This window comes from Stenotrophomonas sp. 21LCFQ19 (genome assembly GCF_056861425.1).
On record NZ_JBSPUF010000008.1, the window covers coordinates 1 to 57,671 of the forward strand.

At 64.0% G+C, this 57,671-nt stretch carries 40 protein-coding genes and 1 pseudogene (1 of these 41 running past the window's edge); 18 read left to right on the forward strand and 23 right to left on the reverse strand.

Annotated elements, in window-relative coordinates; genetic code table 11:
• Positions 1-442: 442 nt before the first annotated feature.
• Positions 443-1,276: a hypothetical protein gene (locus AC13FW_RS10235; RefSeq protein ID WP_482988979.1), complete on the reverse strand. Its 834-nt coding sequence runs from the start codon at positions 1,274-1,276 to the stop codon at positions 443-445.
• A 567-nt stretch (positions 1,277-1,843) separates the two neighbouring features.
• Between AC13FW_RS10235 and AC13FW_RS10240 the strand changes: the two genes are divergently transcribed.
• A complete protein-coding gene (locus tag AC13FW_RS10240; protein WP_482988980.1) occupies positions 1,844-3,484 on the forward strand; it encodes an acyl-CoA dehydrogenase family protein in 1,641 nt (546 codons plus the stop codon).
• Here the strand turns inward: AC13FW_RS10240 and AC13FW_RS10245 are convergent, their stop codons facing one another.
• The 4 genes from AC13FW_RS10245 to AC13FW_RS10260 form a co-directional block, all read right to left on the reverse strand.
• Positions 3,485-5,182, reverse strand: coding sequence for a diguanylate cyclase (locus tag AC13FW_RS10245; protein ID WP_482988981.1), 1,698 nt, complete (start codon positions 5,180-5,182; stop codon positions 3,485-3,487). It abuts the gene before it with no gap.
• A 160-nt stretch (positions 5,183-5,342) separates the two neighbouring features.
• Positions 5,343-5,738: a hypothetical protein gene (locus tag AC13FW_RS10250; RefSeq protein WP_482988982.1), complete on the reverse strand. Its 396-nt coding sequence runs from the start codon at positions 5,736-5,738 to the stop codon at positions 5,343-5,345.
• Between the two features lie 312 nt (positions 5,739-6,050).
• Positions 6,051-6,392 (reverse strand): hypothetical protein, encoded by a 342-nt coding sequence (locus tag AC13FW_RS10255; protein WP_282272266.1) that lies wholly within the window; start codon positions 6,390-6,392, stop codon positions 6,051-6,053.
• A 121-nt stretch (positions 6,393-6,513) separates the two neighbouring features.
• A complete protein-coding gene (locus AC13FW_RS10260) occupies positions 6,514-7,689 on the reverse strand; it encodes a thiolase family protein (RefSeq protein WP_282272270.1) in 1,176 nt (391 codons plus the stop codon).
• Positions 7,690-7,880: 191 nt separating this feature from the next.
• Here AC13FW_RS10260 and AC13FW_RS10265 point away from each other — a divergent pair, with 191 nt between their 5' ends.
• Complete coding sequence (locus tag AC13FW_RS10265) at positions 7,881-10,721, forward strand: S8 family serine peptidase (protein ID WP_482989095.1); 2,841 nt, start codon at positions 7,881-7,883, stop codon at positions 10,719-10,721.
• A 79-nt stretch (positions 10,722-10,800) separates the two neighbouring features.
• Here the strand turns inward: AC13FW_RS10265 and AC13FW_RS10270 are convergent, their stop codons facing one another.
• Positions 10,801-11,898, reverse strand: a complete 1,098-nt coding sequence (locus AC13FW_RS10270; protein WP_296250902.1) for a Glu/Leu/Phe/Val dehydrogenase dimerization domain-containing protein — start codon at positions 11,896-11,898, stop codon at positions 10,801-10,803.
• A 303-nt stretch (positions 11,899-12,201) separates the two neighbouring features.
• Between AC13FW_RS10270 and AC13FW_RS10275 the strand changes: the two genes are divergently transcribed.
• Positions 12,202-15,768: a methylmalonyl-CoA mutase family protein gene (locus AC13FW_RS10275; protein WP_482988983.1), complete on the forward strand. Its 3,567-nt coding sequence runs from the start codon at positions 12,202-12,204 to the stop codon at positions 15,766-15,768.
• A gap of 243 nt (positions 15,769-16,011) precedes the next feature.
• Here the strand turns inward: AC13FW_RS10275 and AC13FW_RS10280 are convergent, their stop codons facing one another.
• A complete protein-coding gene (locus AC13FW_RS10280; protein WP_482988984.1) occupies positions 16,012-16,419 on the reverse strand; it encodes an RNA-binding S4 domain-containing protein in 408 nt (135 codons plus the stop codon).
• A 106-nt stretch (positions 16,420-16,525) separates the two neighbouring features.
• Between AC13FW_RS10280 and AC13FW_RS10285 the strand changes: the two genes are divergently transcribed.
• Positions 16,526-17,980, forward strand: a complete 1,455-nt coding sequence (locus AC13FW_RS10285; protein WP_296252250.1) for an MATE family efflux transporter — start codon at positions 16,526-16,528, stop codon at positions 17,978-17,980.
• Between the two features lie 230 nt (positions 17,981-18,210).
• On the opposite strand, the gene AC13FW_RS10290 is transcribed toward AC13FW_RS10285, so the two are convergent.
• From AC13FW_RS10290 to AC13FW_RS10305, 4 genes and pseudogenes are all read right to left on the reverse strand, one after another.
• Positions 18,211-19,566, reverse strand: a complete 1,356-nt coding sequence (locus tag AC13FW_RS10290) for a Gfo/Idh/MocA family protein (RefSeq protein WP_482988985.1) — start codon at positions 19,564-19,566, stop codon at positions 18,211-18,213.
• Between the two features lie 78 nt (positions 19,567-19,644).
• Positions 19,645-19,863 carry an ABATE domain-containing protein gene (locus tag AC13FW_RS10295; protein ID WP_482988986.1) on the reverse strand — a complete coding sequence of 73 codons (219 nt, stop codon included), beginning with the start codon at positions 19,861-19,863 and terminating at the stop codon, positions 19,645-19,647.
• Positions 19,800-22,721: pseudogene (locus tag AC13FW_RS10300) on the reverse strand (TonB-dependent receptor plug domain-containing protein); the annotation flags it as partial. The pseudogene AC13FW_RS10300 and the gene AC13FW_RS10295, both read right to left, overlap by 64 nt.
• Before the next feature lie 61 nt (positions 22,722-22,782).
• On the reverse strand, positions 22,783-26,145 hold the full coding sequence (locus tag AC13FW_RS10305; protein ID WP_482988987.1) for a TIM-barrel domain-containing protein: 3,363 nt from the start codon (positions 26,143-26,145) through the stop codon (positions 22,783-22,785).
• Positions 26,146-26,461: 316 nt separating this feature from the next.
• On the opposite strand from AC13FW_RS10305, the gene AC13FW_RS10310 reads away from it, so the two are divergent.
• From AC13FW_RS10310 to AC13FW_RS10335, 6 genes are all read left to right on the forward strand, one after another.
• Positions 26,462-27,616, forward strand: coding sequence for an SIS domain-containing protein (locus AC13FW_RS10310; protein WP_482988988.1), 1,155 nt, complete (start codon positions 26,462-26,464; stop codon positions 27,614-27,616).
• On the forward strand, positions 27,609-28,559 hold the full coding sequence (locus tag AC13FW_RS10315; protein ID WP_296252258.1) for an ROK family protein: 951 nt from the start codon (positions 27,609-27,611) through the stop codon (positions 28,557-28,559). Before AC13FW_RS10310 ends, AC13FW_RS10315 begins: the two co-directional genes overlap by 8 nt.
• A 2-nt stretch (positions 28,560-28,561) precedes the next feature.
• On the forward strand, positions 28,562-29,896 hold the full coding sequence (locus AC13FW_RS10320; protein ID WP_482988989.1) for a D-tagatose-bisphosphate aldolase, class II, non-catalytic subunit: 1,335 nt from the start codon (positions 28,562-28,564) through the stop codon (positions 29,894-29,896).
• 26 nt (positions 29,897-29,922) lie between these two features.
• On the forward strand, positions 29,923-30,705 hold the full coding sequence (locus AC13FW_RS10325) for a DeoR family transcriptional regulator (protein ID WP_282270845.1): 783 nt from the start codon (positions 29,923-29,925) through the stop codon (positions 30,703-30,705).
• Positions 30,702-31,814 carry an N-acetylglucosamine-6-phosphate deacetylase gene (gene nagA, locus AC13FW_RS10330; protein WP_482988990.1) on the forward strand — a complete coding sequence of 371 codons (1,113 nt, stop codon included), beginning with the start codon at positions 30,702-30,704 and terminating at the stop codon, positions 31,812-31,814. The genes AC13FW_RS10325 and nagA overlap by 4 nt, the downstream gene beginning before the upstream one ends.
• A gap of 134 nt (positions 31,815-31,948) precedes the next feature.
• Positions 31,949-33,748 carry an MFS transporter gene (locus AC13FW_RS10335; RefSeq protein ID WP_481510338.1) on the forward strand — a complete coding sequence of 600 codons (1,800 nt, stop codon included), beginning with the start codon at positions 31,949-31,951 and terminating at the stop codon, positions 33,746-33,748.
• 502 nt (positions 33,749-34,250) lie between these two features.
• Here AC13FW_RS10335 and rplS read toward each other — a convergent pair.
• The 4 genes from rplS to rpsP all read right to left on the reverse strand — a co-directional run bounded on the left by rplS (position 34,251) and on the right by rpsP (position 36,406).
• Complete coding sequence (gene rplS / locus AC13FW_RS10340; protein WP_057626601.1) at positions 34,251-34,661, reverse strand: 50S ribosomal protein L19; 411 nt, start codon at positions 34,659-34,661, stop codon at positions 34,251-34,253.
• Between the two features lie 135 nt (positions 34,662-34,796).
• Positions 34,797-35,576 (reverse strand): tRNA (guanosine(37)-N1)-methyltransferase TrmD, encoded by a 780-nt coding sequence (gene trmD / locus AC13FW_RS10345; protein ID WP_482988991.1) that lies wholly within the window; start codon positions 35,574-35,576, stop codon positions 34,797-34,799.
• A 5-nt stretch (positions 35,577-35,581) separates the two neighbouring features.
• Positions 35,582-36,097 carry a ribosome maturation factor RimM gene (gene rimM, locus AC13FW_RS10350; protein WP_482988992.1) on the reverse strand — a complete coding sequence of 172 codons (516 nt, stop codon included), beginning with the start codon at positions 36,095-36,097 and terminating at the stop codon, positions 35,582-35,584.
• A gap of 48 nt (positions 36,098-36,145) precedes the next feature.
• Positions 36,146-36,406: a 30S ribosomal protein S16 gene (gene rpsP / locus AC13FW_RS10355; RefSeq protein WP_481614612.1), complete on the reverse strand. Its 261-nt coding sequence runs from the start codon at positions 36,404-36,406 to the stop codon at positions 36,146-36,148.
• Positions 36,407-36,691: 285 nt separating this feature from the next.
• On the opposite strand from rpsP, the gene AC13FW_RS10360 reads away from it, so the two are divergent.
• Positions 36,692-36,904: a ParD-like family protein gene (locus AC13FW_RS10360; protein WP_282273430.1), complete on the forward strand. Its 213-nt coding sequence runs from the start codon at positions 36,692-36,694 to the stop codon at positions 36,902-36,904.
• On the forward strand, positions 36,901-37,692 hold the full coding sequence (gene map / locus AC13FW_RS10365) for a type I methionyl aminopeptidase (RefSeq protein WP_296248947.1): 792 nt from the start codon (positions 36,901-36,903) through the stop codon (positions 37,690-37,692). The genes AC13FW_RS10360 and map overlap by 4 nt, the downstream gene beginning before the upstream one ends.
• Positions 37,693-37,897: 205 nt before the next feature.
• Here the strand turns inward: map and AC13FW_RS10370 are convergent, their stop codons facing one another.
• Positions 37,898-39,991: a M13 family metallopeptidase gene (locus tag AC13FW_RS10370; RefSeq protein WP_482988993.1), complete on the reverse strand. Its 2,094-nt coding sequence runs from the start codon at positions 39,989-39,991 to the stop codon at positions 37,898-37,900.
• A gap of 310 nt (positions 39,992-40,301) precedes the next feature.
• Here AC13FW_RS10370 and AC13FW_RS10375 point away from each other — a divergent pair, with 310 nt between their 5' ends.
• Positions 40,302-42,767 carry a mechanosensitive ion channel family protein gene (locus tag AC13FW_RS10375; RefSeq protein ID WP_482988994.1) on the forward strand — a complete coding sequence of 822 codons (2,466 nt, stop codon included), beginning with the start codon at positions 40,302-40,304 and terminating at the stop codon, positions 42,765-42,767.
• Positions 42,768-42,847: 80 nt separating this feature from the next.
• On the opposite strand, the gene AC13FW_RS10380 is transcribed toward AC13FW_RS10375, so the two are convergent.
• From AC13FW_RS10380 to baeS, 4 genes are all read right to left on the reverse strand, one after another.
• Positions 42,848-43,987 carry an MFS transporter gene (locus AC13FW_RS10380; protein WP_482988995.1) on the reverse strand — a complete coding sequence of 380 codons (1,140 nt, stop codon included), beginning with the start codon at positions 43,985-43,987 and terminating at the stop codon, positions 42,848-42,850.
• A 59-nt stretch (positions 43,988-44,046) separates the two neighbouring features.
• Complete coding sequence (locus AC13FW_RS10385) at positions 44,047-44,835, reverse strand: DeoR/GlpR family DNA-binding transcription regulator (RefSeq protein WP_482988996.1); 789 nt, start codon at positions 44,833-44,835, stop codon at positions 44,047-44,049.
• Positions 44,836-44,974: 139 nt separating this feature from the next.
• Positions 44,975-45,691: a response regulator gene (locus AC13FW_RS10390; RefSeq protein WP_296248952.1), complete on the reverse strand. Its 717-nt coding sequence runs from the start codon at positions 45,689-45,691 to the stop codon at positions 44,975-44,977.
• Positions 45,688-47,076, reverse strand: coding sequence for a sensor histidine kinase efflux regulator BaeS (baeS, locus tag AC13FW_RS10395; RefSeq protein ID WP_482988997.1), 1,389 nt, complete (start codon positions 47,074-47,076; stop codon positions 45,688-45,690). Before baeS ends, AC13FW_RS10390 begins: the two co-directional genes overlap by 4 nt.
• A gap of 147 nt (positions 47,077-47,223) precedes the next feature.
• Between baeS and AC13FW_RS10400 the strand changes: the two genes are divergently transcribed.
• The 3 genes from AC13FW_RS10400 to AC13FW_RS10410 are packed head-to-tail and all read left to right on the forward strand — an operon-like array spanning position 47,224 to position 53,012.
• Positions 47,224-48,390 (forward strand): efflux RND transporter periplasmic adaptor subunit, encoded by a 1,167-nt coding sequence (locus tag AC13FW_RS10400; protein ID WP_482988998.1) that lies wholly within the window; start codon positions 47,224-47,226, stop codon positions 48,388-48,390.
• A 9-nt stretch (positions 48,391-48,399) separates the two neighbouring features.
• Positions 48,400-51,540: an efflux RND transporter permease subunit gene (locus tag AC13FW_RS10405; RefSeq protein ID WP_482988999.1), complete on the forward strand. Its 3,141-nt coding sequence runs from the start codon at positions 48,400-48,402 to the stop codon at positions 51,538-51,540.
• A gap of 5 nt (positions 51,541-51,545) precedes the next feature.
• Positions 51,546-53,012, forward strand: coding sequence for an efflux transporter outer membrane subunit (locus tag AC13FW_RS10410; protein WP_482989096.1), 1,467 nt, complete (start codon positions 51,546-51,548; stop codon positions 53,010-53,012).
• 78 nt (positions 53,013-53,090) lie between these two features.
• On the opposite strand, the gene AC13FW_RS10415 is transcribed toward AC13FW_RS10410, so the two are convergent.
• The gene (locus AC13FW_RS10415) at positions 53,091-54,302 is read right to left on the reverse strand and encodes an MFS transporter (RefSeq protein ID WP_482989000.1); all 1,212 of its coding nucleotides are present in this window, start codon (positions 54,300-54,302) and stop codon (positions 53,091-53,093) included.
• Positions 54,303-54,374: 72 nt separating this feature from the next.
• Between AC13FW_RS10415 and AC13FW_RS10420 the strand changes: the two genes are divergently transcribed.
• On the forward strand, positions 54,375-55,175 hold the full coding sequence (locus AC13FW_RS10420; protein ID WP_296248957.1) for an AraC family transcriptional regulator: 801 nt from the start codon (positions 54,375-54,377) through the stop codon (positions 55,173-55,175).
• Positions 55,176-55,236: 61 nt separating this feature from the next.
• Here AC13FW_RS10420 and AC13FW_RS10425 read toward each other — a convergent pair whose 3' ends face one another.
• Positions 55,237-55,929: an alpha/beta hydrolase gene (locus AC13FW_RS10425; protein WP_482989001.1), complete on the reverse strand. Its 693-nt coding sequence runs from the start codon at positions 55,927-55,929 to the stop codon at positions 55,237-55,239.
• A gap of 428 nt (positions 55,930-56,357) precedes the next feature.
• On the opposite strand from AC13FW_RS10425, the gene AC13FW_RS10430 reads away from it, so the two are divergent.
• Positions 56,358-56,720, forward strand: coding sequence for a roadblock/LC7 domain-containing protein (locus AC13FW_RS10430; protein ID WP_296248962.1), 363 nt, complete (start codon positions 56,358-56,360; stop codon positions 56,718-56,720).
• 217 nt (positions 56,721-56,937) lie between these two features.
• Here AC13FW_RS10430 and AC13FW_RS10435 read toward each other — a convergent pair whose 3' ends face one another.
• Positions 56,938-57,671 carry the 3' end of a serine hydrolase domain-containing protein gene (locus tag AC13FW_RS10435; protein ID WP_482989002.1) on the reverse strand. It continues 790 nt past the right edge of the window, so 734 of the gene's 1,524 nt are visible here — the last part of the coding sequence; its start codon lies beyond the right edge, outside the window — the gene reads right to left on this strand; its stop codon occupies positions 56,938-56,940.

Sequence of the window (57,671 nt, forward strand, 5' to 3'; positions counted from 1 at the left end):
AAGAAAGACCCAAAAGAGCACTCGGCGGAATGACACCTGCCCACTACGCCGCGCAGCTGGCGGCGAAGACAGATAAGATCAAAACAGGACTCTAAACCCGACCTCTACTCAGGTCGGGGGGACGTCGCCAATCCATTAAGGCTGGTGCTTCCTTCGGGTCTGTCGTAATTAGTCGGCCCTTCTTGACTAGGGTGGGCTTGTTTTTGGTGCCTTCAAGCACGCTATAGCGAAGCTGTCCGGTTAGAACATGGATACCAAGCACCCTCATTAAACTCTCCTTCTTTTAGCTTCGAAATAAGATGGCCTCGTTGGACGAGGTGTGTGCTAAACAATCAAGGCGCGCAGTGGTGTGCCAAGAATATCAATGTCGTGACTGCGCCGGTCAGGGATGCCTATAAGATCCTGAAGAATAAACACGAGTCACTGTAAGATTCGTGGGTTGTTATGAAACATCTTCAAATGCCCTATGAACTTTATCCAAGAGGTGTCTAAAGTGCATATGATCTGACTTGTCATCACACCGCATCATCAGCTCCTCAGTGTCACGCAACAGAACGTGGAGCTGATCTGCTCTTTCTGGTTGAGGAACTCGCTTTGAAGTCTGAATTTTTTCAAGCGTGCTTAATATTCGCTCATACTCAATTGCAGATATCGACCCCTTTCGGGAGCCGCGGTTTCTTTCATATATGGAGAGCTCCATAAGCTTTCGCATCTCTTGCATTTCTGCTCGAAGAACACCAAGGGCCAGCCCTTCTTTGTCACCTTTGAGCTCAGGGATTTTTGCGGATCTACTTAATGCAAGTAGCTTTACAATTGAATTCACGTTTCCCGCTTCCCCATCAGCACTTACAGTTGCTTCAATAGCTCCCTTTAGCTCGCGCTGGCTCTTTAGTACCTCGTGATACTTCATGTCTTTGGAATATTCGAGGTAGCGAAGTGGGGTGATGTCGAATATTTTTGGCGTTCCCATTTCTTGAATTAGGACGACGGGCCTATCAAATGCCTGTCTAATCCCAAGCTCAAACAGAACATTCGGATTTCGGCTACTAAGGTCGCAAATGGAAACAGGGGCTTCAATTAGTTTCCTGAGGATGTCGAGATGAATAAGGTTGGTTGCTTTTACATCATCGGCCCTCACTGCGCTGTATCCTGCCATCTCGCAGGCGGGTGCGACGATGTCATCGTAGACGTGTTTGAAATGGCCTTGCGGATATCCGTCCGTGTCCGCGATTGGCATTATTATGAAGCAATCTTCCTTTATTACTTGTTCGACCATGATTTCAGCTGTCTCATACAAGCTTGAGTAGGCCCCGGATTGGGGGTATGTACTGGATCATCAAGTTGAACGAGGATTCTGTCAAACACGAAGTATCAGAAAGATCGAACTCTTGTGTTTCACGCGCGTTTCTCAGGTGCTGACGATACCCCAAGTGTGATGGGCAAACCTCTTGCCTTCCCGGTAGTGGCGGGTAACGCACTGGCTAATGCGACGGGTCGAATAGTTGCGATACCGACCTGCGGGCCACTTATCGACCTTCGGCATTTAGCTAACTCGTTGTTCTATTAAGGCCGGATGTGAATTGTGCTTTGTATACACCATGCGCATCTCCTTCGTTTGTGCTGCGGCTTTCTTTTGCGTTCGCTGAAATGAGGTTGGTGCGCATCCCCACTAGTCACATTGGTGCCGAATGGTTGTCCCGACTTGCGTTGCAATTATCGGCAAGCTGGCGTTGCAGGATGAATTCATCGTTGCCCTGGCCGAGGTCGCGCAGAAACGCTGAGCAACGCGCGGACGACGGGCGCTTGCGGCAGAATCAAGGACGGTCCTCCCCGAGTCGCCGCCATGCTGCCGCAGCCGCCTCCGTTTGAAACCCACGTCGTCGACAACCAGCCGCCGCCGTTTGCCGAACGTGACCTGTGGCACGACGATCTGGCCTTGCAGCAGTGCGTGCAGCGCGAGGATGCGGAAGCGTTTGCCGGGGCATTGCAGCACTACGGCGTGCTGGCCGGTGGCGAGCTTTACCGGATCGGCTTCGATGCCAACCGCCAGCGTCCGCTGCTGCGCACGCATGACGCGCAGGGGAACCGGATCGATACCGTCGATTTCCATCCGGCGTATCACCGCTTGATGGCCACGGCGAAGACCCGTGGCGTTGCCGGACTGTCCTGGCGCTCGGCGCAGCCTGGCGCGCATGTCGCGCGTGCGGCCTTGAGCTATCTGCACCATCAGGCCGAAGCGGGCACCAGTTGCCCGTTGACCATGACCCACGCCGCCGTGCCGGTGTTGCGGCAGGAGCCTGCACTGGCGGAATGGGCCAACAAGGCGGCAGCACCTTTCTACGATGCCCGCGATCTGCCCATCGGCGACAAGCCTGGCATCACCATCGGCATGGGCATGACCGAGAAACAGGGCGGCTCCGATGTGCGCAGCAATACCACCCTGGCGACACCGCTGGCGGGCGAGGGCGAATACAGCCTGGTCGGGCACAAGTGGTTCTTCTCCGCGCCGATGTCCGATGGCTGGCTGGTGCTGGCACAGGCACCGGACGGACTGAGCTGCTTCCTGATGCCACGCCGGCTTGCCTGCGGGCGGCGCAACAACTTCCATCTGATGCGCCTGAAGGACAAGCTCGGCGACTGGGCCAATGCCTCCAGCGAGGTGGAGTTCTGCGGCGCCTGGGCGCGGCGTGTTGGCGAAGAGGGGCGCGGCGTGGCCACCATCATCGAGATGGTGATGCTGACCCGGCTGGATTGCATGCTGGGCTCGGCCGCGCAGATGCGCATGGCCCTGGCCCAGGCGCTGCATCATGCACGGCACCGGCGCAGCTTCGGCAAGCTTTTGGTCGAGCATCCGTTGATGGCGAATGTGCTGAGCGATCTTGCAATCGAATCGGAGGCTGCGACCACCTTGGCGATGCGCGTGGCGCGTGCCGTCGATGGCGCGCCGCAGGACGCACATGAAGCCGCCTTCGCACGGATCGGCACGGCGATCGGCAAGTTCTGGATATGCAAGCGCGCACCAGGCTTCGTCAACGAGGCGCAGGAATGCCTGGGCGGTGCCGGCTATGTGGAAGAGTCGATGCTGCCGCGGCTGTACCGGCAGGCGCCGTTGAACTCGATCTGGGAAGGCAGCGGCAACGTGCAGTGCCTGGATGTGCTGCGTGCCTTGCAGCGCGAACCAGAAACGCGTGTGGCCCTGCGGGCGGAGCTGCAACACGTTGCCGGTCGCAACGACGACTATGATCGCGCGCTTGAGGCCGCGTTACGCCAACTGCAGGACGCCGAACTGGCCCAGGCCGGTGCGCGCGCGCTGGTCAGCGATGTCGCGGTATTGCTGCAGGCAGCCGCGTTGCTGCGCGCGGACAGCCCGCTGGCAGATTTGTATGCGCAATCACGTCTGCCGCGCGCGGCCGGTGTCTACGGCGCGCTGCAGGCCGCAGCGCCGTTTGCGGACGTCCTCCAGCGCGCCTTGCCGCAGGCCTGATCAGCCAGCGCCATCCAGTGCCGGGTCGAAGCGCAGCACCTGGTTGCGGCCGCTGCGCTTGGCCCGGTACAGCGCGGCATCGGCCTTGCGCAGGAGGGTGAGGCCAGCCACGCCATCGACCGGATACGTGGCCACGCCCAGTGAGATGGTGATCGGTGGCAGCGTCTTGCCGGAGAACGGCACGCTCATCTGTGACAGCGCAAGACGCAGTTCCTCGGCCTGGCGCAGCGCATTGTTGCTGTCCGACTCGGGCAGGATCACGGTGAACTCCTCGCCGCCATAGCGGCAGGCGATGTCTTCGCCGCGCAGACGCGAGCCCAGCAGTTGGCCGATGGCCGCCAGCAAGGCATCGCCGCCGCCGTGGCCGTGGGTATCGTTGAACTGCTTGAAATGATCCACATCCAGCATGATCACCGACAGCGGGAAGTCGCGCCGGCCGCAGCGTGCGATCTCGCGGGTCAGTGACTCTTCCAGATAGCGCCGGTTGTACAGCCCGGTGAGTGGATCGCGGATCGACTGCAGGCGCAGCGACTCGCGCAGGCGCAGGTTGCTCAGCGCAAGCGACAGCTGCTCCACCGCCGACTCGGCGATGTTCAGGCGCGGCAGCGGGCCGGGGCCAGCACCGGAGAGGAACAGGAAACCAATCTGTACGCCTTGTGCCGACATCGGGATGCAGGCGGTGGCAACACTTTGGCCGGGCTCGGGGCGGCTGATATGCGGGCAGCTGGCATCGCGCAGCAGGTCATCGATGACATGCGGTTGCCCACGCCGGATCGCCCAGCAATCACTGGGCGGCAGGAAGGCGCTGGTTTCCACCAGGGGTGTGCCCCAGCTGACGATGTTCTCGACACGGTCATTGGAAGCGCGCAGCAGATAGACCGAACCGGCGACATTGGGCATCAGCGCTTCCAGCGTGCGCGCGCTGATTTCCAGGGCTTCCTCGGGGTTGGCGCAGCTCTGCAGCAGGCCGGTATAGCGGCCCAGGGTCTGCAGGTCGGCACTGGAACGTTCGATCTGTTCCAGGTTGCCCGCCAGTTGCTGGCTGGCGCTGGCTGCACGCTTTTCGGCGCGGCTGCGGCGGCGCAGTTCGGACAGCAGGATGCCGTACACCGATCCGACCACGGCCAGGCCAAAGGGGATGCCGGCAAAGGCGAGCCCGAGCAGCAGATCAGCGCTACGGCGGGAGCTGGCGGCACGGTCCACCAATAGCTCGTGTTCCTCCTCGACCATGGTCCGCACCTGCTGGCGGATGGCGCTGGTGGTGCGGAATGCACTCTGGTTGATCGCCGCGCGTGCAGCGTCCAGGCCTTGGCCGTCATAGATATCGACGACGTGCTGGATCTGCTGCAGGCGCTGGTTTACCAGCTCGTTGAGCTTGAGCGCATTGCGCGCCTGATCGGGATTGTCGGGGATCGACCTGGACAAGCTGCTCAGCAGCAGCGGAAGTCGTTCCACGCTCACCTGGTAGTCAAGCAGATAGGCTTGGCTGCCGGTCAGCAGGTAGCCGCGCTCGGCCGATTCTGCATCCAGCACCATGGACTGGATCTCATCGATCCGGCTGATTACTTCGTGGGTGTGGGCGACGAGTTGTGCGTCGGCGATGAACCTGCGCGCACCGACGAATACACCGACGCCGATGGCAACGAACACCAGCGCCGAGAATATCAGCGCGAATTTACTGCCCGTGTGTTTCCGCATCCGGTCCTTGACTGCATGTTCAAGGTGATACGCACGTGCTGCCCACGCGCGCGTGATCACATGCCAACCCGGATGGTGTGCATCCGGCCCCTGCGGCATCACGCATCCTGCGCGAGCGCCACGCAGCTGTCATCGACATGACAGCTGCGTGGCGAGTCTATCAATGCTTGGCGGCGTCTGCTTTCTCGCGCGCCTGCTTGGCGGCGTCTTGGGCGTGGTCGGCAACCTTCTGCGCCGCGTCGGCGGTAGCCGCGCTGGCATCGGCAGCAGCGTCCTTGGCTGCGATGGAGGCTTCGTCGGCCGCCTTGGCGGTAGCGTCGGCGGCATTGTCCAATGCCTGCTGCGATTCGGCAGCGGCGTTGCGGGTGGCCGCTGCGGCCTGGTCGGCGGCATCGCGGGTTGCGCCGGCTGCGGATTCGGCTGCGTTCCTGGCCGCTTCGGCGGCATGGTCTGCGGCAGCTGCCGCGTCCTGCTTGGCCTGCTCGGCGTTACGGTCATTGCAGCCAGCCAGGGCCAGCACCAGGCCTGCGGTCAGTACGGGGACAAACAGTTTCATTGCACTCTCCTGGGATGGGCCAATGTGCTCACCCTAGGGGTTTGCGTATTCAGATCACGTCAAGGCTCGACCGCGCGGTTAAGGAACCCTGGATCGGCGCGGGCGCGATGCGGCGATCGAATGCTGCGCAGGTCCGCACGCGCTGATCACGGCTTGCAGGTTGCGGGCCAGCTGTTTTGCTCAGCGCAGGACGGCGCTGGCCAGTTGTGGCTTGTTCGCAGTGATCCGCGCTATTGCCGGAGTACGCCCGGCAATAAAAAAAGCCGCTGGCGAACCAGCGGCTTTTCGATACTAGCTTGGAAGCAGAAGTTATTACTTCTTGGCTTCTTCAGCAGCGTCCTTGGCCTGTGCAGCAACGTCTTCAGCAGCCTTGGCAGCGTCAGCAGCGGCGCCAGCAGCAGCGTCGGTGGTGGCAGCAGCGGCTTCGCCAGCAGCCTGGCCAGCAGCGTCAGCAGCGGTGGCGGCGGTGTCAGCAGCAGCCTGGGCAGCGTCAGCGGTAGCAGCGCCAGCGGTGGCAGCAGCGTCAGCAGCGCCCTGGGCTTCGGTTGCAGCGGTGTCAGCGGCAGCGGCGGCGTCAGCAGCCTGCTCCTGCTTCGAGCAGGCGGTCAGGGCCAGACCCAGGGTCATTGCGATCAGCAGCTTGTTGATGCTCATTTGTGAATCCTCGTCGTGAAATTAGGCAACGCGCCATTGCGCGCCGGGAACATGATGACAAGCCCATTTCGACTGTCAAGCGGTCCCGCATTCAGGTTTTGAATTATCTGAAATTTTTCAATCAAATCAATTCAATGGCGATGGCAGTTGCTTCGCCGCCGCCGATGCAAAGCGACGCAATGCCACGCTTGAGGCCGCGCGTGCGCAATGCATTTACCAGCGTAACCACCAAGCGGGCACCCGATGCACCGATGGGATGACCCAGTGCGCAGGCACCACCATTGACGTTGATCTTGGCATGCGGAATGCCCAGCTCACGGATCGGCGCCATCGCCACCACGGCAAAGGCTTCATTGATTTCGAACAGGTCGACGTCGGCGATGTTCCAGCCGGCTTTTTCAAGGACCTTGCTGATCGCACCAATTGGTGCGGTGGTGAACCATTCCGGTTCCTGCGAGAAGGTGGCGTGCGCGGCAATGCGGGCCAGCGGCTGCACACCGCGCTTGGCGGCATCGTCGGCGGACAGCAGCACCAGTGCGGCGGCACCGTCGGAAATGCTCGAGGAACTGGCGGCGGTGACGCTGCCGTCCTTCTTGAAGGCCGGGCGCAGGGTCGGGATCTTGCTGATGTCGGACTTGCCCGGCTGCTCGTCCTGGTTGAACTCGACGTCGCCCTTGCGGGTGGCAACCGTGACCGCAACGATCTCATCGTTGAACGCGCCGTTGGCCTGTGCCGCCTGTGCGCGGGTCACCGATTCAATGGCGTAGGCGTCCTGCTCTTCGCGGGTGAAGCCGAACTTGGCAACGGTAGCTTCGGCGAACACGCCCATGGACTGGCCGTCGTAGGGGTTGGTCAGGCCATCCCATGCCATGTGGTCCACCGCCTGGAAATTGCCGTAGCGGTTGCCGGTACGCGAGTTGGGCAGCATGTGCGGGGCGTTGGACATGGACTCCATGCCGCCGGCGACCACGATGCTGGCCGAACCGGCCTTGATCAGGTCGTGGCCGAGCATGATGGCTTTCATGCCGGAGCCGCAGACCTTGTTGAGCGTGGTGGCACCGGCGCTGGTCGGCAGGCCTGCGGCAAGTGCGGCCTGACGGGCCGGTGCCTGGCCCAGGTTGGCAGGCAGCACGCAGCCCATGATGACTTCGGACACATCCGCGGCGGGGATGCCGGACTGCGCGATGGCAGCGCTGATGGCAGTGGCGCCCAGGGTTGGGGTGGGGACGCCGTTGAACTGGCCAAGGAAGGAGCCAATGGCGGTACGCTTGGCGGCGGCGATGACAATGTCAGACATGAGCAATCTCGGTTATACCTTGCGGCAATTATCGAACGTCTGCGGGACCGGGCACATTGGACCAACGGCACATCCCCACAGACAGTGGATTGTCGTTGCAGTATAGAAGGTAGCCGGAGTGCTACCGGGATCAGGTAATACCTGAATTGGCGAATCATCCATCGGAAGGGGAGCAGGGAATGAGCAGTGCAATGGTGAGCAGCAATTTGCCGCGCGGCGTGTTGGCCAGTTCACTGGCATTGGCGCTGGCAGCGTGTGGGAGTGGTAGCGGCCCGAAATCCGATCCGCCGCCGGTCACACCTCCGGTAACGCCACCACCTACTACAACGCCACCTGTGATCCCCCAGCCTGCGTTTGATGCGCATCTGGCATTGACGAACACGCAGGCCGCGCACGCCATGGGCCTGGACGGAACCGGCTACCGCATCGGTGTGATCGACTCAGGGGTGATGCGCAACCATCCAGCGCTGGCAGGGCGCGTGCTGGCCAACTACAACTATCTGAACCCGGCGCAGAACAACCTGTCGGTGGACGATGTGGTTGGACATGGCACCACGGTTGCGCAGCTGGCCGCCGGCGCGCCGACCGGGCGATGGCCGGGTGGTGTCGCGCCGGGTGCGCAGATCCTTTCCGCGCGCATCATCGCCGACAAATCGCCTACCGATGATGGTTCCGGCAATGGCAACGAAGTGACCGGTGCGCTGGGCATGGCCTCGGTGCATGCCGACCTGATCCGCGATGGCATGCGCATCATGAACAACTCCTGGGGCGGCCTGTACTGGACCCGGCCGAACGTGACGGCCGAGATTGCCAACGAGTACCGTCCTTTCATCAACAACAATGATGGGCTGGTGGTGTTCGCCACCGGCAACGAGTCAAAGCCCAATCCTTCCGACATGGCGGCGTTGCCGAGCAAGGTTGGCAATCCCGGCAGTTATCCGGCGGCGGACCTGGAGCGTGGCTGGCTGGCGGTGGCAGCCTTGGATACGGCCAATCCGACAGCGCTGGCCTCCTACTCCAATGCCTGCGGCGTCGCCAGGAATTACTGTCTGGTGGCGCCGGGGACATCGATGTTCCTTGGACAGGACAGCACGGCCAACAATCTGTCGTATTACTACGGCAGCGGCACCTCCTACGCGGCGCCCTTGGTGTCGGGCGCAGCAGCATTGGTGTGGCAGGCATTCCCTTACTTCAACAATGACCTGGTCCGGCAGACGCTGCTGGGGACTGCGACCGATCTGGGGGAAGCCGGGCCGGATGCGGTGTTCGGCTATGGCCTGCTCAATGTCGGCAAGGCGGTACAGGGGCCGGGCAAGGCGGACTGGGGTGATATCAAGGTCAACGTGAGTCAGCTCGGGCTCAATTCGGTGTGGAGCAATCCGATCAGCGGTGCCGGCGGTCTGGTGAAATCCGGCAGCGGATCATTGGGCTTGTCCGCCACCAACACCTACGCCGGTGCTACTCGTATCCGGCAGGGCACGCTTGCGCTGCGTGACGGCGGTTCGATCCGTTCGAATGTCAGCATCGATGCACAGTCCAATCCTTCGGCTGCGGCACTGCAGTTCATGGGAGGCACCACGCGTGTGGTGGGCAACGTGGACAACGGCGCCAGCGTGATCGTGCTCAGCAATGAAGGTTCGGCAACGATCGAGGGCAACTACGTGCAGCGCTCAGGCGCGCGCTTGATGGTGGCGCTTGGTTCCAATGCCTTGCAGGTCACCGGCACTGCCAGCCTGGATGGTGGGGTGATGGTAAATGGCGCGGTCGCCGGCTACGTGCCACAGGATGGCCGCCGGCAGGACCTGCTGCATGCAGGTGGCGGTATCAGCGGGCAATTCGCAACCCCGGCGACTGGCAGCACCGGGGTTACCTTGTTGCAGACCCAGTATGGCTATGACGCCAACAACGCTTGGCTGCAGTTGGACCGGGTGAGCGTCACGGCGGCGGCAAGCGCCGCCAGCGTTGGCTTGCGCGCGATGTCGGCGGCGCAGCGGGTGGAGCAGGCGTTCGAACTGCTGGATACCGATGATGTTCTGCAGGCCACGGCGTTCGGCTCAGCTGCGGCATCGGTGCAGGGTGTCGGCGGCGGCTTTGCCGGGCTGGCCCAGAGTCTGGAGAGTCTCTCCGGCCAAGCCCATGCCACCGCCACCGCGATGACCTTTGACAGCATCGATATGAACCGGCGTGCGCTGTCCAGCCAGTTCGCCGAGGGCGGTGCGCGGTCGGCAGTCAACGGTGTCTGGATGCGCAGCCTTGGTGGAGGCGGGCAGGGCGGTTACCTGGGCAGTGACTACAGCGTCGGCGGTTGGATGATGGGCGGCGAAACTGCGCTGTCCAGCAATGCCGTACTTGGTTTCGCGTTCGGTGAAACCCGCGCCAATGCCAGCGGCGGTGTGGCGCAGGACCGGAGCCGTGACCGTCAGACCCAGTCGCAGCTCTACGCCGGTTGGCAGCGCGGTGATGCCTATGTGCTGGGCCAGGCCGGATTTGGCCAGTACCAGCGCGAGCTGGATCGCGGGCTGTTGTTGGGTTCCGAGCGCGCCGGGGTGCAGGCGCGTTACAGCGGCAACTTCCTGTCCAGCAGCATCGAGGCCGGTTATCGGCTGGGTCACGGTGCAGCGCAGCTGACGCCGTACCTGGGCGCGGACTACACGCGTATCGACGGTGGTGCGTTCAACGAGCAGGGCGGCTATGGCTTCGGCCTGCGTGCTGACGATTGGAGCAGCAGCAGGGTGCAGGCCTTGGCGGGCTTGCGTGGGCACTACCTGTGGAAGCGGGTGGCGTTCAATGGCTATGCGGAATGGCAGCAGGCGCTGGGCGGTAATGGCCTGAGTCTGGATGCCAGCTTCGTCGGGGTTGATGCCTGGGCACCGATTGCCGGCCTGCAGCCGTCGCGTTCGGGCGGTTTGTTTGGGCTGTCGGTGGATTCTTGGTTGGCCCGCAATACGCGTTTGTCGCTGGGCTATGACCAGCGCTTCGGCCCGCGTGGTGACAACCGGCAGGTATCGCTGCGCCTGCAGCAGGCGTTCTGACCTGGCAGCGGTGTCGGGTTGCTGAAAAGCAGAAGGCGGGCGAGATGATCGCCCGCCTTCCGTGTTTCAGCGGCAGTGCTTACTCGCCGCGCAGGCGGTTCATGCGCGGCACCGAACGGCCCATCGGCATCTTCAGTTTGCCGATCGCCTCCAGCCGGCTTTCTGCGATGCGGTCGGCCGCGCGCTGCGGCGAGACCTCATCGCGCTCGGACTGGTCGAAGATCTTGCCGAGGTTGTGGTAAATGCTGCGGATCAGGCGCATCGCGCGCTCGCGGTTGTAGCCGTCGATCTCCAGCGACACATTCATCACGCCGCCGGCATTGACTGCATAGTCCGGTGCCCACAACACGCCCCGCTTGTACAGTTCATCGCCCACGGCATGGCTGGCCAGCTGGTTGTTGGCGGTGCCGCAGATGACCTTGGCCTTGAGCCGCTCAAGCGTGCTCATGTCGATGGCGCCTTCCATCGCGCAGGGCGCGAACACATCGGCGGCAACGTCGTAGATGGCGTCGGGCTTGACCGCTTCGCAGCCGTATTCCGCAACGGCCTTCTGCACCAGCACCGGGTCCAGGTCGGTGACGTAAAGCTTGGCGCCGCGCTCGCGCAACAGCTTCACCAGCTCCATGCCGATATGGCCCAGGCCCTGCACCGCAATGCTGAGCTTGCCGATTTCCTCATGGCCGAACTTGCGCTTGACCGAAGCCATCAGCGCCTGCAACGCACCGTAGGCGGTAAACGGGGCCGGATCGCCGGAGCCGCCATGGACCTGGTGCACGCCGGTGACGAAGCCGGTCTCCAGGTAGATGTTTTCCATGTCGTTGACGTCGGTGCCGACGTCCTCGGCGGTGATGTAGCGGCCGGCCAAGGCCTCGACCTGACGGCCGAAGGCGCGGAACAGCACCTCGCTCTTGGCGGTCCTGGGGTCGCCGATGATCACTGCCTTGCCGCCACCGACATTCAGTCCGGCCAGGGCGTTCTTGTAGGTCATGGTGCGGCTCAGGCGCAGGACATCGCGCAGCGCATCATCGGTGTTGGCATAAGGGCGCATGCGCACGCCGCCCAGGGCTGGGCCCAGGGTGGTGTTGTGGATGGCGATGATGGCTTTCAGGCCGGCATCGCGGTTCTGGCAGAACAGGACCTGCTCATGGCCGGAGGTTTCGAGGGTGTCGAACAACATGCAGGCTCCGATGGCGTGTTTGCCACAACGTCAGTGATCGTGTAGCCAAATGGCTGGCCGGAAAACAAAAAATGCGACTTCGTCGGGGCAGTGACGGGTCGCGGATGCGCCATTCTAATCCATTCCCGTCAGGGGAATGTTCAGGCCGGGCTACCCGCCGTGGCCCCTCACTTTGCCGGAAACGGCGGCCGCTGTGCCCATCGATAGCGCAAACCCGCAAAAGGTCACGCTGCGCTGCAACCTGACCTGCGAGGGCGGCGGTTCTATGATCGGTTGCAATAGAAACCGGATGTTGCACGGCCCATGAGTACCCCCGCCTCCCAGCTCCCGCAGGCGCAGCCTGAAACCACCCCGCTGCGCTTCGTCACCGCCGCCAGCCTGTTCGATGGCCACGATGCGGCCATCAATATCATGCGCCGCCTGATCCAGGCGCAGGGTGCGGAGGTGATCCACCTCGGCCACAACCGCAGTGTGGAAGACGTGGTACGCGCGGCATTGCAGGAAGACGCCGACGCCATCGCGCTGTCGTCCTACCAGGGCGGACACTTGGAGTACTTCAAGTACATGGTCGACATGCTGCGCGAACGCGGCGCCGGCCATATCAAGGTATTCGGCGGTGGTGGCGGCACCATCACCCCGGAGGAAATCCGCGAGCTGCAGGCCTATGGCGTGGAGCGCATCTACCACCCCAACGACGGCATGAAGATGGGGCTGGTGGAGATGATCGAGGATGTGGTGGCGCGCGCTGGCAAGGCCCGCGAAGCTGCCGCCCGCGAAGTGCACGCACAGGCACCTTCGATCGAGGATGAGATCGGCATTGGCCGGGTGCTCTCGCAGCTGGAGGACGGCAATCACGGTGAGGCCGAGTTGGGATCGCTGCGCAAGCAGTGGCAGCTGGCTGCCGGCAAGACGCCGGTCATCGGCATCACCGGCACCGGCGGCGCTGGCAAGTCCTCGGTTACCGACGAACTGCTCAACCGCTTCCTCGCCAGTTTCCCGCAGATGCGCATCGCGGTGATTTCGGTCGACCCGACCCGTCGCCGCACCGGTGGCGCGCTGCTGGGCGATCGCATCCGCATGAACTCGCTGCGCTCCAAGCGCGTCTACATGCGTTCGATGGCGACCCGTCGCCAGCATGCGGCAATCAATACCGTGCTGCGCGATTGCATTGGCTTCCTGAAGTCGCTGCACTTCGATCTGGTGATCGTCGAGACCGCCGGCATCGGCCAGAGTGATTCGGAGATCGTCGATCTGGTCGACTTCCCGATGTACGTGATGACCAGTGACTTCGGCGCACCCAGCCAGCTGGAAAAGATCGACATGCTCGATTACGCCGAGCTGGTGGTGCTGAACAAGTTCGACAAGCGCGGCGCCGAAGACGCGCTGCGTGATGTACGCAAGCAATGGAAGCGCAACCGCGTCGCCTTCACCATGAAGGACGAGGACGTGCCGGTGTACCCGACCATTGCCAGCCAGTTCAATGATCCGGGCATCAGCTGGATGTTCGTGAACCTGTGCCGCCTGTTGCGTGAGAAGCAAGATCAAAACCGGGGTCAGAGTCCGGTTTTGCACGCAAAACCGGACTCTGACCCCGGTTTTGCCGGTTTTGATCCCAACATCGACACGACCCTCAAGGAACCCCGTGCAACGGTGCTGATCCCGGGCAGCCGCGTGCGTTACCTGGCCGAGATCGCCGAACAGGGCCGTAGTATCAACGCCCGCATCGAATCGCAGGCAGAAGTGGCCGAGCGTGCACAGAGCCTTTGGCAGGCGCTGAAGGAGCTGGAGGATGCAGCGCAGCCGGTTGCCCTGGACCTGTACGCAGGCGATGCACTCACCGACGCGGGTGTCGACAACAGCGTCCGCACCCTGCGCCAGCGCTACAACGACGCGGTGCAGTCGCTGGATTCGGAAGCCCTGCGCCTGCTGCGCGAGTGGCCGGCGCGGCTGAAGTCGATCACCGATCCGGTCAACGAGTACCAGGTGCGCGGCAAGACCATCCGCGTCGAGAACTACCGCGAATCGCTCAGCCATCAGCAGATCCCTAAAATCGCCGCGCCCACCTACCGTAGCTGGGGCGAGCTGCTGGTGTTCCTGCAGAAGGAAAACCTGCCCGGCTCCTACCCGTATACCGGTGGTGTCTATCCTTACCGCCGCAGCGGCGAAGACCCTATCCGCATGTTTGCCGGCGAAGGCACGCCAGAGCGCACCAACCGTCGTTTCCACTACCTGAGCGTTGGCCAGCCGGCCGCGCGTCTGTCCACCGCCTTCGACAGCGTCACCCTGTACGGCGAAGACCCGGCGCCGCGTCCGGATATCTACGGCAAGATCGGTAATTCCGGCGTCAACATCCCCACGCTGGACGACATGAAGAAGCTGTACTCCGGCTTCGACCTGTGCGCGCCGACCACCTCGGTGTCGATGACCATCAATGGCCCGGCACCGATGATCCTGGCGATGTTCATGAACACCGCCATCGACCAGCAGATCGAGAAGTATCTGCAGGAAGACCCCGCGCGCTGGGCCGAGGCGGAAGAGAAGATCGCGAAACTCTTCGAAGGCCGCTCACGTCCGCAATACCACGGCGAGCTGCCGCCGACCAATAACGGCCTGGGCCTGGCGTTGCTGGGCGTCACCGGCGACCAGCTGGTGGACGCAGAGACCTACGCGCGGATCAAGGCCGAGACCCTGTCCACGGTGCGCGGCACCGTGCAGGCCGACATCCTCAAGGAGGACCAGGCGCAGAACACCTGCATCTTCTCCACCGAGTTCGCGCTGCGGATGATGGGTGATATCCAGCAGTATTTCGTCGACCACAAGGTGCGCAACTTCTACTCGGTGTCGATCTCCGGCTATCACATCGCCGAGGCCGGTGCGAACCCGATCAGCCAGCTGGCTTTCACTTTGTCCAATGGTTTCACCATCGTCGAGTACTACCTGGCGCGTGGCATGAAGATCGACGATTTCGCGCCCAACCTGTCGTTCTTCTTCTCCAACGGCATGGACCCGGAGTATACGGTGATCGGTCGCGTGGCTCGCCGCATTTGGGCGCGTGCAATGCGTGAGCGCTACGGTGCCAACGAGCGCAGCCAGATGATGAAGTACCACATCCAGACCTCGGGTCGCTCGCTGCACGCGCAGGAGATCCAGTTCAACGATATCCGCACGACGCTGCAGGCGCTGTATGCGCTGTTCGACAACTGCAACAGCCTGCACACCAATGCTTACGACGAGGCGATCACCACGCCGACCGAAGAAAGCGTGCGCCGCGCGGTGGCGATCCAGATGATCATCAACAAGGAGCTGGGGCTGAACTTCTGCGAGAACCCCTGGCAGGGCAGCTTCATCGTCGACAAGCTCACCGATATCGTCGAGGAGGCGGTATACAAGGAGTTCGAGGCGATCAGCGAGCGCGGTGGTGTGCTCGGCGCGATGGATACCATGTACCAGCGCGGCAAGATCCAGGAAGAGTCGCTGTACTACGAGCACAAGAAGCACGATGGCAGCCTGCCGCTGGTCGGCGTCAACATGTTCCTGCCCAAGGAGCATGCCGGCGAAGTGGCGACCGAGATCGAACTGATCCGTTCGACCGAGGAAGAGAAGGGCCAGCAGATCGAGAACGTGCATACCTGGCAGCGCAATCGCAACGCCTTGGCGCCGGCAGGCGAGACCTCGCATTCGCATGAGGTTGAAGGCGCAGTGACGGATGGCGAAGTGCACGACGGCCACGGTCTGGGCTACCTGCAGAAGACCGCACGCGATCGTCGCAACGTGTTCGAAGCGCTGATCGAAGCGGTGAAAACCCACAGTCTCGGCCAGATCAGTCACGCCCTGTACGACGTGGGCGGTGAGTACCGCCGCAACATGTAAGCGCGCCAAAGGCACAGATGTAGTGCCGAGCGATGCTCGGCAGGGGGGGGCTTTCCAAGCAACCCCTCGCATGTAGTGCCGAGCCATGCTCGGCAGAGGCTTTGCCAGTAGTGCCCCTGCCGAGCATGGCTCGGCACTACAGGTCTGGTATTGCCGGTAGAGCCCCTGCCGAGCGTGGCTCGGCACTACGGGGCTGGCATTGCCGGTAAAGCCCCTGCCGAGCATGGCTCGGCACTACAGGTGTCAGAGCGCGTCGAGATCACCCAGGGCGCGGATCAGACGTCGGGCACGTTTGTCGGGCTTGTGCTCCGGGGCCTGGTAGCCGGTGCGTTCGGCGGCGCGGCGAAGGTGCACTTCGTGACGCGCCTGTTTCGAGGCCGCCGATTCTTCGTACATGGCCTGCGCTACCGGCGCCGAGCCGCGTTTGTCGCTGAGCCCGCGTACCGCGATCTCGAAGACCTCATCGCCACGCTGCACCCGCAGCGCGTCACCCAGGCGAATGGCGCGGGACGACTTGGGGCGTTGCCCTTCCACATCCACCTTGCCGGTCTCCACCGCCTGCTTGGCCAGGCTGCGGGTCTTGAAGAAACGTGCAGCCCACAGCCACACATCAAGACGAATGCTTGCTACCACTACGACTTCGCCACTCATCGCGTTGCCATGACTCCCGTGTAAGCCACCTACCGTTGATACCTGACGCCGGCACCCTCACCTGCAAGATGCTAGTGTGCCTGCCCCGATCCCGACAACGTTGTCCATGTCGAAACCCAAGCAAACCCGCTCGCTGACCGAAGGCCCGATCGGCACCAGCCTGCTCATGTTCGCGCTCCCCATCCTGGCTGGCAACATCGCCCAGTCGCTGAATGGCTCGGTCAATGCCATCTGGGTCGGCAAGTTCCTCGGTGAGGCGGCGCTGACCGCCACGGCCAACGCCAACAACATCATGTTCTTCCTGATCGGCTCGGTGTTCGGCATCGGCATGGCCGCGACCATCCTGATCGGCCAGTCCATCGGCGCCAAGGACCTGCCGCAGGCACGGCGGGTGATGGGCACCAGCGCCACCTTCTTCATCAGCCTGTCTGCGCTGATCGCGGTACTGGGCTGGTTCCTCTCGCACCGCCTGCTGCTGGCGATGGGCACACCGGCCGAATCCCTGCCGATGGCCGATGCCTATCTGAAGGTGATCTTCCTGGCGATGCCGCTGCTGTACGCGTTCGCCTTCATTACCGCCGCCCTGCGCGGCGCCGGCGATGCACGCACGCCGTTCCGCTTCCTGCTGTTGGCGGTGTTGATGGATATCGCCTTCAACCCGTTGCTGATCTTCGGCGTGGGTCCTTTCCCGGAACTCGGCATTGCCGGTGCAGCGTGGGCCACCTTCTTCTCGCAGGGCCTGGCATTGGCCGGCCTGATGCTTTACCTGCGCAACAAGCGACACATGCTGTGGCTGGGACGCAAGGACATCGGCCTGCTGAAGATCGACACCGTCATCCTCAAGGCGCTGGTGGTCAAGGGCGTGCCGATGGGCCTGCAGATGATCCTGATCTCGCTGGCGATGATCATGATGATCAGCATGGTCAATGGCTACGGCGTGGAAACCGCCTCGGCCTATGGCGCCGCGATGCAGTTGTGGACCTACGTGCAGATGCCGGCCATGGCCATTGGTGCGGCCTGCTCGACGATGGCCGCACAGAACGTGGGCGCCGGCCTCTGGCCACGGGTGGAAGCCACCGCGCGTACCGGCGTGCTGTTCAATTTCCTGCTGACCGGTGCCTTGATCGCGCCGATCATCCTGTTTGATCGCAGCACCCTGGCGTTGTTCCTGCCTGCCGCCAGCGAGGCGCTGGAGATCGGCCGCCACCTGAATCACATCGCGGTGTGGTCGTTCCTGTTCTTCGGGGTCAACTTCGTATTGTCCGGCGTGGTTCGCTCCACCGGCGCGGTGCTGCCGCCGCTGTTGATCCTGGCAATCGGCATGTGGGGCATCCGCGTGCCGTTCGCGTTGTGGCTGCAGCCACGCTTTGGCGCCGATGCAATCTGGTGGAGCTTCCCGGTCAGCGCGCTGTGCTCCATGCTGATGATCATGGCCTATTACCGCTGGGGTAATTGGCGCAAGGCAACAATCCTCGACAAGCCGGCGCAAGCCACCCCGGCGGAAGTGCCGGCTACGCCGCCATCGCCGGTGGCGGATCCGGACGTGGAATTGGAACGCTAGACAACGCTGTGGGAGCTGTGGGAGCGGCGTCAGCCGCGAAGCAGGCATTGCTAGCTCAACCCCTCCCCAACCCTCCCCTACGCCTCCGGCGCAAGGGAGGGGGCTGCACGACCTGTAGTGCCGAGCCACGCTCGGCAGGGGCATTACCGGTGACGCCTCATGCCGAGCATGGCTCGGCACTACATGTGGAGCAAATGCCGAGCATGGCTCGGCACTACAGTTGCAGCGGATCAGTAACTGCCGTCGAAGGCGAAGATCGGCTTGCGCTGCTGCCACAGGCCCTTGGTGAAGTCCGGGAACTCCAGGGTCTGGAAGCTGTTGGCGATCGACTGCTCGGACAACGGCGTGATCGCGCTCCAGGTCACGGCGTCGTAGATGTCGATCGGCATCGGCGCCTTGGCCTTCAGCGCCTCGACGAAGGCGTGGATCACGAACCAGTCCATGCCACCGTGACCAGCGCTTGCGGCGGTATCGGCATGCTGCTTCCACAGCGGGTGCTCGTACTGGTCCTGGTAGGTCTTGAACTCTTCCCACTGGTGCGGCGGGCTGCGGCCTTCGATGTGGATGCCGTGGTTGACGTCCATCCACAGGCCCTTGGTGCCCTGCACGCGGAAGCCCATAGAATACGGGCGCGGCAACGAGGTGTCGTGCTGCAGCAGGATGGTCTCGCCGTTCTCGCAGGCCAGCGTGGTGGTGACGATGTCGCCGAGCTTGAACTTGACCTTGGTACTCGGGTGGGTGGTCCCGCCGCTCTTGGCAACGGTGTACTCGTGCAGGCCGCGCGCCTTGCTGGCGAAGGCATTGATATGGGTGAAACGGTTGCCGCGGTTGATGCCGGTATACATCGCGCACGGGCCGATGCCGTGGCTGGGATACAGCTCGCCATTGCGTTGTACCGAATGCTCGGTGCGCCAGCGTGCTTCCGACCAGCCCTTGGCGCCGAACTCAACGCCGCTGTCGTAGGGATGCTCCGGCGTGCCGTCGTTGAACTTCACCCCGCGCAGGTCGTGCTGGTAACCGCCCTGCAGGTGCACCAGTTCGCCGAACAGACCCTGGCGCACCATCTGCAGCGCCGCCATCACGTCACGGCGATAGCAGACGTTCTCCAGCAGCATGTACGGGGTGCCGGTGCTGAGCTGGGTATTGAGCACATCCCAATGGTCCTGCAGGGTGATGCCGGCGACCACTTCGCAGCCCACCGCGACCTTGGCCTGCATCGCCGCGATCGCCATCGTTGCATGCAGCTCCCATGGGGTTGCGATGATCACGCCATCCAGGCCGCGCTGCTCCAGCAGGCGCTTCCAGGCATTCTGGTCGCGGTCGGCGCCATAGGCCTGCGGTGCCGGCTTGCCGGCCTTGGCCACCATGTCCATGGCGCGGCCGAGCATGATCGGTTCGATGTCGCACAGGGCAACCACTTCGACGTCGTCGCGGCGTACCAGTTCCTTCAACAGTACCTGGCCACGCATGCCGGTGCCGATCACACCCAGGCGCACCTTGCGGCCACGTGCCCAGGCCGGCGTCTCCGGCAGCAGGCTGGTGGCGGCCAGGGCCGCGCTGGCCATGATGAATTCCCTACGCTTCATTGTGTTTCCTCTTTCAGGGGGCGTGCCAGTCATGGCAGGCGTGCCGCGACCGTGCTGACGGTGTCACTGTCTTCCCCCTCATGCAATGCATGAGGGGGAAGCGCTGTTGCGGTGGATCAGAACTTGTAGGTCGCGGTCACGCTGTAGATGCGGCCGAAGTTGTTGGCGTAACCGGCGAAGTTCATCCAGTCGTTCGGGTCGTAGAACGGCAGGCGGTTGAACAGGTTCTTGACGGTCACACCAACGCTCAGCTTCTCGATCGGACGCCAGTTCACGCTCAGGTTGGCCGTCCACCATGCCGGTGCGCCACCGCAATGGCCCGGGGCCAGATCGAGGTAGCTACCGGTGCAGGTCTGGGCGTTGTTGTCCTGCGCATCGATGCGGTCATAGGCCCACTTGGTACCGCCGACATAGTTCACGTAGAAGCCGGTATCCCAGTTGCCATACGTCCAGTTGGTGTTGAACGTGGCGCGCACCTTCGGGTTGTTGTAGTAGCCAACCACGTTGCCGTAGTACCAGCCGTCACCGTTGTCGGAGTTGTACATGTTGCGGTTGGCAATTGTCGCCGCCACGCCGATGTTCAGGCGGCCCCATTCACCCAGGTCGAAGCGGCTGCGCAGGTCCACGTCGAAGCCGTCGATCAGGGTGCGGCCACGGTTGCTGTACTGGCCGATCACGCTGGCCACGTTGCCGATGCTGTAGCCCGGCAAGGTGCCCGGGCAGGTCACGCCGCTGGCCGGGTCGTTGCACATCGCAGCCAGGGCCGCGAGGTTGGACCTGTCGGACTCGGTGATCGGGAAGCGAGTCATCGAATCGATGTCTTCTTCCTTGCTGTAGTCCGGTGCGACGATTTCATCGCGGCGGTACACGAACCAGTAGTCCGCCGACACCGACAGCCAATCGGTCGGCTCCAGCACGACGCCCAGCGTGGCGATCTTCGCCTTCTCCGGCTTCAGGTCCTGGTTGGGCTGGGTCATGCGCGCCACGTTGCGGCTGCAATCGCTGTTCCACAGGCTGTTGCCCAGGTCCTTGTCGACGACGCGGTTGGACTGCCGCAGCAGGCCGGCGATCGCATTGGTTTCCGCACAACGGACTTCATCACGGTAGCCGCCGATCTGCGCATACACGCCACCGCTACCCGCTTCAGCCAGGCTCGGTGCACGGAAGCCCTCCGAATAGGTACCACGTAGCATCAGCTGCGGCAGTGCCTGGTACTTCAGGCCGATCTTTGGCGCGGCATTGGCGCTGAAGCCTGGGTACTTGTCCAGGCGCAGTGCCAGGTCCATCTCGAGCTTCTCGGTGAGCGGCACCACGGCTTCGGAGAACAGCGCGTAGGTGTTGCGCTTGCCGTCGAACCACGAGCCGCCCTGCTGGGTGATCAGGCCGTTGGCGGCATCCGGGTTGCCCGGCGTGTAGAAGGTCTCGCGGGTGGCATTGAAGCCGAACGCCGCGCGCACTTCGCCGGCCGGCATGTTGAATAGCGGGCCTTCGATCTTGCCGTCCAGGGTGTGCAGGCGGGTCCACGATTCGATGTCGAAGGTCGGGAAGGCTTCGCGGATCAGCGCCGCGTTGGCTTCACTGATCTCGCCGAACTTGTAGGCCGGGTGATCGGAAATGATGACGCGGCCGGTGCCCGGATCGATGGTGTACGGACCGAAGGCTTTCTCGAAGCCTTTCAGGTTGACGTTGGTGGTCTGGTAAGTGACCGAGTGCGAGCCAGCAGTGGCGAACGCGGTTTCCCAATTCCAGTCGCCGGCAGCACCACGCAGACCTGCCACCACACGGTAGCTGTCGTCGGTATTGCGCTGACCGAAGTGGCCACCGCCGACGTCCTGCAGCAGGTAACCCAAACCGACTACACCGCCATTCATCGCCTTCAACTCCGGGCTGGCGTGGTTGTATTCGTTGTTCGGGCCGAGCCACGGGGTCAGGAACTGGTTGACCGTATTGCCGGTGTTGCGCGAGAACCAGCTCTGCGGATTGCCGGTGGTGGTGCCGTAAGCACGCGGCGTACCGCCATTGGCGTGCAGGTCGATGTCGGTGTAGGTGACTTCGGCGAATGCCTCGGTGCTGTCATTGAGCTGGTAATGACCATTGACGTAGGCAGTGACTCGCTTGGAATCCGCGCCGCCGTTGATCTGCCGGTTCATCCAGGTCTGCCAGATGCAGCGCGTGCCACTGCTGACCTGCAGCACGTTGTTGCAGCCCGGTGCAGCCTCGTCCTTGCGCACGCCGGTGACCGGATCGATGGCGTAGTAATAGCCGGGGTTGAACACGCCCGGCGCACTGCCGGTGTCCAGCCGCAGGTTCTTGATGTAGTCCGGATTGTTGACGTAGAACTGGCCCGGGTGCTTGAGGTACCACTCGCTGTCCGGAATACCGTCGCGCTCATAGAGGTTGACGCTGGCATAGACGTTGTAGCCATCCTCGGCCATGTCGCCGAAACCGCCAGTGACGCTGGCCTGCTTTTCACCGAAGGAATCAAAGCGCGAGGCGGTATCCCAGGTACCGCTGACTTCCAGGCCCTGGTAGCTGCTCTTGGTGATGACGTTGATGACGCCGGCCACCGCATCGGTGCCGTACACGGCCGAGGCGCCATCGGTCAGCACTTCCATGCGCTCGATGACGGCGGCAGGAATGGCATCGATGTTGACGAACTGGGTCTGGAAGCCAGCCGGCGCGCCGTAATACGACAGGCGGCGACCGTTCAGCAGCACCAGCGTGCCCTGTGCACCGAGGCCACGCAGATTGGCCTGCGACGCACCGTCGGAGCCGGTGAACAGGGACTTGGAATCGACCTGGCCCGGTCGTGCCGCTGGCAGATTGTCGAGCACCTGCAACAGCGTGCGTGCACCCATGTTTTCGATGTCCTGCTTGCTGATCACCTGCACCGGCGATGCGGTTTCCACATCGGTGCGGCGGATGTTGGAACCGGTGACCTCGATGCGGGACAACTCGGTGGTCTTGTCCTTTTCCTTCTCGGCCTTGTCCTGCGCGAAGGCAGGTGCGGCGATGGCGAACAACACGCTGGCGACAGCCAACGATAGTGGAGCTTGCAAACAGCGTTTGGCACTGCGGTTGGCTGGCAACATCGGGGTTCTCTCCTGGCAAGGGCACGCAAAAAAAACAGCAGTTGGCGGGCAAAGCGATCCCATGCCACGGTTCTTGGACCGTAGCCGGGGGTAATCCGGTGGGAGGAGCGGTGTTACGGGTGGGTCATGGTGCGAGGATGTCGGCGGAATCGCCCTCCTCGCCTATCAGTACGGCGTTGGCCCAGTTGGCGCAGACCTGGGACGGTTGGCTACCCTGCGCGCCCAAGGTGCGCAGGCTCAGTCTGGACAGACCGCGGATGTCGAGCTCGGGCTTGACCACACCCGGTGCTTTGACGAAGCCGCTGTCATAGAGCAGGCGATCATCACCCCAGACCTGGAACTGCAGGCCGCCGGCCTGACGGCATTGGTCGTCGACGCCGAGGTCGGCGCGCAGTGTTTTCCACTGCCCCTTCAGGCTCATGTCGATGCGGCTCTGCGCACCAACGCCGAGGCCACGGTGGAACTGCAGGCCGTTCATGCGCATTGGCACAGCGGCAGCGAACGAACGGTCGGCGTGCACCTGGGTGGCCAATACGGCCGGCAGCGGCAGCTGGGAGAGGTATTGCTGCCGCGCCGGCCGCTCGGCCGTTTGCTGCTCAAGGATATGGAAGGTGGACAGTGCAATCGGGCCAACATCGTGCGGCTGCAGTGCATCCACCGCACGCGCGGTGCTGCCCTGCGCTGCGGTCACCATCGGATCGGCACCACTTGCGCCGTCACCGTCGGGGTTCTGCACGCTGAGCACGCGGAAGCGCAGCAGACGGCCGGCATGGGCTGGGAAGTCGATGCGCTGCAGTTCCTGCTTCAGCTGCAGGTGACCGCTGGCAATCGGCTTGCCCCACTCGCCATTGCTGTCAGCCATATAGATTTCATAGTCACGCACCTGGCCATGCTTCCAGTGCTGGTCATTGCGTGGTGCCAGCTCGATGCCGTCGATCAACTTGCGCTCGCCGAAGCCCACCACCCATTCGTGGGCGCCGGTGCGGATGGCCTGGTTGCGCACGCTGCGGAACCACGTTGCCGGATCATCGTCGAAGGCATTTTCCAGCGGATGGCCGGGTTCTTCGGCCGGGCGGTTGACCACCAGCAGGCTGTCGGACGGCAGCGCGCGGCCCAGCTCCGGTGCGTTCGGGAAGGCATCGTCGGCCAGCGCGGCGGCAACAGGGAAATCCAGCTGCAGTTTCAACGGCGCACGGATGTCCTGCGTCGCGGTACGCACATGCAACGTACCCTTGCGTTCCTTGCCATCGAAGTACCAGCCTTCACTGGCTGCCTGCAATGCAGCGGCATCAGCAAGCTTGGGCAGCGCGCGGCCATCCAGCTGCACGGCAGTCGGTGCGCTGCGATTCAACACGCGCAGGCCGTAACGGCGCTGCGCCAACTGACCTTGATACTCGCCCTGTACCGGCGCGATCTCGACCTGCACCGGGCCACTGCCCTGCGCCGGTGCCTGCACGCGGATCTGCTGCGTGCTCGACTCACCCTTCTGGTAACGGCGGGTACTGCCATCGTCTTCATACAAGGTGTAGCTGGATTCACCCTGCGGATACAGATCGAAGGTCACCTCATCCAGCGGCTTCTCGCCGTCGAACAGCATCTCCGGATACATCGGCAGGATCGCTCCAGCGCGCACGAATACCGGCAGCGTCGCCAGTTCGACCGGGCGGTCGAGCTGCTTGCCTGCAGCACCGGCCTGCAGATGGCGGCCGTCCCAATAGTCGTACCAGCCGCCAGCCGGCAGATGGATGTCACGGCGCCAGCCACGGCTTGCGGCCTGGCTGCGATAGACCGGCGCGACCAGCAGATCGCGGCCGAGCAGGAACTGGTACTTGTAGGTTTCGTCCTGCGCGTGCGGGTCCTGCGGGTTGTCCCACATCAGCCCGCGCACCGGCGGTGCACCACTCTGTGCGGCGTCATGCACCAGTCCGTACATATACGGGGTCAGGCGCATTTTCAGCTTGAGGTAGTCGCGGTTGATCGAACGATAGGGCTCATCGAAAGCCCAGGGGTGCTTGCGCGCGTTGGACGACCAACCGGACATGCCCATCAGCACCGGAGTGAAGGTCTTCCACTGCAGGTCGCGGGTGAAGGTCTCGGCGCTGCCGCCGAAGATCGCATCAACGTCGCCGCTGGCATAGGCCATGCCCGACAGACCGGAACCCACCAGGGTCGGCACGTGCCAGCGGATGTAATCCCAGCTGCTGCTCTGGTCGCCGGTCCATGCGACCGCATAACGCTGGATGCCGGCCCAGCCCATCACCGTCCACAGGAAGGGGCGCGAATCGGAATTGTTGAGAATGCCGTCGAAAGCCTGGCGGTTGGCATCCATCGCGAACTGATAGCCCTGCCCGGTCCAGGCCACATCCAGCTTCTGCACGCGGCTGCCGGCCTTGCCCACTTCCCAGGCGATCTTGTCGACGCCGTTCTCGGTCCACAGGCCGGTCTTGAAGCCGTACTTGGCCAGGCCCTGCACGGTTTCCGGCAACTGCTTGTAACCGCAGCCGTAGCCGTCATTGGGCAGGATCCAACCGCCCGGCATGTCGTTCTCGCGGTACTTGGCGGCAACGCTGTTGACCACATCGATGGTGGTGCCGGTGGGGCCATCGCTCCAACCTTCGGGCACGCTGCCGGGCTTCTTGATGTTGTCGCCGTCGTTGTAGCAATCGGCATCGCCGTAGGACAGCGCCCAGCGCGCGACCATGTTCGGCCGACCGGTCAGCTGGGTGTAGCGTTCCAGCAGCCGCTGCAGATCGTTGCCGACGAAGTAGTAGGCGTCGAAGCGATCTTCGCGGTGCAGCAGCGTGGCCTGGTCCGGCTGGCGCAGGTCATAGCTGCCGTCGCTCCAGGTATTGCGCAACATGCCCCAGCCGCGTGAGCTGAGCAGCATCGGCGCCGGGCTCGGGCGGTCGCCCTCTTCCCAGCCACCGGAATAGGAAACTTCAAGCTCGCGGCCCTTGAACTGGAAACGGCCGTTCTGCTGGCCGCCGCCGTAGAAGGCTTCATCGGCCTGCGAGGACAGCACCTGCACGCTCTGCTCGGCAGCCAGGTCCAGCGGCTGCTGTTCCTGCCATAGCGACACCGGCTTGCCGCCGTCCAGACGCTCCAGGCGCAGCTGCAGGGGCTGCCGCTGCACATGCAGGACCAGCGCCGGGGTACGCACGCGGATTTCCTGCGCGTCTTCTTCCAGTTGCGCCTGCACCTGCTGCACGGGCTGCGGCAGCACGATGGGCGCGGCCTTGTCACCGGCGCCGGTCAGTTTGCCGTTGCGGCCGGCCTGCACATGCACGATGTCGTTGGTCAGCACCTCGATGCGCAGCGTGCTGCCGTTGTCACTGCGTACGTCCCAGGCACGCACGCCGTCGCGGCCATCGCTGGCGGTGACGGAGCGCAGATTGCCGATGGGCTCGGCCTGTGCGGTCACTGCCGGCAACAACAAGGCCGAAAGCAGCGCCAGCAGCAGCGGCGATTGACGAACGCAGTGTTCCACCTTGCCTCCAACCCGTTCAACGGGCGTTTCGAAACCGAGTGCGCCGACTCTAGGGCAGGAAATCGAAAGATGTCAACAAAATGAAAGCAAAAGATAAGTAAGATTTCTTGCAATCGAAAGATGGTGCACAGCACCAACTTTCACATCGCGCAGCTGAGCGTATTCATTGCTGCGAAAGGATTTCCCGGGAAACCTTTCGCTTCGGACGATTCTCAAGCGAACAAAGTCGAATCAAATAGTTTCTTTCGCTTTGCTTTCGGTATTTGACATTTCGAAAGAAAAGAAAGATGGTGCGCTGGCCAATCAGGAATCACACATGGATGCCACCCTGCTTCACGATCTGACCGCCTGGCAGCGCCTGGGCGGAGCCGATACCGCTACCGAAATCGCCCAACAGCCCGCGCTGTGGGAAACGCTTGCCATCGACCTGCAACAGGCCAGCACGCGCCTGCAGGATTTCCTCGGCCAGCGCCTGTCTGATCCGCGCCAGCGGGTGATCTTCACCGGTGCCGGCAGCTCGGGTTTCATCGCCGAGATGGTGGCCGACACCATCAACGCGCAGTGGCCGGCCGAAGTACGTGCCGTGCACACCACCAGCCTGCTCACCCACCCGGCGCTGTACCTGCAGCGCGACCGCCCGACCCTGCTGGTGTCATTCGGCCGCAGCGGCTCCAGCCCGGAAAGCGTGGCCGCCGTCGACCGCGTCCGCGCCGACGTCGACGATGCCCGCTTCCTCGACATCACCTGCAATGCCGAAGGCGAGCTGGCTCGTCGTGGCGCCGGCCGCGAGGACACCTGCACGCTGCTGATGCCGGCCGCCAGCTGCGACCGCGCCTTCGCCATGACCAGCAGCCTGAGCTGCATGCTGCTGACCGCACTGACCGTGTTCGACAGCGCCCCCTGGGCCGAGCGTGTACAGCGCCTGCAGCAGGTTGCCGCACTCGCGCGCCAGGGCTTGGGCAACTGGGATGCAGCAGTCGCCGCACTGGCTGCGCAGCCGTACAACCGCGTTATCTACCTGGCCAGTGGTCCGCTGGAAGCGCTGGCCCGCGAGGCTGCGCTGAAGGTATTGGAGCTCACTGCCGGCCGCGTGCTGGCACTGGCCAATACCCCGCTGGGTTTCCGCCACGGTCCCAAGTCCACGCTCAATGATGAAACCCTGGTCGTCGTGCTGCGTAGCGCCGAACCGCTGTCGCGTCGCTATGAGCAGGATCTGCTGGAAGAACTGCGCGGTGATGGCGTTGCCGGCAAGGTGCTGTCGATCGGCCCGCATTCGGACCTTGGCATCCACGACGACTACACCTTGCCCGTGCCTGCCCTGCCCGACAGCTGGCTGGCGCCGGTGTGGCTGCCGTTCGCCCAGCTGTACGCACTGCAGCGCTCGGCCGCACTCGGCCTGACGCCGGACAACCCGTTCCCGGACGGCACCGTCAACCGCGTGGTCAAGGGCGTCACCATCCACCATGGCTGATACCCGCGCCCCGGCCTGCTACGGCATCGACATTGGCGGTACCAAGATTGAACTGGTGGCCTGCGATGCCGCCCTGCAGGTCGCGTGGCGCAAACGTATCGCCACCCCACAGGGCGACTACAACGGTTTCCTGCAGGCGGTGGAAGCGCTGGTTGCAGATGCCGATGCCGAACTCGGCCAACGCGCCGAAGCCATCGGCATCGCCCTGCCCGGCGTGCGCGAGCGTCGCAGTGGCCGCCAGCTCAGTGCCAACGTACCGGCACTGACCGGCCAATGCGTCAGCGCCGACCTGCAGGCACGCCTGCAACGGCCGCTGCATTTCGGCAACGACCTGCAATGCTTCGCCTTGTCCGAAGCACACGGTGGCGCGGCGGACGGTTACGCCAGCATGTTCGGTGCCATCCTCGGCACCGGTGCCGGCGGTGGTTACTGCCTGCACGGCAAGCTGGTCGGCGGCTTCAACGGCCTGGCCGGCGAATGGGGCCACTGGAGCGTGCCAGCCAACCTGCTGCAGCGGCACGACCTGCCACTGCTGGATTGTGGCTGCGGCCTGCGCGGCTGCGTGGAGCGCTATGTCTCAGGCAGCGGCGTGGCCATGATCGAACGCCACCTCGGCGGCAATGCGGCCAACGCCAGCGAAGTCATCGCTCTGGCCGAAGCCGGTGACATCCGCGCCATGCAGGCGCTGGATATCCACCGCGACCTGCTCGGCCACAGTTTCGCAGCGTTGATTCTCGCGCTGGACCCGCACGTCATCGTGCTCGGCGGCGGCCTGTCGCAGTACGCGCCGCTGTACCAGCAACTGCCCGCGGCCATCGCCGCACATCTATTCAACGGCGTGGAAGTGCCGCCCATCGTGCCACCGCGCTTCGGCGATGCCGGCGGTGCCCGTGGTGCCGCCCTGCTCGCCTGCCAACCCGCTTACCTGATTCCCGGAGCTTGACCATGTCACCGCTGCAATCCCTGCTCGCCTCTCATCGCCAAGGCCACAACGTCGGCCTGTACAGCGTCTGCTGCAGCAACGAACAGGTGTTGCGCGCGGCCATGCACGTGGCCGCGCAGCACGGCACCGTGCTGTTGATCGAAGCCACCTCCAACCAGGTCGACCAGTTCGGCGGTTACACCGGCATGACCCCGCCGCAGTACCGCGCCTATGTGGAAGCGCTGGCCGATGAAGAAGGATTCCCGCGCGCGCAGCTGATCCTGGGCGGCGATCACCTCGGTCCAAACGCCTGGCAGAAGCAGCCGGCCGCCGAGGCGATGGCCAATGCACGCGTGCTGATCCAAGCCTATGTCGCCGCCGGTTTCCACAAGATCCATCTGGACTGCAGCATGTCCTGCGCCGATGACCCGACCCCGTTACCCGATGCTACCGTCGCCGCACGTTCGGCCGAGCTGGCGGTCATCGCAGAAGCCACTGCCAAAGCCAATGGCCTGCCGCCGCCGGTCTATGTGATCGGTACCGAAGTGCCGATCCCCGGTGGTGAAGCCTCGCTGGCAGGCGGCCTGGCCGTAACCACGCCGGCCGCTGCCGCGCAGACCCTGGCCATCCACCAGCAGGCCTTCGACACGCCGGAACTGCGCGATGCCTGGCAACGCGTAATCGCGATGGTGGTGCAGCCGGGCGTGGACTTCGACCACAGCAGCGTGCACGAATACGACGCCGCCGCTGCCAGCGAGCTGGCGGACTTCCTCGAACAGCAGCCGCGCATCGTGTTTGAAGCGCACTCCACTGACTACCAGCGCGAGTCCGGCCTGCATGCATTGGTGCGCGATCACTTCGCGATCCTCAAGGTCGGCCCTGCCGCAACGTTTGCCTACCGCGAAGCGCTGTTCGCACTCGCCGCGATCGAAGCCGAACTGCTGCCAGATGCGCAGTGCTCCAGGCTGCCGCAGGTGCTGGAACAGGTGATGCTGGCCAAGCCGAAGAACTGGCAGGCGCATTACCACGGCGATGAAGCCAGCTTGCACCTGCTGCGTTCCTACGCCTTCAGCGACCGTTGCCGCTATTACTGGGGCGAACCGGAGCTGCTGCAGGCGGTGCAGACCCTGTTTGCCAACCTGGAACAGCACACCCCGCCGCTGGTATTGCTCAGCCAATACCTGCCCGGCCAGTACGTGGCCGTGCGCGAGGGCCAGTTGGCCGCCACGCCAGCGGCCCTGGTGCAGCATCGCGTCGGCCAGTGCCTGGGCGAATACGCGCGCGCCTGCAGCGCCAATCAGGCAGGTACGCGCAAGCAAAGCGAAAGTTTGCGCACCCAAAACCTTGCGAACGGTTAATCTCCGCTTTCAAACGCACACGAGAGCTGACCATGCGCAATACCCGTCCCCGCCGACAGCAGATCCTGCAACGCCTGATTGACCAGGGCTCGGTGCAGGTTGCCGAACTGGTTGACCAGTTCGGCGTGTCGGCGGTGACCATCCGTACCGACCTGGGCCACTTCGAGGCCCAGGGCCTGGCCACGCGCACCCACGGTGGCGCGACGCTGGTACGCATGCCGCCGCAGGAACAGGACATCCACGAGAAAGATGCGCTGAACCTGTCGCTGAAGGAATCCATCGGCATGCGCGCTGCGCAGCTGGTGCAACCCGGCGACAACATCATCATCGACTCCGGCTCCACCACCATGACGCTGGCCCGGCATCTGCGCGATCACCGCGATGTCACGGTGATGACCAACGGCTTGAACATTGCCTGGGAACTGGCCAACGCACCGGCGGTCAACGTACTGCTGACCGGCGGCCTGCTGCGCAAGCAGTCGCTGTCGCTGCAGGGCAGCCAGGCCGAAGCCAGCCTCACCTCCTACAGCTTCGACACCTTGTTCCTGGGCGTGGACGGCCTGGACCTGCAGTTCGGCCTGACCACCCATGACGAAGCCGAAGCCCGCCTCAATCACCGCATGGTCGAACGCGCACGGCGCATCGTGGTGCTCACCGACGCTTCGAAATTCGGCCGCGTCAGCCTGCACCGCATCGCTCGCCTCGACCAGATCCACGCCATCATCACCGATACCGGCATCGACGATGCCACCCGCGAGGGACTGCAGCGTCAGGGCATCGAAGTGATCACCGCCGAGCCACCGCTATGACCGCTACCCGCAGCCTGTACGGCCGCATCCTCACTCCCTTGGGCTGGCGCCGCGGCCACGTCCACTTCGACCAGCAGCTGCGCACGTTGGAAGTGGAAGACCACGCGGGTGATGGCGGCGATCTGCCCATCATCTTGCCCGGCTTCATCGACCTGCATGTGCATGGCGCAGCGGGCGTGGACTTGATGCAGGGCGGCGATGTCGCCCGCCGCATCGCCCACACCCATGCCCGCTACGGCACCACCACCCTGCTCGGCACGACCATGACCGCCGAGTACGGCGAGATCGAGAACGCCCTGCGCGGTGTAGCGCAGGTGATGGCGACGCCCGATCCGGATGCCGCACAGATCATCGGCGTGCATCTGGAAGGTCCCTTCATCAGCCCGCAGCGTTTGGGCGCACAGCCACCGCGGACGCTGGAGGCAACGCTGGAGTCGGTGCAGCACCTGCATGCCCTGGCCCCGATCAAGGTGCTGACGATCGCGCCGGAGATCGGCCAGCACACCGCTTTGATTCCGGCCTTGGCAGCGATGGGCATCCGCGTGCAGATCGGCCACAGCGCTGGCAGCTACGACGATGCGGTCGCCGCCTTGCAGGCTGGCGCGGTTGGCTTTACTCATCTGTTCAACGGCATGACCGGCGTCGATCACTACAAACCCGGTATCGCTGCTGCCGCCTTGGCACATGCCGAATACGCCGAACTGATTCCCGACCTGCAGCATGTGCATCGCGGCGCCATCCGCATGGCGGTGCGCGCGATCCCGCGCCTGTATGCCGTTACCGATGCCACCGCCGCCACCGGCATGCCCGATGGCGAATACGCGCTGGGCGAGCAGCGCGTGCACAAGTGCATGGGCTGCGTGCGGCTTTCAACCGGTTCGCTGGCCGGCAGCGCACTGACCATGGATCAGGCGTTGCGCAATCTGGTCGATGTCGGCCTCGAACTCGCCGACGCCTCGCAACGTGTTTCCACCATCCAGGCCGATTACCTGGGCCTGGAAGACCGCGGCCGTATCGCGCCAGGCCTGCGCGCGGACATGGTGGTGCTGGACCCGCAATTGAAGTTGCAACAGGTATGGATAGCCGGCAACCCGATCGACCCAAGCTGATCCGCTCCACGTAGTGCCGGGCCATGCTCGGCAAACCGCGCGGATGCGCGGCGCGATCCGGCAGCGCATACACCGGAACGAAGTGCAGCCGAGCATGGCTCGGCACTACAAAATCTTGCCCCAGGAACGCGCCGATGACAGACACCACTTTTGCCGTGCCCGCCAGCGACGCCGCGCCGCGTTGGCCCGTGCGCTATCTCCTTTTCATCGCCGGTCTTGGTGGTCTGCTGTACGGCATCGACATCGGCATCATTGCCGGCGCCCTGCCCTATCTGGAAGCCACCGCCAGCCATGCCTGGCAGCTCAGCAGCCAGCAGATGGGCTTCGTGGTTGCGGCCGTCTTGTTGGGCAGCGTGTTGTCGTCGCTGTTCGCCGGCATGATCGCCGACCTGATCGGCCGCCGTGGCGCGATGCTGCTGGCCGGCGTGCTGTTCACCGCCAGCATCCCGATCATGGCGTTGGCCTCCGGCTATACGCCACTGCTGCTCGGGCGCCTGCTGCAAGGCATCAGCGGCGGTCTGATCGGCGTTGTGGTGCCGCTGTATCTGGCCGAAGTGCTGGGACCGGAACGACGCGGTCGCGGCGCAGCGATGTTCCAGCTGCTGCTGACGGTTGGGCTGGTGCTGGCCGCCTTGATTGGCCTGTACCAGGCGCATTCGGTGGATGCAGCAACCGAGTCGGTGCGCAACCTGCCCCTGGTGCAGCAGGCACAGCATCTGTTCGCAGTGAAGGACCAGGCCTGGCGCACGATTTTCTGGACCTGCCTGCTGCCGGGCGTGGTGTTCTGCATCGGCCTGTTCTGGCTCAATGAATCACCGCGCTGGCTGGCACGCCGCGGCCGCATCGACGCCGCGCGCCGCGGCTTGCAGGCAACGCTGCCACCGTCGCAGGTGGAAGCCACGCTGGCACAGATCCAGAATCCAGTCATTGCGAAGGCGGAAGGCGAGCGCGATCGGCTTTTCAGCCGCCGCTACATGGTGCCGTTCGTACTGGCCTGCCTGGTGTTGGCGTTCACCCAGGCCACCGGCATCAACTCGATCCTCGCCTACGCGGTCAACATCCTCAACCAGGCCGGCCTGCCGGGTGCGGCAGCCAATGGCGCGGATGTGGCGATCAAGCTGCTCAATGTGATCATGACCCTCGTCGCCCTATTCCTGGTGGATCGCAAGGGCCGCAAGTTCCTGCTGATGATCGGCAGTGGCGGCATCTGTCTTGCCCTGCTGGCTGCGGCGATGCTGTTCTTCAAGGCCGAACAGGGCCGCGCCGATGTGCAGCAGGTATTGCAGCGTGCGGTGCAGGCAGATGGGCTGCAGTTGCAGCTGGATGCGGCGCAATGGCATCAGCTGGCCGGTACCCGCAATCGCGACGGGCAACCCTCGCAGCTGACGGTGTCGTGGAGCTATGGCGGCTTCAGCGATGTGCGTTCGCTGCGCAGTGACAACCCCAGCGATCAGCAGCTGTTGATCGAGCGCTCCAGCACCGTGCACGCCGACAGCGTGATTGGCCGTTTCTTCCGCAGCCTGCACCTGAATCCCTTCCCTGACCCGAGCGCCGCTGCCAATGCACCGCTGCGCATCGAGCAGGCCTGGATCGGCGCGGTGCCGCCGGCTTCGCATGGCTGGGCGGTGGCGGCCTGCATCCTGGTATTCGTTGCGTTCTTCGCGGTCGGCCCGGGCGTGTGCGTGTGGCTGGCCTTGTCGGAGTTGATGCCGAACCGCATCCGCTCGAACGGCATGAGCATCGCGCTGCTGATCAACCAGTTCGTATCAACCACGATCGCGGCGGTGTTCCTGCCGACAGTGGGCCACTACGGCTACGCCAGCATGTTCCTGTTCTGGGCGGCGTGCACGTTTGCCTTCTTCCTGATTGCGGCGTTCTGGCTGCCGGAGACCAAGGGCAAGACGCTGGAACAGATCGAGGCGCATTTCCGCTGAGTGGCGGTTGAGCTACACGCCAAAGCAGGAATCAAAAGCCCCCTCCTCCGCCCCCCGCCTTCGCGGGGGCAGGCTCTCCGGGCACCTTCTCCCGCAAGCGGGAGAAGGGAGAGCTGGGCTTTTCTGCTATCGGATGGTTGGCCGCGCAGAGCGCAAGCAATGCACCAGCCCCCAGCAATGCCAGCCGTCCCTTCTCCCGCCTGCGGGGTTAAGAACAGGCGTTCACGAGCCAAAGGCTCGTGACTGTTCGTACGCCCTGCGTGCTACGCAGGGCCGGGGCGCGGAGCGAAGTGCCCGGAGAGCCTGCCCCCGCGAAGGCGGGGGGCGGATGAGGGGGCTTCTACGCTTCTACGCTTCTACGCTTCTGAGGTTCTGAGGTTCTGAGGTTCAAAGCTTGAGAATCCCAAAGCGTCCCCAGCTTTCAACTTTCACCCAACCCCACAAACGCAAACGGCCACCCGAAGGTGGCCGTTGCTGCAAACAGGCTTGGCCTGTTGGCGGATTACTCGGCGGAAGCCTTGGCAGCCAGGCGAGCAGCCTTGGCCTGCTGGGCAGCAGCCAAATCTTCCTTGATGCGGGCAGCCTTGCCTTCCAGGCCACGCAGGTAGTACAGCTTACCGGCGCGAACCTTACCGCGACGCTTCACTTCGACCGAGTCGATGATGGCGCTGTGGGTCTGGAAGACGCGCTCAACGCCGTAGCCGTGCGAGATCTTGCGCACGGTGAAAGCGGAGTTCAGGCCAGCATTCTTGGTGCCGATGACGACGCCTTCGTATGCCTGCACGCGCTCACGGTTGCCTTCCTTGACCTTCACGTTCACCACGACGGTGTCGCCCTGGCTGAACTTCGGCAGTTCGCGGGTGATCTGGGCGGATTCGAATTCCGCGACGATGGACTTGTTCAGCTTGCTCATTGGGTTACACCGATTGTTCGGGGTGGGCGTGTCGGTATCGACAGCTTAGGCTCATACAGTCGCCGGATTGCGCTGCACGTTATTGTTCTGGCTCCTCGTCAAGCCATTCAGCCGACGGGAACTCGTAATTCTAACTTACTGTTCGCCCTCGGCGCCAGTAGCTTGTTTGAACGAATCTACAAGCGTCTGCTTGGCTTCGGCCAGCAGCTTGCGGTCGGCCTTGTTCAGGCCGGCCTCGTCCAGCAGGTCCGGGCGCCGCAACGCCGTGCGCAGCAAGGATTGCTGGCGGCGCCAGGCGGCAATGGCGGCGTGGTTGCCGGAACGCAGCACGTCCGGCACATCCCCCAGCGCGTGGCTGGCCGGATGGCTGTAGTGCGGGCAGTCCAGCAGGCCATCGCCTTCAAAACTGTCCTGGACCGCCGATTCGGCGTCGTTCAGAGCACCGTCCTGCAGGCGGGTGACCGCGTCGATGATCACCGCCGCACCCAGCTCACCGCCGGACAGCACGTAATCGCCGATGGAGATCTCCTCGTCCACCTCGCCAGCCAGGAAACGCTCGTCCACGCCCTCGTAGCGACCACAGAGCAGGATCATCCGCGGCAAGGCCGCCAGCTCGCGCACCTTGGCCTGGTCCAGCGGCCTGCCCTGGGGGCTCAGGTAGATCACCGGTGCCGGCGTCGGATCGGCCTCACGCGCCGCTGCCAGCGCTGCACGCAAGGGCTCGATCAGCATCACCATGCCCGGGCCGCCACCGAAGGGACGGTCATCCACCCGGCGGTAATTGCCCTCGGCATAGTCGCGCGGGTTCCAGCCATGCAGCTCCAGCAGGCCCCGCTCCTGCGCACGCCCGACCACGCCCAGCGCGGCCGATTGGGCAAGGAATTCAGGGAACAGGCTGATGACGTCTACACGCACAGGCTTTAGAACTCCGGATCCCAGTCGACCACGATCAGGTTGGCGTCGAAATCCACGGATTTGACGAAGTCGCCCATCACGAACGGAATCATCCGCTCACGGTCGCCACGGGTAACCAGCACGTCGTTGGAGCCGGTACTGAACAGATGCGAGGCAATACCCAGCTTGACGCCTTCGATGGTCTGCACGTCCAGGCCTTCCAGGTCGACCCAGTAATACTCGTCCGCGCTCGGCGGCGGCAAGGCGCTGCGGGCAACGTAGATCTCGGTCCCGCGCATGGCCTCAGCCACGTCGCGGTCGGTCACACCCGGGAAGTTCGCCACCAGGGTCTTGCCCGAATCACGGCCACGCACGCCAGTCAGCTCGGATTCCTGACCCGCAGGGGTACGCAGGATCCAGGGCTGGTATTTGAAAATGGCGGAACGCGGCTCGGTCCAGGACTCAAGCTTCAGTTCGCCGCGCACACCAAAAACGCCGGCAACCCTGCCCAGCAGGATCCGGCGCTCGATATCTTTCTTCATATAGCAGTCGGGGGGGGGGGGGGCGCGGCCCCCCCCCCCCCGCCAGGATCAGGCCGCAGCGGCCTGGGCCTTGGTCGCTTCCTTGTACAGGTTGCGAACCTTGTCGGTCATCTGGGCGCCGTTGGCGATCCACTTGTCGCAAGCAGCGATATCCAGCACAACGCGCTGCTCGCCACCCTGTGCAACCGGGTTGTAGTAACCGACGCGCTCGATGTTGCGGCCGTCGCGGGCGCTACGGACGTCGGAAACGATGATGTGGTAGAACGGACGCTTCTTGGCGCCGCCGCGGGTCAGTCGAATCTTGACCATTGTGGTGTTTTCCTATGTTGCCCAGTCGCCAGGATGGCGCGGTAAGCCGGCGATTATAGCGACCACCCCGCTCCATTCCAACCCCGCCCCTGATCGGGAACCTGAACCAGCCTCAGCGCTCACCTTCCGCCAGCGCTGTCGGTGCATCCTTCGCAGCCAGCCCGGCTGGCGACCCATCGAATTTCACGCCTGGCCATGCCCGCCGAGCTCCCCCCTTCTGTCTCGTTCAGCACCCCGGGCATATGATTCGCATATGAATCATATATTCAACTCAAGGGGCAACCGATGGGCATCGTGAACATCGACGACGAACTGCACGACAACCTGCGCAAGGCCAGCACCGTGTCTGGTCGCTCGATCAACGCCCAAGCCGGGTTCTGGATCAGGATCGGCATGCTTTGCGAACTCAACCCGCAGCTGAGTTTCCAGGAACTGGTGGCGCGCGAACTCGCGGCTGCCGGGGTAAGCCCAGCGGGCATGCGGATGGCGGAAGCATGATCAAGCAGCCGCATGAGCTGGTATTGATGGCCGAATCCGGGCGCCTGCTGGCGTCGGTGTTCGAAGCACTGAACCAGCTGCCGCTGGAAGGCATGAGCACGCTGCAGGTAAACGACTGGGTCGAGCGTTTCATCGTCGACCGCTTGCAGGCACGCCCGGCCAGCAAGGGCCAGTATGGCTTCGCCTATGTGCTCAACAGCTCCATCGATACCGTTGTCTGCCACGGCGTGCCGTCATCGAAGGACATTCTCCGCAGCGGCAGCATCGTCAACCTGGACATCACCCTGGAGAAGAACGGCTACATCGCCGATTCCAGCCGCATGTTCCTGATCGGCGAGGTAAGCCATCAAGCCAAGCGTCTGGTGCGCGTCACCAACGAGGCCATGTGGAAGGGCATCGCCACGGTGCGCCCCGGCGCAACCCTGGGCGACATCGGCTTTGCGATCAACCGCCACGCCAAGGACGCCGGCTATTCGGTGGTGAAGGAGTACTGCGGCCACGGTATCGGCCGCGAAATGCACGAAGAGCCGCAGGTGCTGCATTACGGGCATCGTGGCGCCGGGCTCGAACTGCAGGCCGGCATGACCTTCACCATCGAGCCGATGATCAACCAGGGCCGCGCGGCGATCGACAACCACGACGATGGTTGGACCGTGACCACGCGCGATGGAAAGCTGTCAGCGCAGTGCGAACATACCGTCGAGGTAACGGAAACCGGCGTACGCGTACTGACCCTGCGCGATGAGGAGCGGGCCACCGCACAGAAGCTGCTGGGTGCAGTCGCGTAGGACGCGCTTTTGTGGGAGCGGCGTCAGCCGCGAAGCTGGTGCTGCTGAAGTTGCCAGCAGCTGTGCGACCTGATGATCTATCTGCTTCGCGGCTTACGCCGCTCCTACAAAAAGCAGGCAGCTCGCCGCCAATGTCATCAGCCAAAAAGAAGGCCCGGCATTGCCGGGCCTTCTTCATTCACAGATCACGATCAAGCAACCGCAATCACCAGATCACAACCCGCTTGTCGTCGGCACGCACCATCGCATCGCCGGCCTTGCACTGGAACGCGGCGGCATACGACGGCATGTTCGACGGCGCACCGTTGGCACGGAAGTTGGCCGGTGCGTGCGGATCGGTGTTCAGGCGCACGCGCAGTTCGCCATCGGTGAAGTTGCGGCGCCACACGGTGGCCCAGTTCATGAAGAAGCGCTGGTCCTGGGTGTAGCCATCAACCGGCACGTTGAGCTTCGCGTCTTCCTTCAGCGCCATCTGCAGCGCGTCGTAGGCAACGGTCAGGCCACCGAGATCACCGATGTTCTCGCCCAGGGTCAGCTTGCCCTTGACGTTCACGCCCGGCAGCGACTCGTAACCGTCGAACTGCGCGACCAGCTGGTCGGTGCGGCTGTTGAACGCGTTGCGATCAGCATCGGTCCACCAGTTGTCGAAGTTGCCATTGGCGGCGAACTGGCTGCCCGAGTCGTCATAGCCGTGCATCATTTCGTGGCCGATGACCGCACCGATGCCGCCGTAGTTCAGCGCCGGATCGGCCTTGGCATCGAAGAACGGCGGCTGCAGGATCGCGGCCGGGAACACGATTTCGTTCTTGGTCGCGTTGTAATAGGCATTCACCGTCTGCGGGGTCATGCCCCACTCGGTCTTGTCCACCGGCTTGCCGATCTTGGCCAGCATGTAGCGGTAGTTGAACGCCTGCGCCGCCTGCATATTGCCCAGGTAGCTGTCGCTGTTGGTGGTCAGGCCGGAGAAATCACGCCACTTGTCCGGGTAACCGATCTTCGGGGTGAAGCTGGCCCACTTCTCCAGCGCCTTCTTCTTGGTGTCCTCGCCCATCCACGGCAGGCTTTCCAGGCGCGCCTTCAGCGCGACGGACAGGTTCTCCACCAGGTGCTGCATGGCCACCTTGGATTCGGCCGGGAACACCGCGTCCACGTACAGCTGGCCCAGTGCTTCCCCCATCGAGCCATTCACCGAATCCAGCACGCGCTTCCAGCGCGGCTGCATTTCCTGCTGGCCGCGCAGGGTCTTGCTGAAGAAGTCGAAGTTGGCCTGCTCGAAGTTCTTGCTCAGGTACGGGGCGGCGTTGTCCACGGTGTGGAAGCGCAGGTAGGCCTGCCAGGTGGCCGCGGGCACGTCGGCCAGCATGGTGTTCAGTTCGTTGAAGAAGCCCGGCTGGGCCAGCGAGAACTTGTCCTTGGCCGGGATCTGCAGCGTGTCGAACAGCGCGGTCCAGCTGAAGTTCGGGGTCTGCTTGTCGGCATCGGCGGCGCTGACCGGGTTGTAGCGCTTGGACGGGTCACGCAGCTCGATGCGCGACAGCGACGCCTTGGCCAGGCGGGTTTCGAAATCCATTACCGCCTTGGCCTGCTCCTTGGCCTGCGCGGCATCGACGCCGGACAGGGTCAGCAGCTGTTCGATGTAGGCCACATAAGCCTCGCGGATCTTGGCCTGCGATTCGTCGAAGTAATAGCCCTTTTCCGGCAAGCCCAGGCCGCCCTGGCCGACATAGGCGATGACGTTGGCCGAATCCTTGAAGTCCGGGCTGGCGTGCAGCGAGAACAGGAAGCCATTGCCCTGCGCATGGGCATCACGCAGGTAGCCGGTGATGGCGGCGCTGTCATTCAGCGCGGCGATCTTGTCCAGTTCCGGCTGCAGCGGCTTGATGCCGGCAGCCTCGATGGCCGCCTCGTCCGAGCCGGTCTTCCAGATGTCGCCGATCTTGGCTTCGTTGGAACCTGCTGCAGCCTTGCCAGCGGCCGCCTGCTGGACCAGCGCGTGCTGCACTTCCAGCGAGCGCTCACGCAGGATCTCGAAGCTGCCCCAGGTGGTCTGGTCGCCCGGCACCGGGTTGGCCTTGAGCCACTTGCTGTTGACGAAGCCGTTGAGGTCGGCACACGCCTGCACGGCTGGATCCAGATCGGCGGCGTTGAGCGAGATCAGCTGGGTCTTGAGCTGTGACTGGTCGAACGCGACCTTGGCTTCGGCAGCCGGCGCGGCAGGCGCTTCGGTCTTGCCACAGGCGGCGAGCGAGGCAGCGATTGCAACCGTCAGGGACAACGGGACGAGCTTGGAAAACGACATGGACATCTCCGGCCAAACAGGGAAAAGGCCATGCAACTGCATGGCACAACCGACGAGCGTAGGGGATCACGGCCATCGACGGATAGGCCAAAGGTCACGCAACAACCTCGCGACAGGCGTCGCAACGCCCCCTCCGCAGCCAATGGAAAACCGGCGTCCTGGTATGAGCACCTCCATGCCCGCCCCTCCACCAGCCGCCAAAACCAGGCACGTTTCCCAATACCGGCTGGCCCAGCCAGCGCCCACCGGACACACGCTGTGCCAAACTCCGGCAACGTGGATCGGAGCATCCACCTGCCGGGAGTCGCCCATGCTTTGGCTGCGCGCAGTAGTGTTCTGTTTCGCCTCGGTCTGCTGCCATGTCGCCCACGCACAGGCAACGCATCCGCTCGACCCGGGCACGACGGCCGCACCCGCAGCGCCAACGGCAAGCACTCCCGAGCCCGTCGATACCGCACTGATCGTGACCCGCGCTGATACCGATGAGCGCCTGGCGATTGCCGCCATCGAGCTGGCTGGCCAACCAGATCCCATCATCGCGCTGGCACCCACGCTCGAGGACATCACCCGCTCGGTTGACCTGCGCCGACAGGCCTTGTCCCCTGCCCAGCTGCGCAGGGTGCCGATCATGCGCCTTGAAAGCCTCGATCGACATTGGCAGTTCGACAGCAAGCGATTCACGCGCTGGCGCGACGCGCTGCAGATCGCCACCGCCCCCTATGCCGAGGATGCCGCCGAACTCGCGCAGCGTCGTGCCAGCTGGCAAGCAACACGGCAGCAGCCGAGCAGCATTCCGCCACTGCTGCTCGGTCGCATCGATGCCGTGATAACCCGCCTGACCGAAGCCGAGCAGGCGCTTGCCGGTCCGCTTTCACGGCAGATGGAACTCAGCGCGCGCGCCAATGCCATGGAGGTGCGGCTGCAATCAGGCCACGCTGCGGTCACCGATGCCATCAGCTACCTCGACCATCAGCTGCTGCAGGTGGATTCGCCACCGCTCTGGCGGATCGATACGGATTCCCCCGACCAGCGCGCAGCGGCCAGCGACGCACTCAGCTCGGGCCTGCAGATAGAACTCGAGTTCAGCCGCGCCTATCAAAGCGAACACCGCCACACGCAGATCCTGTTCCACACAATCCAGGTACTGCTACTGCCGTTGCTGCTGTGGGCCCGACGCTATGGTCGTCGAGCAAACGTCAACAACAGCATCGACGCCGCCACCCAGCGCGTGCTGGCGCGGCCCTGGTCAACCTGGTTGCTGCTGTCCACGGTCGCCATGCTGGTACTGGAGCCCGATGCGCCATTGCTGACCCTGCAGGCGGGCATGTTGTTCGCCTTGGTCCCGGTACTGCGCCTGCTGCCGCCCGCGAGCAAGCGCCTGCTTGGGCATTGGCCGCTGGTCGCATCGCTGCTGTACCTGCTTGCCGGGCTGGGTTTCTTCTTCCTGTCGAGCAATACCGCCTTCCGCGTGTATACGCTGGCGCTGACCCTGGTGGCCATGGTGCTGACCGGCGTCGTGCAATGGCGGGCCTACCGCGCCGGTCACGCACGCACAACCGGCAGGACCGGGCAGCTGCTGCGTGCAGCGGCCTGGGGCGCGCAGGGCCTGTTCGCGGTCTCCCTGCTTGCCAATATCCTGGGCAACCGCACGCTGGCGGAAATGCTGACCAGCGCGATCATCGACAGCGCCTACTTCGGCCTGCTGCTCTATGTCGGTATCGCAGTATTGCTGAGCTTGTTGCACCTGCTGCTCAGCAGGCCCAGCCTGGCGCGCTACCGGCTTACCCGCGATCACGCGCCGCCATTGCTTTCCCTGCTGGCCCGAGTGGGCGTTTTTGCCGCGGTTGTTGGCTGGATCGTCTATGCGATGGACAGCTTCCGCATCCTGCGGCCGACCTATGCAGTCCTCGGCAAGGTGCTGTCGCATGAATTTTCCTTTGGAGAATTCAGCTTGTCGCTCGGCCATGTGCTGGCCTTCATCGCCGCAATCACCATCGCCTTCTGGGCTGCCCGGGTTACCCGCCTGCTGCTGCAGGACATACTCCAACATGGCACCAGCGTGTCGCGCGGCATTGGCAACAGCATCGCCTCGCTGGCCTCGTATGCGGTACTGATGCTGGGCGTGGTGATCGCGCTGTCGGCGGCCGGCTTCAAGGGCAGCCAGCTGGCGCTGCTGTTCGGTGCATTGGGCGTTGGTATCGGATTTGGCCTGCAGAACGTTGTCAACAATTTCGTGTCCGGCTTGATCCTCATGTTCGAGCGACCGATCCAGCCCGGCGATGTGGTCGAGGTCGGCCCCATCAACGGCCGCGTCCGTGACATCGGCATGCGCTCCACCCGCATCAAGACCTTCGATGGCGCCGACGTGGTGGTGCCCAATGGCACCTTGCTGTCCGAGCCGCTGGTCAACTGGACGCTGCTCGACCGCAACCGGCGCATGGAAGTGAATGTCGGTGTTGCCTACGGCAGCGATCCTCAACAGGTGCTTGGACTGCTGTCCCGCTGCGCCGGGCAGACACCCGGTGTCGCCACCGAACCTGCCGTCGTCGCCTTGTTCGTTGGCTTTGGTGCCAGCTCACTGGACTTCAGCGTACGTGCCTGGACGCGCGACTACGACCATTGGCTCAACATCCGCAGCGAGCTGATCACCCGTATCCACGCGGCACTGCAGGAGGCGGGAATCGACATTCCCTACCCACAGCAGGATGTGCATGTGCGCAGCCTGCCGAAAGCCGCGATGGATGCTTCGACCGAGCCACCACCAAGCGTCGCGTGAGCATCGCTTGCGCAGGCAGGCTGCAATGCCGGGCTCAACAGCGCGCGCCCGCTCCCATCGAGCCAGCGGGATAGCCGCCCTCAACGCACCCGCAGCAGCGAACCAATCACCGCGACAAGCGCAAGCGCCGCCGCTGCCATCAGGAACGCAGCCGGCAGCGACCACTGCTGGGCAATGAAGCCGATTGCCGCCGGGCCCAGCAGCACGCCTGCATAGCCCATGGTGGTGACTGCGGGAATGGCAACGCTCTCGGGCATGCGGGTCTGGCGCCCTGCAAGGCTGAACATCACCGGCACGATGTTGGCGCAGCCAATGCCGACCAGCGCGTAGCCAAGCAAGGCCACGCCGAAGCTCGGCACCAGCGTCGCCAGTACAAACCCGCCACACGCTAGCAAACCACCCAGCAGCACCGCCATGCTCGGCCCAAGCTGGTTCACCAGCCGGTCGCCGAACAGGCGCGCGGCAGTCATGGCGATGTTGAAGGCGACAAAGCCCCAGCCAGCATGGGCCAGCTCAACGCTGCGCACCTCATGCAGGAACACCGCACTCCAATCCAGCATCGAGCCTTCGGCCAGGAAGCTGATGAAGCATACGGCGCCAATCACGATCACCACGCCACGCGGCAGGGCGAAGCTGCCCTCGCCCTGCTCGGCGCATTCGCTGCGCCACCAGCGCGATGACAGTGCCGTGATCGCCAACACGCCAGCGGCCACCACCAAGGTCGGCAACAAGGCGCCGCCGCCAATCGACAGCAGCAACGTCACCAAAGCCGCACCGGACAGCGCGCCGATGCTGTAGAAGGCGTGGAAGCCAGACATCATCGCGCGGCCGGACTCACGCTCCACCACCACCGCCTGGATGTTCATCACGCAGTCCATGGCACCGATGCCTGCGCCGAACACCAGCAACACGATGCCGATGCTCACCGGCGTGGATGCAACCGCCAACAAAGGCAGCATCAATACCATCATCAGCACGGTCACCAGCATCACCGTCCGGCAACCATGACGCGCCGCCAGCATGCCAGCCAGCGGCATGGACAACAGCGAGCCCAGGCCCAGGCACAGCAGCAGCACGCCCAGCAATGCGTCATCTAGACCCGCGCGGGCCTTGGCGAACGGCACCAGCGGCGCCCAGCATGCAATCGCGAAACCGGGGACGAAGAAGGCTGCGCGCGTGGCCATCTGCTGGCTGCGCTGGATGATCTGCTGTTCGGTCATGGAAACGCCGGTAAAAGGAGGGACGGACGAAGCCGCTCGCGGCAACGAGAAAACAAGGATCAGGCTGCGTCGACCGGCACCAGATGCAACTGCATCTGCCCCGCCATGAACTGCTCGCGGAGTTCGGCAGACAGGTCCGCGGCGACGACAAGATGGTCCACCTGCGCAAGCGTGCCGATACGGTATGTGGCACGCGTACCGAGCTTGCCCGCGCCGGCAACGATGATCGTCACGCCGCTGGCCTGGATCATCGCCTGCTTGAACGCCGCCTCTTCAGCACTGTTACCCCAGACTCCGGTTTCCGGGTCCAGCGCACAGATACCAGGGATGCAGACGTCCACCTGCAGATCGGCAAGCTGCCGTTGCGCGCTCCCGCCGATGGCACCACCACTTGCCCTGTCCACGCGACCACCGATCATCACGACTTCGGCAACCGGGTCATCGCACAACACCGCGGCAACCGTGGGGGCGTTGGTGACCACCGTAATTGGCACGCCGCGCAGCGCCTGGGCGATCTCGACATTGGTGGAACCAGCGTCCAGCAGCACCGTCTGCCCCGCCTGCAGCAACGATGCTGCGTGGCGCGCCAGCACGCTGCGTTCACCGTCATGGCGCTGCATCCGCTGTGACAATGCATCGAAGTGCGCGGTGGGCAGCAGGGCGCCGCCGTACACCTTGCGGCACATGCCCTTGCTCGCCATGTCCCGCAGGTCACGGCGAATGGAATCCTCGGACACCCCGAAACGCACCGCAAGGTCACTGGCGACCACGCGGCCATTGGCCTTCAGCAATGCCTGGATCCGTTGCTGGCGCTCCTGCGGCAGCACCTCATTGTTGTGGAAATCCATGGGGTCAGAGCTTCCGTCGGCAGCGAAGTCGGTGCTGAGCGATGGCGGACGGGATGCCCAGCCAGTTCCAGCACAGCTGGCACAATAATGCATAAATAAGCACAAACGTGCAACTTCGTGCAAACCGGCAGAACACCCATCAGGGTCGGGGGTCCGGCTCCCTGTCCGGCAGCTCGAAGCTGTAACCCGCTCCGTAGATAGAGCGCACCCCGTCCCCCTGCATGCCCGCCTCACGTAGACGACGGCGAAGATTGCGCACATGACTGTCCACGGTACGGTCAGTCACCACCCGGTGATCACTGTAGAGATGATTGAGCAGCTGCTCGCGCGACCACACCCGGCCCGGACTGCCCAGCAAGGTCCGCAGCAGGCGGAATTCGACAACCGTCAGGTCCAGTACGCGGCCGTGCAGGAACGCGCGGCCGCCGTCTTCATCGATGACCAGGCCTGCCTGCCGTGGCTCAGTCGGTCCCTGCCGGTAACGGCGCAGCACCGTTCCCACCCGTGCCACCACTTCCTTGGGACTGAACGGTTTGCACACGTAGTCGTCAGCCCCGACCTCCAGCCCGAGCAGACGATCGATCTCCTCCACCCGCGCTGTCACCATGATCACCGGCACATCGCTTTCGGCGCGGATAGCGCGGCACAGCGTCACACCGTCGTGGCCCGGCAGCATCAGGTCCAACAACACCAGATCGGGCCGACGCGCACGGAACGCAGCCATCGCCAGGTCACCATCAGCCACCCAGTCGCTGCGATACCCGGCTGCATGCAGGTAATCACGCAGCACCGCGGCCAGTCGCGGTTCGTCCTCGACGATAAGTACTTCATTGGAAGTTCCGGCCGTCGTGTTCATGCGTGCAGTGGCAGCTCAACCACGATGGCCAACCCGCCCAGCGTGGATGCCTCCGCATGGATGGCTCCACCGTGGGCCAGCACGATGTTGCGGCAGATCGCCAGGCCCAGGCCGCTGCCACCACTGGCCCGGTTGCGTGAGGCGTCCACCCGGTAGAACCGCTCGAACAGACGCCCGCGCTTGTCCTCCTCCACGCCTGGAGCGCTGTCCTCGACGGTCACCCGTACCTGCCGCTCATCGTGCTGGGCATGCACCGCCACGCTGCCGCCGCGCTCGGTGTAGCGCAATGCGTTCTCCAGCAGGTTGGCGAACAGTTGCTGCAACCGTCGCTCATCGCCCAGCACCGGCATCGGGCCTGGCGCTGAAGACACCACCAGCGCCAGTCCTGCATCGCTGGCCCGCGCACGCATGCCGTCCGCCGTCGCCCGCAGCACCGCGTCCAGGTCCAACGGCAGGCGCTCGTAGGCCAGTTCGCCGGACTGGGTCAACGCAAGTTCGTGCAGGTCGTCGATAAGCTTGCCCAGTTGCCGCACCTCGCCCTGCAACGGTGACAATGTCGCCGCGCTCATCGGCCGGATCCCGTCCTGGATGGCTTCCAGTTCCGCACGCAGTACCGACAGCGGCGTGCGCAGCTCATGCGAGATGTCGGCCATGAACTCGCGCCGGTTACGCTCGCTGTGTTCCAGTGTCCCGGCCATGCGGTTGAAATCCTGTGCAAGTCGGCCCAGTTCGTCGTCAGCGCCGGGCACGATGCGTGTGGCGTAATCACCGCTGGCAAGCCGGTGCGTCGCCGCGCCCATGCCCTGGATGCGCCTGCGCAGGGGACGGGTCAACAACCACGCCAATGTCCCGGCTACCAGCACCGAAACAATGCTGATCGCCCACCAGCGCCGCACCTGCGCCTCCATGAAACGCTGCTCGTTGCGCTCCAATATCTTCTGGAACGGCACCATGGCCAACCAGCCCACGGTCCGCCCTTCCACCACGATAGGGCGGGTGATCGCACCTTCGTCCACGTCGGCGTTGCCGATCACCCGTCGGTGCTGCGCATCCAGCAGCGCGAAACGGGCGGCCGCGCCGGTCTGGTCCGACAACGGCGGCGCACTCAGCAAGGCTTCGCTGGCAATCGGATCACCGATGTGGGGGCGGATCAAGCGCAGCCAGACCTTGCGCTGGCCGCGCACGAATTCCCAATTGCCGTGTTCGGCGTATTCGGCCTGCAGCCGTGGCAACAACAGCTCCATGCGGCCGATGCCCTGGCCATTGAGGTAGCCGAGGAAGCCTCTCTCGAACACCCACTTGCCGGCCACACCGTTGACCAACAAGGTGACCGCGCACATCAACAACATGGCGCAGAAGATCTTGGCGGCGATTCCGGGTTTCATGGTGATTGGGCGAGAACGCGGGATGACGGGGTTGCCCCATTAGCGGCGCGCAGCCACCACGATGCAAGCCCATGCCTGCAATCTCCATATTTGCTGCACATTTGCCGCGCACGCTGGCGTCACCTGGAAATCACCGAGTGCCGCCCCATGCCCGTTGCAGCCACATCCCGCGCTGTCCTTGTCCTGCTGGCCTGCTGCGTGCTCGCCGCCTGTTCGTCCAGGCAGGATGCACCAGCCAAGGAGGTGACTGTCACAGTGCAGCCGATCACTGCCCAGCGAGTGGCCATGGAGCAGACATTGCCGGGCCGGACGGTTGCGTTCATGACTTCGGAAGTACGCCCGCAGGTGGGCGGCATCATCCAGAGGCGGCTGTTCACCGAGGGCGAACAGGTAAAGGCAGGCCAAGTGCTTTACCAGGTTGATCCGGCCAGTTACCAGGCCGTATACGACAATGCGCGCGGCAACCTGGCGCAGGCCGAGGCAGCGGTGATCTCGGCCCGCCCCAAGGCCAGCCGATACGAAAGCCTGGTCAAGGTCGATGCGGTCAGCCGGCAGGACGGCGACGATGCACTGGCCGCCCTGCGCCAGGCCGAAGCTGCGGTGGTGGCCGCCCGTGCCGCGGTCCAGAGCGCGCGCATAAACCTGGACTACACCCGCATCGCCGCACCGATCAGCGGCCGCATCTCGACCTCCACCTACACCCCAGGCGCTCTGGTTACCGCTGGGCAGACTGCCGCCCTCACCACCATCCAGCAGATGGATCCAATCTACGTGGATGTGAGCCAGACCAGCGCCCAACTGCTGGCATTGCGTAAGCAGTTGGCTTCCGGCGCACTGCAATCAGTGGATGGCAAGGCCGAGGTCAGCGTCACCCTGGAGGACGGCAGTACCTATGCGCACACCGGCACCCTGGAGTTCGTGGGTACCGCAGTGGACACCGGCACCGGCAATATCACCCTGCGCGCCGTGCTGCCAAATCCAGACGGCCTGTTGTTGCCCGGCATGTACGTGCGCGCGGTACTGCCCATGGCCATCAACGACAACGCCATCCTCGTGCCGCAGAGCACGGTCACCCGCAACACGAAGGGCGAAGCCACCGTCAAGCTGGTGGACGTCGACGGCAAGGTAGTCGAGCAGGTTGTGACGTTGGGCGATGCCGTTGGCAACCAATGGATGGTCAGCGCGGGCCTGAAAGCCGGACAGCAGCTGATCGTGGCCAACGGCAGCAAGGCCGGCAGCGGACAAACGGTCAAGGTGCAGACGGCCACTGGCACAGCCGCGCAACCCGCCACCGCCATTCCCGCCGCCAAATAAGGAGCAGCCGTGGCACGTTTCTTCATCGACCGGCCGATTTTTGCCTGGGTCATCGCCATCGTCATCACCCTGGCCGGCACGCTGGCGGTGTTCTCGCTGCCGCTGGAACAGTACCCGGACATCGCCCCACCGTCGGTGTCGATCCGCGCCAACTACACCGGCGCCTCGGCACAGACGGTGGAAAATGCCGTGACCCAGGTCATCGAGCAACAGATGACCGGGCTGGACAACCTGATGTACATGTCCTCGAGCAGCAGTTCCTCGGGCGGCGCGCAGATCACCCTGACCTTCGAGTCCGGCACCAATGCCGACACCGCGCAGATGCAGGTGCAGAACAAGCTGCAGCAGGCCGAATCCAAGCTACCCGATGCGGTCAAGAACACCGGCGTCACCGTCACCAAGTCCTCCGGCAACATCTTCATGGTGGTCGCCTTCAGCTCGGCCGATGGATCGATGCAGAAGAACGACATCGCCGACTACATGGCCTCGTCGGTGCAGGACCCGATCAGCCGCGTCTCAGGCGTGGGCAACGTGCAGGTGATGGGCGCGCAGTATGCGATGCGGATATGGCTGGACCCGGAAAAGCTGCGCACGTATTCGCTGATGCCTTCGGACATCAGCACGGCGATAAGCGCACAGAATGCCGACGTATCCTCCGGCCAGCTCGGTGCGCTGCCGGCGGTGGACGACCAAGGGCTGAATGTCACCGTGACCGCTCGCAGCCGCCTGCAGACGCAGGAGCAGTTCCGCAAAGTGGTGGTCAAGTCTGATCCCAGCGGTGCGCTGGTCCATCTGTCGGACGTGGCCACGGTCGAACTCGGCGGCGAGAGCTACAACGTCATGTCCACCTTCAACGGCAAGCCAGCCGCTGGCATGGGCATCGAGCTGGCCAGCGGTGCGAATGCACTGCAGGTGGCCGACGCAGTGCAGGCTCGCCTGCAGCAACTCCAGCCGTTCTTCCCAGCCGGCCTGCAGTACCAGGTGGCGATGGACACCACCCCATTCGTGCGCATTTCCATCGAGGAGGTCGTCAAGACCCTGATCGAGGCGATCGTGCTGGTGGTGCTGATCATGTACCTGTTCCTGCAGAGCTGGCGGGCGACGCTGATCCCCGCGGTGGCGGTGCCGGTCGTGTTGATGGGCACCTTCGGCGTGCTGTCCCTGCTGGGCTACTCGATCAACACCTTGACCATGTTCGCGATGGTGCTGGCCATCGGCCTGCTGGTGGACGATGCGATCGTGGTGGTGGAGAACGTCGAGCGGGTGATGGTCAGCGAGCACCTGTCCGCGCGCGAGGCCACCCGCAAGTCGATGCAGCAGATCACCGGCGCGCTGGTCGGCATCGCGCTGGTGCTGACCGCGGTGTTCCTGCCGATGGCGTTCTTCGGCGGCTCCACCGGCATGATCTATCGCCAGTTCTCGGTGACCATTGCCTCGGCGATGATCCTCTCCGTGCTGGTGGCCATGACCTTGACGCCAGCGATGTGCGCCAGCCTGCTGATCGCTCCCGGTCCGGACGGGCATGCCGTGCATCGCGGGCGCCTGGGCCGCTTCTTCGCCGGCTTCAACCGCCGCTTCGATGCCAGCGCCGAGCGCTACCAGCACGGTGTGCAGGGCCTGCTCGGCCGACGCTCACTGGGGCTGGCCTGCTATGCCGCACTGGTGCTGCTGATGGCGGTATTGTTCTGGCGCCTGCCTACCTCGTTCCTGCCCGCGGAGGACCAGGGCACGCTGATCGTGCAGGTCAAGCTGCCATCCGGCACCACCATGCAGCGCACCCAGGCGGTGATGGACCAGCTGACCGCATACGCGCTGGAGCAGCCAGAGGTGTCCACCATCATGGCCAACGCCGGCTCCGGCGGTGGCGGCGGCAACAGTGCGCAGAACTCCGCGCAGGCCTACATACGACTGAAGGATTGGTCACTGCGTGATGCCAGCGCCCAGCAGGTTGGCGTCCGCATAACCCAAGCCATGTCCCGCATCCCAGATGCACAGATCTTCGCGGTGACGCCCTCCGGCATCCCCGGCATGGGTCAGACCGGTGGTTTCACTTTCCAGCTACAGGACCTGGGCGGCGCCGGCCATGAGGCGTTGCTCGCTGCCCGCGAGCAGTTGCTGCAGGGTGCCGCGCAGGAATCGTCCTTGGCCAAGGTGCGCTACACCGCCGTCGATGATGCCCCGAGCTTCAAGGTGGAGATCGACGACGCCAAGGCAGGCGCGCTGGACCTGGCCACCAGCGACATCAACAACACGCTCTCCACGGCATTGGGCGGCACCTACGTCAACGACTTCATCAATCGCGGCAGGGTGAAGAAAGTCTACGTACAAGGCGAGGCCGCGGCGCGGATGCTGCCCGCCGACATCGGCCGCTGGTCGGTACGCAACAGCGACGGCCAGATGGTGGCGTTTTCTGCCTTCTCCACATCTTCATGGGACTTCGCCCCGGCCACGCTGACCCGTTTCAACGGCAGCGGTTCGATGGAAATCAGTGGTGAGGCCAACGCCGGCACCAGTTCAGGCACAGCCATGGACACCATGGAGCGTCTGGCCGCGGAGCTGCCTGCGGGAATGGGCTTTTCCTGGTCGGGCATGTCCTACCAGGAACGCCTGGCCGGCAATCAGGCCCCGCTGCTGTACGCGGTCTCGCTGCTGTTCGTGTTCCTGTGCCTGGCCGCCCTGTATGAAAGCTGGTCGGTGCCGCTGTCGGTGATGCTGGCCGTGCCCATCGGCGTGGTTGGCGCCCTGCTGCTCACAAGCCTGCGCGGGCTGGAGAATGACGTGTACTTCCAGGTCGGCCTGTTGACCACCGTCGGTCTGGCCGCGAAGAACGGCATCCTCATCGTTGAGTTCGCCAAGGAGCTGGAAGAACAGGGTCAATCACTCCTGCAGGCAGTGGTGCATGCCGCGCGCATGCGCCTGCGACCAATCCTGATGACCTCGCTGGCGTTCCTGCTCGGCGTACTACCGCTGGTGATCAGCAGTGGCGCAGGGTCGGCCGGCCGCCACTCGCTGGGTACCGGCGTATTCGGCGGCACGCTCGCCTCCACCGCGCTGGGCATCTTCTTCGTCCCGCTGTTCTACGTGATCGTGCGTAGCCTCTCGCCGCGCAAAACGCGCGCAACGACGACCGAAGTGGAGAACCCGTCGTGACCCGGATCCGCCCCGTGCCTGCCCCGCGCAGCTCCGTATTGTTTGTCGCCTGCCTGCTTGCACTATCTGCCTGCACCAGCATGGCGCCGCATTACGTGCGACCACCAACACCGGTGAGCGGCACCCTTCCGGTGCCGCCTCCCACCACCGGGGACGATGCCCGCGCAGTGGCCGAGCTGCAGTGGCGGCAGGTTTTCCTGGACCCCCGCCTGCAACAGGTGATCGCACTGGCGCTGGAGAACAACCGCGACCTGCGCATCGCCCTGCTCAACATCGAATCACAGCGCGCCCAGTTCCGCATCCAACGGGCTTCGTCGCTGCCCGCGATTGACGCGTCCGCGTCGCAGTCGCGTAGTCGCGGCAGCGATACCTCCGGGGAGGCCGGCGTCAGCCGGGGTGCCAGCGCCGAGGTCGGCATCGCCAGTTGGGAACTGGATCTGTTCGGTCGCATCCGCAGCCTCAACGACGAGGCCCTGGAGACCTGGTTGGCCACCACTGAAACCCAGCGCGGCACCCGCTTGTCGCTGGTCGCCGAAGTGGCGACGGCGTGGCTGACGCTCTGCGCCGACCAGCAGCGGCTGGAACTGGCCACGCAGACCCTGCACAACCAACAGCAGACTCTGGCACTGAGCCAACAGCGGCATGCGCAGGGCATCGTCTCCGGCCTGGACCTGGCCCAGGTGGAAGCCAGCGTGCAAAGCGCGCGGGCCGACGTAGCCAGCTACACCGCGCAACTGGCTCAAGATCGCAACGCGCTGGAGCTGTTGGCCGGCACGCACGTGCAGGACACGCTGCTGCCTTCCAATGCTGAATTGGGCAGTGCCGTGGCGCTGGCGCCAATTCCCCCGGACCTCGATTCACGGGTACTGCTGGAACGGCCCGATGTGCTCGCGGCCGAGCATGCACTGAAGGCTGCCAATGCCAACATCGGCGCTGCGCGTGCTGCGTTCTTCCCGAGCATTTCGCTCACCGCAAGCACCGGCCGCAGCAGCGACGCACTGTCCTCGCTGTTCAGCGGCGGCCAACGCACCTGGTCATTCATTCCGAGCATCAGCATCCCGATCTTCCACGCAGGCGCACTGAAAGCCGAGCTGGACGTCGCCACACTGGGCAAGCACATCGAGGTGGCCCGCTACGAAAAGAGCATCCAGAGCGCGTTCGCCGAAGTCGCCGATGCACTGGTTGCCCGCGCCAACCTTGATGAGCAGCTTGATGCGCAACACGCGTTGGTCGCCGCCAACCAACGCGGCTACACCCTCGCCGATACCCGCTACCGCGCCGGGGTGGATGGTTATCTGGAAGCCTTGGACGCACAACGTTCGTTGTACGCTGCACTGCAGGCACAGATCACCCTGCAGCTGTCCGAAGCCAACAACCGGGTCGCGCTGTACAAGGTGCTGGGCGGAGGCGCCGACGCGCAGCCCAACGCCAGTACCGCCGCGTCCGCATCAGCACAGGATTTGCCTGGTTGACGCCCTGCACTGTCTGCAGCATTGCAGGCTTGCGGATTCGCTCCGCTTGCCCCGGCGACGGTCTCTACACATTTGGCCTCAGTGCACGCGCGGGTTCGGCAGGAACGCGGCGACGATTCCCAGCAGTGGCAGGAACGAGATCACCTTGTAGACCCAGAGGATGCTGGTGTGGTCGGCGAGCACGCCCAGCACCGCCGCACCCAGGCCGCCCATGCCGAAGGCGAAGCCAAAGAACAGGCCGGAAACCGTGCCGATGCGGTTGGGCATCAATTCCTGCGCGTAGACCAGGATCGCCGAGAACGCCGAGGACAGCACGAAGCCGATGACCATCGTCAGGATCATGGTCCACTGCAGGTCTGCGTACGGCAGCATCAAGGCGAACGGTGCAACGCCCAAAATCGACGCCCAGATCACCGGCTTGCGGCCGATCCGGTCACCCAGCGGCCCGCCAATCAGGGTGCCGGCCGCCGACGCTGCAAGGAAACCGAACAGGTGCAGCTGCGCGCTCTGTACCGACACATGGAATTTCTGGATCAGATAGAACGTGTAGTAGCTGCTCAGACCGGCGATGTAGAAGTACTTGCTGAAGATCAGCACCAGCAGGATGCCGATCACCCAGGCCACAGTCTTCGGCGGCAACAGATTGGCCGGCTTGGCCGCCACCTTGGGCTGCGCGGCCACGGCCAGCAGGTGCTGCTGGTACCAGCGGCTCACATAAGTCAGCAGGCCTATGCCCAACAATGCGGCGCAGGCGAACCAGGCCACACTGCGTTGCCCGTTCGGCACGATCACCGCTGCAGCCAGCAGCGGGCCCACCGCGGTACCGGCGTTGCCGCCCAACTGGAACACCGATTGGGACAAGCCATGGCGACCGCCGGATGCCAGCCGCGCGATGCGCGAGGATTCCGGATGGAAGATCGCCGAGCCGATGCCGACCAGCATCGCCGCCACCAGCACCGTCGCGAAGTTCGGTGCGAACGCCAACAGCAACAGGCCACACAAAGTGGACAGCATGCCCATCGGCAGCGAATACGGCGCCGGCCGCTTGTCGGTTCGCAGGCCGATCAAGGGCTGGAACAAGGACGCAGTGAGCTGGTAGGTCAGCGTGATCAAACCCACCTGGGCGAAACTCAGATGGAACTGACCCTTGAAGATCGGGTACAGCGCCAGGATCAGCGACTGCATCATGTCGTTGACCAGGTGAGAACTGCTGATCGCAGCGAGCACACCTACCGCGACCGGGCGACGTTGTGGGACGGGAGCTGCAAGCGTTGAAGCAGGAGATGACATGGCGTAACCGCGGGATGGGGGCGGACGCGCATGGTAGAGTCGCGGTCAACGTCCATCCTGCGCGATATGGTCATGCATCCTTTCGAAAAGGACATTCCGGATGCCCGAAAAGGCCGTCGCCAGCCGCTCCCGGCCGGGCCGGAAACCGTGGTGTACTGCAAGGCGCGCGACTACCCCAGCGCCACCGTGATTCCGCTGCACCACCATCCGGATCGGCACCAGCTGGTCTACGCGGAAACCGGGGTATTGGTGGTCAATGCAGGCATGGGCCGCTGGGTGGTACCCAGCACGCGGGCGATCTGGATGCCGGCCGGCATCGGCCACCAGGTGCATTGCATCGGCCTGGTGCAGATGCGCAGCCTCTACATCACCCCGGAGGCAATGCCACACGCGCCGGAGACACCCTCGGCGGTGTCCATCACGCCGTTGCTGGCATCGCTGATCCACGCCGCGGTGGAAATACCGGCGCGCTATGCCGAGAACTCGCGTGATGGTCGGCTGATGCGATTGATCCTGGACGAAGTGCAGACCTTGCCGGTGCTGCCGCTACACCTGCCCGAGCCTCGCGACCCGCGGCTGCGCCAGATCGGCAGGCAGCTGCAGCGCCACCCGGACGATGCTTCCACCCTGCAGGACTGGGCGGCGCGCCTGCAGGTGGACGTCAAAACCATCCAGCGCCTGTGTGCGCGCGAACTGGGCATGACCTTCGGCCAATGGCGCCAGCAGGCACGCCTGCTGCGTGCACTGGAACGCTTGGCGGTTGGCGAGAAAGTCATCGACGTTGCATTGGCGCTGGGCTATGAGAGCCCCAGCGCATTCGCCACCATGTTCAAGCGCCGTTTCGGGCTGACGCCGAGCCAGTTCTTCCGCTGAGGGCATATGCGAACCGCCGCGCCGCCGCAGTGGGCAACGCGGCGGACGATGCGCGTCGCTTTCAGCCAGTGGTGGCCGTCGCCGCCTCGTCGATCAGGGCTGCGACTTCCGCCGGATGCGATGCCAACGATGCATGCCCCGCATGCAGCGTTATCACTTTGCGCGCGTTGAGGCGGGCGGACATCGCCTTCTGGTTCTCCGGCGCGATCATCCGGTCCTGGCTGGATATCTGGTACCAGCTTGGCTTGTACTTCCAGGCCGGGTCGCTGATGTTCTCACCGAAGGTACCGGCCAACGGCGCCTTCTGCGTCACGCCCATGACAAAGCCCTCCTCCTCGGGCAGATCCTGGCAGAAGCTCTCATGGAACTTATCCGGCTTCAGCCACAGATAGCCGTCGCTGTCTGGCGCCAGATTCGGTGCTGCGACTGGAAGGTGCTGCTGGGTGATGCCGCCCGGGCTCTCGCCGGCATCGGGAGCAAACGCAGCAATGAACACCAAGGCTTTCACGTTGGGCAGATTGCCAGCCTGGGTGATTACCGCACCGCCGTAGGAATGCCCAGCCAGGACCACCGGCCCGTCGATCTGCACCACCATCTTGCGGGTGCGCTCGGCATCATCAGCCAAGGAAGTAAGTGGGTTTTCCACCGCACGGATGTCCTGATAACCGAGGCGTCTAAGCTCCAGTACCACGCGCGCCCAATGCGCCGCCCCGCCCCAGAAACCATGCACCAGAACTACTGCCGGCTTACCCATGATGTGCACTCCCGCTGGTTGGAATAGTCGATGACAGCGAGCGGGCGCCCCGCCTGTCAGCGCAGGACACTCACCCTGTGCCAGCCATTCTGCGACCCGGCTGTAAACTGGCCGTGACGGATTCATTGCCGGTATTGCGCCGGAATTCCGGTTCCCATTCAGTGCTGAATCGAGCGCAGGCAGCACCGTGGCCAGCCATTGCAAGCCGGCGCCGCTTTCCTTCGCACTGCCTCCAGCATGGGTTCTGCTGCCTTTTCCTGCGCTCGTCGAGCCGGCGGCAGGCCAACCATAAAACGCACCGTTGCACTCCACATGACGGGCCAACTCGCATGCGTCCAACGGTATTCGCTATGCTGCGCGCCCGCTCGCCCGGGACGGACCTGCGCGGGCTTTGCTTTTGTAGTACCCCTTACTTCATTGGATGAGAAATGGCTGCAAACGTAAAACTTGATGCTTTGAGCGAAATTGCGGGCTTCATCGGCGCCGCATTGGTGGACAGCGACAGCGGCATGACGCTGGGTACGCTGGGTGGCGGCGCCATCAACATGGAAGTTGCCGCCGCCGGCAATGCCGACGTCGTGCGCGCCAAGCGCCGCGTGGCCAATTCGCTGGGCCTGAACGAGGTGGTGGAAGACATCCTGCTCACCTTGTCCAAGCAGTACCACCTGATCCGCCCACTGGACGGCAATAAGGACCTGTTCCTGTATGTCGTGCTCGACCGCGGCCATGCCAACCTCGCGATGGCGCGGCATGAGCTGAAGTCCTTCGAGAAGACCCTGGATTTCAAGTAAGCCGCAGCAGTCGCTTGCAGCAAGCAAAAGCCCGGCGAGATGCCGGGCTTTTGCATTGGACAGCAGCACCAAGCGACCAGCATTTTCTCCTTGTAGGAGCGGCGTAAGCCGCGAAGCAGATAGATCTCCAGATGGCACAGATATCTGCAACTGCGGCAATGCCAGCTTCGCGGCTTACGCCGCTCCTACAAAAAGCTGTCAACGCCGCTGTACGTAATTACTTGGGCTCGGCCCGCACATAGCGTTGCCCGTCAAACTCAAACCCCAGCAATTCACCTTGTGCACCGCGCTGGAACTGCAGCGGCTCCAGCACATCCAAGGGCCCATCCTGGGCAGCGAACAGATCCGTCGCAGCAGGCATCAACCTGCGGTTGAGCGCACCAATCCGAAGCTGCAGCCCCTCGACACCGTCCGTCACCTGCGCGGCAACCGGCAACACTTCTCCGCGGAACGCTCCTGCATAGGCAGCATTCGACTCCGGCTTCCATTGCCATCCCTGCCACTGTGGATCGCCATGCTGCTTTGCCTGCCGCGCGCGCATCCCGGCCAACTGCTCGGTCACGCGCTGCGGATAGGCCTTGCGCCGGATCTGCGCCCATGACGCAGCTTCGGGATGGTCCACCAGATACTGGAAGAACTGCACCACGGTGCGCGACGTCAGCCAGCCAGTGGCGTTGTCCGAGTTGGAGAACACGCCGATGCCAACGCCCAGATCCGGTGAGAACGCCATCATGCTGCGTGCGCCGGTATAGCTGCCGCCGTGGATGTACAGCGTGTGGCCCTCGAAATCACATACGTTCCAACCAAACGCGTAGCCATTGCAGGGCAACTCGTAGGCATTGCGGGCCTTGGGATCGACCTGCGCACCGATCCGGTGGGCAGCATCCAGCAAGCGTGCATCGAATTGGGGAGCCAAGGTTGCACCCAGCTGCAAGCGCAACCAACGGCCCA

What these genes read in the sequence shown, in the direction of transcription:
- AC13FW_RS10415 (WP_482989000.1), bottom strand. Translation starts at nt 54,302, where the DNA reads ATGTCATCTCCTGCTTCAACGCTTGCAGCTCCCGTCCCACAACGTCGC.
- AC13FW_RS10370 (WP_482988993.1), bottom strand. Translation starts at nt 39,991, where the DNA reads ATGTCGTTTTCCAAGCTCGTCCCGTTGTCCCTGACGGTTGCAATCGCT.
- AC13FW_RS10290 (WP_482988985.1), bottom strand. Translation starts at nt 19,566, where the DNA reads ATGAAGCGTAGGGAATTCATCATGGCCAGCGCGGCCCTGGCCGCCACC.
- AC13FW_RS10250 (WP_482988982.1), bottom strand. Translation starts at nt 5,738, where the DNA reads ATGAAACTGTTTGTCCCCGTACTGACCGCAGGCCTGGTGCTGGCCCTG.
- AC13FW_RS10375 (WP_482988994.1), top strand. Translation starts at nt 40,302, where the DNA reads ATGCTTTGGCTGCGCGCAGTAGTGTTCTGTTTCGCCTCGGTCTGCTGC.
- AC13FW_RS10360 (WP_282273430.1), top strand. Translation starts at nt 36,692, where the DNA reads ATGGGCATCGTGAACATCGACGACGAACTGCACGACAACCTGCGCAAG.
- AC13FW_RS10400 (WP_482988998.1), top strand. Translation starts at nt 47,224, where the DNA reads ATGCCCGTTGCAGCCACATCCCGCGCTGTCCTTGTCCTGCTGGCCTGC.
- AC13FW_RS10335 (WP_481510338.1), top strand. Translation starts at nt 31,949, where the DNA reads ATGACAGACACCACTTTTGCCGTGCCCGCCAGCGACGCCGCGCCGCGT.
- AC13FW_RS10285 (WP_296252250.1), top strand. Translation starts at nt 16,526, where the DNA reads ATGTCGAAACCCAAGCAAACCCGCTCGCTGACCGAAGGCCCGATCGGC.
- AC13FW_RS10260 (WP_282272270.1), bottom strand. Translation starts at nt 7,689, where the DNA reads ATGTCTGACATTGTCATCGCCGCCGCCAAGCGTACCGCCATTGGCTCC.
- AC13FW_RS10390 (WP_296248952.1), bottom strand. Translation starts at nt 45,691, where the DNA reads ATGAACACGACGGCCGGAACTTCCAATGAAGTACTTATCGTCGAGGAC.
- AC13FW_RS10295 (WP_482988986.1), bottom strand. Translation starts at nt 19,863, where the DNA reads ATGGTGGACGGCCAACCTGAGCGTGAACTGGCGTCCGATCGAGAAGCT.
- AC13FW_RS10385 (WP_482988996.1), bottom strand. Translation starts at nt 44,835, where the DNA reads ATGGATTTCCACAACAATGAGGTGCTGCCGCAGGAGCGCCAGCAACGG.
- AC13FW_RS10430 (WP_296248962.1), top strand. Translation starts at nt 56,358, where the DNA reads ATGGCTGCAAACGTAAAACTTGATGCTTTGAGCGAAATTGCGGGCTTC.
- AC13FW_RS10425 (WP_482989001.1), bottom strand. Translation starts at nt 55,929, where the DNA reads ATGGGTAAGCCGGCAGTAGTTCTGGTGCATGGTTTCTGGGGCGGGGCG.
- AC13FW_RS10380 (WP_482988995.1), bottom strand. Translation starts at nt 43,987, where the DNA reads ATGACCGAACAGCAGATCATCCAGCGCAGCCAGCAGATGGCCACGCGC.
- AC13FW_RS10315 (WP_296252258.1), top strand. Translation starts at nt 27,609, where the DNA reads ATGGCTGATACCCGCGCCCCGGCCTGCTACGGCATCGACATTGGCGGT.
- baeS (WP_482988997.1), bottom strand. Translation starts at nt 47,076, where the DNA reads ATGAAACCCGGAATCGCCGCCAAGATCTTCTGCGCCATGTTGTTGATG.
- rimM (WP_482988992.1), bottom strand. Translation starts at nt 36,097, where the DNA reads ATGAAGAAAGATATCGAGCGCCGGATCCTGCTGGGCAGGGTTGCCGGC.
- AC13FW_RS10280 (WP_482988984.1), bottom strand. Translation starts at nt 16,419, where the DNA reads ATGAGTGGCGAAGTCGTAGTGGTAGCAAGCATTCGTCTTGATGTGTGG.
- AC13FW_RS10270 (WP_296250902.1), bottom strand. Translation starts at nt 11,898, where the DNA reads ATGTTGTTCGACACCCTCGAAACCTCCGGCCATGAGCAGGTCCTGTTC.
- rplS (WP_057626601.1), bottom strand. Translation starts at nt 34,661, where the DNA reads ATGAGCAAGCTGAACAAGTCCATCGTCGCGGAATTCGAATCCGCCCAG.
- AC13FW_RS10420 (WP_296248957.1), top strand. Translation starts at nt 54,375, where the DNA reads ATGCATCCTTTCGAAAAGGACATTCCGGATGCCCGAAAAGGCCGTCGC.
- AC13FW_RS10240 (WP_482988980.1), top strand. Translation starts at nt 1,844, where the DNA reads ATGCTGCCGCAGCCGCCTCCGTTTGAAACCCACGTCGTCGACAACCAG.
- AC13FW_RS10275 (WP_482988983.1), top strand. Translation starts at nt 12,202, where the DNA reads ATGAGTACCCCCGCCTCCCAGCTCCCGCAGGCGCAGCCTGAAACCACC.
- AC13FW_RS10245 (WP_482988981.1), bottom strand. Translation starts at nt 5,182, where the DNA reads ATGCGGAAACACACGGGCAGTAAATTCGCGCTGATATTCTCGGCGCTG.
- AC13FW_RS10310 (WP_482988988.1), top strand. Translation starts at nt 26,462, where the DNA reads ATGGATGCCACCCTGCTTCACGATCTGACCGCCTGGCAGCGCCTGGGC.
- AC13FW_RS10320 (WP_482988989.1), top strand. Translation starts at nt 28,562, where the DNA reads ATGTCACCGCTGCAATCCCTGCTCGCCTCTCATCGCCAAGGCCACAAC.
- AC13FW_RS10265 (WP_482989095.1), top strand. Translation starts at nt 7,881, where the DNA reads ATGGTGAGCAGCAATTTGCCGCGCGGCGTGTTGGCCAGTTCACTGGCA.
- nagA (WP_482988990.1), top strand. Translation starts at nt 30,702, where the DNA reads ATGACCGCTACCCGCAGCCTGTACGGCCGCATCCTCACTCCCTTGGGC.
- AC13FW_RS10235 (WP_482988979.1), bottom strand. Translation starts at nt 1,276, where the DNA reads ATGGTCGAACAAGTAATAAAGGAAGATTGCTTCATAATAATGCCAATC.
- map (WP_296248947.1), top strand. Translation starts at nt 36,901, where the DNA reads ATGATCAAGCAGCCGCATGAGCTGGTATTGATGGCCGAATCCGGGCGC.
- AC13FW_RS10255 (WP_282272266.1), bottom strand. Translation starts at nt 6,392, where the DNA reads ATGAGCATCAACAAGCTGCTGATCGCAATGACCCTGGGTCTGGCCCTG.
- rpsP (WP_481614612.1), bottom strand. Translation starts at nt 36,406, where the DNA reads ATGGTCAAGATTCGACTGACCCGCGGCGGCGCCAAGAAGCGTCCGTTC.